Origin of the sequence: Actinotignum sanguinis, from assembly GCF_030230305.1 — a bacterium.
GTDB classification, from domain to species: Bacteria; Actinomycetota; Actinomycetes; order Actinomycetales; family Actinomycetaceae; genus Actinotignum; species Actinotignum sanguinis.
Map to the genome: position 1 here is coordinate 1 of NZ_JASPCQ010000014.1, position 49229 is coordinate 49229.

The 49229-nt window shown below is 60.5% G+C and carries 31 protein-coding genes; 10 read left to right on the forward strand and 21 right to left on the reverse strand.

Annotated elements, in window-relative coordinates:
* Window positions 1-708 precede the first annotated feature (708 nt).
* The 4 genes from QP828_RS07300 to QP828_RS07315 form a co-directional block, all read right to left on the reverse strand.
* A complete protein-coding gene (locus tag QP828_RS07300; RefSeq protein ID WP_274734132.1) occupies window positions 709-1083 on the reverse strand; it encodes a sterol carrier family protein in 375 nt (124 codons plus the stop codon).
* A 179-nt stretch (window positions 1084-1262) separates the two neighbouring features.
* The gene (gdhA, locus tag QP828_RS07305; protein ID WP_274734133.1) at window positions 1263-2612 is read right to left on the reverse strand and encodes an NADP-specific glutamate dehydrogenase; all 1350 of its coding nucleotides are present in this window, start codon (window positions 2610-2612) and stop codon (window positions 1263-1265) included.
* A 189-nt stretch (window positions 2613-2801) separates the two neighbouring features.
* Entirely contained in the window at window positions 2802-3752 is a 951-nt protein-coding gene (locus tag QP828_RS07310; protein WP_274734134.1) for a phosphoribosylaminoimidazolesuccinocarboxamide synthase, read from the reverse strand.
* 257 nt (window positions 3753-4009) lie between these two features.
* The gene (locus tag QP828_RS07315) at window positions 4010-5293 is read right to left on the reverse strand and encodes an adenylosuccinate synthase (RefSeq protein WP_274734136.1); all 1284 of its coding nucleotides are present in this window, start codon (window positions 5291-5293) and stop codon (window positions 4010-4012) included.
* A 233-nt stretch (window positions 5294-5526) separates the two neighbouring features.
* Between QP828_RS07315 and QP828_RS07320 the strand changes: the two genes are divergently transcribed.
* A complete protein-coding gene (locus QP828_RS07320) occupies window positions 5527-7890 on the forward strand; it encodes a glycogen/starch/alpha-glucan phosphorylase (RefSeq protein WP_274734137.1) in 2364 nt (787 codons plus the stop codon).
* Window positions 7891-8746: 856 nt separating this feature from the next.
* Here the strand turns inward: QP828_RS07320 and QP828_RS07325 are convergent.
* The 9 genes from QP828_RS07325 to fbaA all read right to left on the reverse strand — a co-directional run bounded on the left by QP828_RS07325 (window position 8747) and on the right by fbaA (window position 23889).
* The gene (locus QP828_RS07325; RefSeq protein ID WP_274734138.1) at window positions 8747-9403 is read right to left on the reverse strand and encodes a YesL family protein; all 657 of its coding nucleotides are present in this window, start codon (window positions 9401-9403) and stop codon (window positions 8747-8749) included.
* 279 nt (window positions 9404-9682) lie between these two features.
* Complete coding sequence (locus tag QP828_RS07330; protein ID WP_274734151.1) at window positions 9683-10513, reverse strand: carbohydrate ABC transporter permease; 831 nt, start codon at window positions 10511-10513, stop codon at window positions 9683-9685.
* 146 nt (window positions 10514-10659) lie between these two features.
* Window positions 10660-11502 (reverse strand): carbohydrate ABC transporter permease, encoded by an 843-nt coding sequence (locus QP828_RS07335; protein ID WP_126135161.1) that lies wholly within the window; start codon window positions 11500-11502, stop codon window positions 10660-10662.
* A gap of 194 nt (window positions 11503-11696) precedes the next feature.
* Window positions 11697-13046, reverse strand: coding sequence for an ABC transporter substrate-binding protein (locus tag QP828_RS07340; protein WP_274736490.1), 1350 nt, complete (start codon window positions 13044-13046; stop codon window positions 11697-11699).
* Window positions 13047-13316: 270 nt separating this feature from the next.
* The gene (locus tag QP828_RS07345) at window positions 13317-15086 is read right to left on the reverse strand and encodes a glycoside hydrolase family 13 protein (protein ID WP_274734141.1); all 1770 of its coding nucleotides are present in this window, start codon (window positions 15084-15086) and stop codon (window positions 13317-13319) included.
* Between the two features lie 94 nt (window positions 15087-15180).
* Window positions 15181-16359 (reverse strand): hypothetical protein, encoded by a 1179-nt coding sequence (locus tag QP828_RS07350; protein ID WP_274734142.1) that lies wholly within the window; start codon window positions 16357-16359, stop codon window positions 15181-15183.
* Window positions 16360-16382: 23 nt separating this feature from the next.
* Complete coding sequence (locus QP828_RS07355) at window positions 16383-16865, reverse strand: tetratricopeptide repeat protein (RefSeq protein WP_274734143.1); 483 nt, start codon at window positions 16863-16865, stop codon at window positions 16383-16385.
* 257 nt (window positions 16866-17122) lie between these two features.
* Window positions 17123-21670 carry an SdrD B-like domain-containing protein gene (locus QP828_RS07360; RefSeq protein ID WP_274734145.1) on the reverse strand — a complete coding sequence of 1516 codons (4548 nt, stop codon included), beginning with the start codon at window positions 21668-21670 and terminating at the stop codon, window positions 17123-17125.
* Between the two features lie 1196 nt (window positions 21671-22866).
* Window positions 22867-23889: a class II fructose-bisphosphate aldolase gene (gene fbaA / locus QP828_RS07365; RefSeq protein ID WP_126135167.1), complete on the reverse strand. Its 1023-nt coding sequence runs from the start codon at window positions 23887-23889 to the stop codon at window positions 22867-22869.
* Window positions 23890-24207: 318 nt separating this feature from the next.
* Here fbaA and QP828_RS07370 point away from each other — a divergent pair, with 318 nt between their 5' ends.
* The 3 genes from QP828_RS07370 (at window position 24208) to QP828_RS07380 (ending at window position 27604) form a co-directional block, all read left to right on the forward strand.
* Window positions 24208-25047 carry a Sir2 family NAD-dependent protein deacetylase gene (locus QP828_RS07370; protein WP_274734147.1) on the forward strand — a complete coding sequence of 280 codons (840 nt, stop codon included), beginning with the start codon at window positions 24208-24210 and terminating at the stop codon, window positions 25045-25047.
* 4 nt (window positions 25048-25051) lie between these two features.
* Complete coding sequence (locus QP828_RS07375) at window positions 25052-26878, forward strand: hypothetical protein (protein WP_274734148.1); 1827 nt, start codon at window positions 25052-25054, stop codon at window positions 26876-26878.
* A 159-nt stretch (window positions 26879-27037) separates the two neighbouring features.
* Window positions 27038-27604, forward strand: a complete 567-nt coding sequence (locus tag QP828_RS07380; protein WP_274736489.1) for a hypothetical protein — start codon at window positions 27038-27040, stop codon at window positions 27602-27604.
* Between the two features lie 7 nt (window positions 27605-27611).
* Here QP828_RS07380 and QP828_RS07385 read toward each other — a convergent pair whose 3' ends face one another.
* The gene (locus QP828_RS07385) at window positions 27612-28022 is read right to left on the reverse strand and encodes a hypothetical protein (RefSeq protein ID WP_274734456.1); all 411 of its coding nucleotides are present in this window, start codon (window positions 28020-28022) and stop codon (window positions 27612-27614) included.
* 42 nt (window positions 28023-28064) lie between these two features.
* Here QP828_RS07385 and QP828_RS07390 point away from each other — a divergent pair, with 42 nt between their 5' ends.
* The gene (locus QP828_RS07390; RefSeq protein ID WP_274734457.1) at window positions 28065-28592 is read left to right on the forward strand and encodes a hypothetical protein; all 528 of its coding nucleotides are present in this window, start codon (window positions 28065-28067) and stop codon (window positions 28590-28592) included.
* A gap of 37 nt (window positions 28593-28629) precedes the next feature.
* Here QP828_RS07390 and QP828_RS07395 read toward each other — a convergent pair whose 3' ends face one another.
* A complete protein-coding gene (locus QP828_RS07395) occupies window positions 28630-31209 on the reverse strand; it encodes an AAA family ATPase (RefSeq protein WP_274734458.1) in 2580 nt (859 codons plus the stop codon).
* A gap of 670 nt (window positions 31210-31879) precedes the next feature.
* Between QP828_RS07395 and QP828_RS07400 the strand changes: the two genes are divergently transcribed.
* Window positions 31880-34378: a DNA cytosine methyltransferase gene (locus QP828_RS07400; RefSeq protein ID WP_274734459.1), complete on the forward strand. Its 2499-nt coding sequence runs from the start codon at window positions 31880-31882 to the stop codon at window positions 34376-34378.
* 11 nt (window positions 34379-34389) lie between these two features.
* Here the strand turns inward: QP828_RS07400 and QP828_RS07405 are convergent, their stop codons facing one another.
* Window positions 34390-35595 carry a hypothetical protein gene (locus QP828_RS07405; RefSeq protein WP_274734460.1) on the reverse strand — a complete coding sequence of 402 codons (1206 nt, stop codon included), beginning with the start codon at window positions 35593-35595 and terminating at the stop codon, window positions 34390-34392.
* A 99-nt stretch (window positions 35596-35694) separates the two neighbouring features.
* Between QP828_RS07405 and QP828_RS07410 the strand changes: the two genes are divergently transcribed.
* Entirely contained in the window at window positions 35695-36468 is a 774-nt protein-coding gene (locus tag QP828_RS07410) for a hypothetical protein (RefSeq protein WP_274734461.1), read from the forward strand.
* Window positions 36469-36780: 312 nt separating this feature from the next.
* Here the strand turns inward: QP828_RS07410 and QP828_RS07415 are convergent, their stop codons facing one another.
* The 4 genes from QP828_RS07415 to QP828_RS07430 all read right to left on the reverse strand — a co-directional run bounded on the left by QP828_RS07415 (window position 36781) and on the right by QP828_RS07430 (window position 40644).
* Window positions 36781-37086: a type II toxin-antitoxin system RelE/ParE family toxin gene (locus tag QP828_RS07415; protein WP_274734462.1), complete on the reverse strand. Its 306-nt coding sequence runs from the start codon at window positions 37084-37086 to the stop codon at window positions 36781-36783.
* Window positions 37083-37382 carry a type II toxin-antitoxin system RelB/DinJ family antitoxin gene (locus QP828_RS07420; protein WP_126135178.1) on the reverse strand — a complete coding sequence of 100 codons (300 nt, stop codon included), beginning with the start codon at window positions 37380-37382 and terminating at the stop codon, window positions 37083-37085. The genes QP828_RS07415 and QP828_RS07420 overlap by 4 nt, the downstream gene beginning before the upstream one ends.
* A gap of 11 nt (window positions 37383-37393) precedes the next feature.
* Window positions 37394-39166 (reverse strand): ATP-binding cassette domain-containing protein, encoded by a 1773-nt coding sequence (locus QP828_RS07425; protein ID WP_274734463.1) that lies wholly within the window; start codon window positions 39164-39166, stop codon window positions 37394-37396.
* A 683-nt stretch (window positions 39167-39849) separates the two neighbouring features.
* The gene (locus QP828_RS07430) at window positions 39850-40644 is read right to left on the reverse strand and encodes a hypothetical protein (RefSeq protein ID WP_274734464.1); all 795 of its coding nucleotides are present in this window, start codon (window positions 40642-40644) and stop codon (window positions 39850-39852) included.
* Between the two features lie 208 nt (window positions 40645-40852).
* Between QP828_RS07430 and QP828_RS07435 the strand changes: the two genes are divergently transcribed.
* The 3 genes from QP828_RS07435 to QP828_RS07445 all read left to right on the forward strand — a co-directional run bounded on the left by QP828_RS07435 (window position 40853) and on the right by QP828_RS07445 (window position 46401).
* Entirely contained in the window at window positions 40853-43603 is a 2751-nt protein-coding gene (locus QP828_RS07435; RefSeq protein WP_274734465.1) for an HAD-IC family P-type ATPase, read from the forward strand.
* 271 nt (window positions 43604-43874) lie between these two features.
* The gene (locus QP828_RS07440; protein ID WP_274734466.1) at window positions 43875-45038 is read left to right on the forward strand and encodes a flagellar basal body-associated FliL family protein; all 1164 of its coding nucleotides are present in this window, start codon (window positions 43875-43877) and stop codon (window positions 45036-45038) included.
* A gap of 214 nt (window positions 45039-45252) precedes the next feature.
* Window positions 45253-46401, forward strand: a complete 1149-nt coding sequence (locus QP828_RS07445) for a cation diffusion facilitator family transporter (protein ID WP_274734467.1) — start codon at window positions 45253-45255, stop codon at window positions 46399-46401.
* Window positions 46402-46628: 227 nt separating this feature from the next.
* Here the strand turns inward: QP828_RS07445 and QP828_RS07450 are convergent, their stop codons facing one another.
* Entirely contained in the window at window positions 46629-49031 is a 2403-nt protein-coding gene (locus QP828_RS07450; RefSeq protein ID WP_274734468.1) for an LPXTG cell wall anchor domain-containing protein, read from the reverse strand.
* Between the last annotated feature and the right edge of the window lie 198 nt (window positions 49032-49229).

The window sequence follows — 49229 nt, forward strand, 5'->3', positions numbered from 1 at the left end:
ATGGTTTAAAAAGAAAGTGGTCGGAAACATTATCAAATGCTTCCGACCACTTCCCACGAGACTACTGATACAGCCCCCAGTTGTTTCCAAGCCAAGCTCGAAAACAAAGTGCGCGGGAGAACACCGTTTCAGAGCGATTTCGTGTTCCTTACGCGCACTTGACAGGAGTCAATGTCCAAGACTCGCACTTTGAGGAGGAGAGAGACCAGGCCGGCTAACAAAATGTACATGGGTGACAGTTTTTCCGCGATTTAATGTCCGTGGCGTACACTCTGCGGCCCTAACAGTCCAAAATGCACCTTTTACAGCCTTGACGCTTGAGAATGACCCACTCCGCCTACCCCGCCCCGGCAGGAGACGGGGTGTTTTTCCGAGCTGTACTTCGCATGTACGACATCTGCACTACAGCTCGGAAAACACCTACCACCCTCGCCGGGACGCGTATGACTATTGAGGCTCCGGAGACTTGTGTGACTTATGGGATTCCCGCGATCAGCTCCCACGCCGGCCCGAAAAACGTAGTGCAAATTGGCGCACGGTTTTGGAGGTTTTTCTGTCGCCAGGTTGCACTACGAGGCCGGCACAGTCCAGGATTTACACTTGACGGCCCTCGCGGTCCGGGAAATTGCCTTACGCGCCCTCAGCTCAGCGCTCCACGCCCTCAGCTCAGCGCTCCACGCCCTCAGCTCAGCGCTCCACGCCCTCGGCTCAGCGAGCCGAGCCTGCCACATGCACCAGCGGGAGAAACTCGGAGAGGTTCGCGCGGGTTCCCGATGCGTCCACCCGCCCGGAAGCCACGGCATCATCCCAGCTCAGGGTACCCACGCACAGTCCCAGGAACGTAGCAGCATCGCATTCGACCACATTGGGCGGGGTACCGCGCCGGTGGCGCACCCCGGCAACCGCCTGCACCGCCCCAACATAGGGAACCCGGATTTCTACCGCGTGCCCGGGATGCCGGGCGGCAAGCTCCTCAAGAAGGAACCGCACAGCTGTGCGTGATTCGCCCGCACTCAGCTCCTCACCTGCACGAAAACGGGCGAGGAGGGGCAGCGCGTCCGCGCTATCGATTTTTCGTGTCACGTCTCTACTGTACGACGCCCGGGAGGACGACGATGCAAGGTACGACGGCGCCACCGCGAGCGCGCCGGACATGCGCCGGGCAGATGCTGCGAGCGCGCCGAACTGCGCGCAGGCCGCCCCGCCACACGCCACAACCGGCATCCCGCCACCGCGAGCGCACTGCGCTACGCACGGCGCTCTTAGATCACACCTTGCGCGATCATCGCCTCCGCGACCATCTCGAAGCCCGCGGCATTGGCACCTACCACGTAGTCACCTTCGTGGCCGTAGCGGGCGGCGGCATCCAGGGCGGTGTCGTGGATATCGCGCATGATGTCGTGCAGTTTGGCATCCACTTTCTCGAAGCCCCAGCTTTGCCGTGCGGAATTCTGCTGCATTTCCAGGGCGGAGGTGGCTACCCCGCCGGCGTTCGCGGCCTTGCCGGGGGCGAAGAGCACGCCGTTCTCCTGGAGGAGGTGGGTGGCTTCCAGGGTGGTCGGCATATTCGCGCCTTCCACTACCGCACGCACTCCCCCGTTGAGGAGCTGGCGCGCATCAACCTCATTGAGCTCGTTCTGGGTGGCACACGGGAAAGCAATATCCGCGTGAATCCCCAGCTCAGCCAGGTTCCACACCTTCGCCCCGGCCTGGTACCGGGCCCCGGGGCGCTGCGCCGCGTAATCAGAGACCCGCCCGCGCAGATCTTCCTTAATATGGCGGAGAAGCTCAACGTCGATGCCGGCGTCGTCGTACACCATCCCGGAGGAATCCGAGGCGGTGACCACACGCGCGCCCAGCTGCTGCGCCTTCGCGATCGCGTACAGCGCGACGTTCCCGGAACCGGATACCACCGCGGTGCGCCCGTCCAAGCTTTCCCCGCGCGCGGCGAGCATGGCGTCGGCGAAATAGACGGCGCCGTAACCGGTGGCTTCGGTGCGCGCGAGCGATCCGCCGAAGCCGAGCCCTTTGCCGGTGAGCACGCCGGCGTCGAAGCTATCGCGGATGCGACGGTACTGGCCGAAAAGATAGCCGATTTCGCGCCCGCCCACGCCGATGTCGCCCGCGGGAACATCGACATCCGGGCCGATGTGGCGCTGCAGCTCGGTCATGAAGGACTGGCAGAAACGCATGACTTCGTTATCGCTTTTGCCCTTGGGGTCGAAGTTCGCGCCGCCTTTGGCGCCGCCAATGTGCTGGCGGGTCAGCGCGTTCTTGAAGATCTGCTCGAAGCCCAGGAATTTGAGCATGCCCAGGTAGACGGTGGGATGGAAGCGCAAGCCGCCCTTGTAGGGCCCGAGCGCGGAGTTGAATTGCACCCGGTAGCCTTTATTGACGCGAATTTTGCCGGCGTCATCCACCCACGGCACCCGGAAGGCGATAATGCGTTCGGGTTCGACCAGCCGTTCCAGGATGGCCTGGTCGGCGTACTCGGGGTGAGCATCGAGAACCGGCGCAATGGAATCGAAAACTTCGCGTACGGCCTGATGGAATTCGGGTTCGCCCGGGTTCGCGGCGACGACCTGATCGTAAACTTTATTCGCGTAATGCATATCAAAATGGTAAAACGTCCGGGCGCTTTCGCGGTATGATTTCGAACCGCGAACACTACTCCGCGGTGCACGTCACATTTAGGTGCGGTGTGCGTGTGGTTCGTGAAGCACGACGACGCCGCTCCCGGGCAGCCGGAACCCTGGCGAGCGCAGCGAACGCGGGGTGCGCCCCGCGCGCGGCAGCCGCACCTAGCGCCCGGGCCAGCGCTCCCCGGTGAGCATTTCACAAACACGCAGGTAGCGGTCGCGGATATCAGCCACAACGCCGGCGGGGAGAGCCGGCGGCTGGGTGCCCTGCTCCGCATTCCACCCGGATTGCGGAGACATGAGCCAGACCTGGGCCGCGTCCTTATCGAAGGAACGCAGCGCTTCCGGGGTGGGCAGTACCTCCCCGGATTTCACCGCGCGGTATTCGGTGGACAGCCAGTAGTGGGCGGTATCCGGCGTGAAGGCTTCGTCGGCCAGGATGAGCCGACTGGAGCCGGCATCCATATCCGTACCGAATTCCAGCTTGGCATCGGCAAGCACCAGCCCGCGGGCCAGCGCGATGGCGTGGGCGTGTCGGTAAAGGTTGAGAGCCAGAACGCGCACCCGCTCCGCGGTGCCCTCCCCCACGCGCCGCATAAATTCCTCCCACGGAATGGGGATATCCGGGCAGCCCGGCCGGCGCTTTTCCGCAATTCCGACCCACGGTAGTTCCAGTTTGGCGCCCACTTCGATGGCGCCGTCGTACGGCATGGCATCGAGCGTGCCGAGGGTCCCGAGCGAGCGCACCGCGCCCGCGGTCAAATAGCCGCGCACCATCACTTCGTAGGGGAGCATGCGCAGGGCCCGCACCAGGATCCCGCGCGCGGCGATATCCCGCGGGACGCCGCCGGGTAGGTAGTGGCTTTCTGCGATGTCCCCGGTGCGGTCGAACCACCAGCGGGCAATCCGGGTGAGGATTTCGCCCTTGTCTGGAATGAATGTGGGAACAACGTGGTCGAAAGCAGCGATACGATCCGAGGCCACAATGAGATAGGTATCCATCCCGGCCATCGCACCCCCGGGCACGGGCCGGTATAAATCGTGCACCTTCCCGGAATAGGTGCGTTGCCATCCCCGAATGGGGACAAGGCTACCTGTGGTGTATGTAGACATTCCCGCCCCTCAATCTCTTCACGCGGGAGGCTCCTTCGCGTTCCCGCTCCGGTGCTGTATGAGAGGCCACCGCGGGCTCCGCGTAGCACATCGCAGCCCGACGGTGATCCTCCCCACACAACGTTCTTTCCTTATAGTAAAGGAATCTTTACCACCTGTCCTGGGAGCTAAGTCACCTATAGCACATTTACGCAGGTCAAACCGGGTAAAGTACGACGGCGCTAAGCTCAGCCAAGCTCAGCCAAGCTCAACGAAGCTCAGCCAAGCAGATCGTGGAGCACGATCGTCTGTTCGCGATCCGGCCCCACTCCGATGAGCGAGAAGCGGCAGCCGGCCATCTCCTCCAGCCAGCGCACGTAGCTTTGCGCATTGGCGGGCAGGTCCGCGAATTCGCGCACCGTGGAGATGTCCTCGGTCCAGCCGGGGTGGTACTCGTAAACAGGCTTAGCGTTAGCGAAATCCCAGGTGTCGATGGGGAATTCGTGGACGCGCTGGCCGTCAATCTCATAACCCACGCACACCGGGATCTGTTCCACCCCGGTGAGCACATCCAGCTTGGTGAGAACCAGATCCGTCAGGCCATTGACCCGCACCGCGTAGCGGGTTACCGGGGCGTCATACCAGCCGCAGCGGCGCGGGCGCCCGGTAGTCACGCCGTATTCGCCGCCCGCTTCGCGCAGCCAATCGCCGGTATCTCCGTGCAGCTCGGTGGGGAACGGCCCTTCGCCCACGCGGGTGGCATAGGCCTTGACGATGCCCACCACCCGGTCAATGCGAGTCGGGCCCACCCCGCTGCCGGTGACCGCCCCGCCGGCCGTAGCATTCGAGGAGGTCACGTAAGGATAGTTGCCGTGGTCAATATCCAGGAGGGTGGATTGCCCACCTTCAAAAACGACCGTCTTGCCGTCATCAAGGGCCTGGTTGAGTTCACGCGAGGCGCTAATCATCATGGGCGCGAGGCGTTCCCCGTAGGCGAGGAGCTCGGTGAGCACGTCGTCGACATTAATCTCCTCACGCCCCAGGGCCCGCAACACCAGGTTTTTCTGCGCCACCGCGGTCTCTACCTGCCCGCGCAAACGCCGCGGGTGCACGAGGTCCACGATGCGAATCCCCACCCGGTTCGCCTTATCCGCGTAGGTGGGGCCGATACCGCGCCCGGTGGTGCCGATTTTGCCGTCGCCGAGGACTTCCTCGTTGAGGCGGTCAAACATTTTCGTGTACGAGGTGATGACGTGCGCATTTCCGGCGATGCGGAGGTTTTTCGTGGAGACGCCGCGCGATTCCAGCTCCGCCATTTCCGCGAAAAGAGCTTCGGGATCAACGACGACGCCGTTGCCAATCACCGAGATGCAATTCGAATTGAGAATGCCGGACGGGAGGAGGTGGAGAGCGAATTTCTGGCCATCCACGCTGACCGTGTGGCCGGCATTATTACCCCCGTTAAATTTCACAACATAATCGGCACGCTGGCCGAGCTGGTCAGTTGCCTTGCCTTTTCCTTCGTCGCCCCACTGGACGCCGAGAATAATGACCGCGGGCATAGTATCTAATCTCCTCGTTATATCAAACAGGTGTAAAGAGCTCCGCCACCCGTGCCATCGTGCGGCTACCGTGCCGCCACCGTTGGCACCCAGGCCCCAGACCCTCGGGCGAACGTCCCGCTTTACTACACAATAATAACCGCCACAGCCCAACCTGGGCATCTGTTCACATTTTCGCAAGGTTTCTCGGCTAAGGTAGAGAAGGCACGTGCCCGAATATTTCGAGGAGCAAAATGTCTGAACTGACTCAACCACTCGGGGCTTTTACCCGTTCGGTATCCGGTGTCTCGACCTCCGGATCCTCCCTACGCGATTACTGGGAGGGGCTGTCCGAGCTCACCATGAGCCGGCTGGCCGATAACTGGGAAGCCACCACCAAGAAATACCGGGAGGGTCAGCGCGCCAGCTACTTCTCCGCGGAATTCCTCATGGGGCGCGCACTTCTCAATAATCTCGTCAATCTTGGCCTGGTGGAAGATGCCCGTAAGGCCCTGGAAGATTACGGTCTCAACCTCACCGATGTGCTCGATGAAGAACCCGATGCCGCGCTCGGTAACGGTGGGCTGGGGCGCTTGGCCGCCTGTTTCATGGATTCGTGCGCTACCCTCAATTTCCCCGTGGTCGGCTACGGGATTCTCTACCGCTACGGCCTGTTCAAGCAGAGCTTCGTGGATGGTTTCCAGAAAGAAGAGCCGGATCCGTGGATGGAAAACGGTTCTCCGTTCGTGGTGCGCCGGGAGGCGGAAGCCAAGCACGTGAAGTTCGCGGATATGGATGTGCGCGCGGTTCCTTACGATATGCCGATCACCGGCTACGGCACCGAGAATGTCAATACCCTGCGCCTGTGGAAGGCGGAGCCCCTCGAAGAATTCGATTACGATGCCTTCAACTCCCAGCGTTTCACCGATGCGATTGTGGAACGCGAGCGCGTGAATGACCTGTGCCGGGTGCTCTACCCGAATGACACCACCTACGAAGGCAAGGTGCTGCGGGTGCGCCAGCAGTACTTCTTCTGCTCGGCTTCCCTCCAGTGCCTGATCGCGGAGCATAAGGAAGCCCACGGGGATATCCGGTCCTTCGGGGAATACAACTCTATCCAGCTCAATGACACCCACCCGGTGCTCGCCATTCCGGAGCTCATGCGTCTGCTCATGGATGAGGAAGGCCTGGGCTGGGAGGATGCCTGGAAGATTGTTTCCCAGACGTTTGCCTACACCAACCACACGGTGCTGGCCGAAGCGCTGGAGACGTGGGAAACCTCGATTTTCACCAAGCTTTTCCCGCGTATTTACGACATCGTGGCGGAAATGGATCGCCGTTTCCGCGCGGAGCTGGCGGAGGCCGGTTTCCACCCGGGCAAGATCGAGTACATGGCTCCGCTTTCCGGCGGACTGGTTCATATGGCCTGGATCGCGTGCTACGCGTCGTTCTCTATTAACGGGGTGGCCGCGATCCACAGTGAGATCCTCAAGCGCGATACTCTCCACGACTGGTACGACATCTGGCCCGAACGTTTCAATAACAAGACGAATGGGGTGACTCCGCGCCGCTGGCTGCATAATTGCAATCCGCGCCTGGCCGCGCTGCTCACCGAAGTGCTCGGGGATGATTCCTGGGTGACGGATCTGGATAAGCTGGCCACCATTGAGGAACGCGGGAATGCTGATATTTACCGCCGTCTCATGGAGATCAAGGCGGAAAATAAGCGTGATTTCGCGCGTTGGATTAAGCGCCGCGACGGCATCGACATTCCCACCGACGCCATTTACGACACGATTATTAAGCGCCTGCACGAATACAAGCGCCAGCTTATGAACGCGCTGTACATCCTCGATCTGTACTTCCGGATTAAGGACAATCCCAGCATGGAAGTCCCGCCGCGGGTCTTCATTTTCGGGGCGAAGGCCGCGCCGGGGTACAAGCGCGCCAAGGCGATTATCAAGTTCATCAACGAAGTGGCGAAGCTCGTGAATAACGACGCCGATACGCGCGGGAAGATCACCGTGCTCTTCGTGGAGAACTACAATGTTTCGCCGGCCGAGCATATTATTCCGGCCACCGATATTTCCGAGCAGATTTCCCTGGCCGGGAAGGAAGCTTCGGGTACCGGCAATATGAAGTTCATGATGAACGGCGCGCTGACGCTGGGCACCATGGACGGAGCCACGGTGGAAATTGTGGACGCCGTGGGTGAAGAAAACGCCTATATTTTCGGGGCTCGCGAAGAGGAGCTGCCGGAATTGCGGGCGCGCTACAACCCGCGTGAACAGTACGAAACCGTGCCCGGCCTCAAGCGGGTGCTTGACGCCCTGGTGGACGGCACCGTGAGCGACGGCGGGACCGGCGAATTCCACGACCTCCTCGGGTCTTTGCTGGACGGTTCTTCGTGGGAGACTCCGGACGTGTACTACGTCCTTGGCGATTTCGCTGATTACCGAGCCACGCGTGATCGGATGGCCGCGGATTACGCCAACCAGGAAGAGTGGGGCCGCAAGGCGTGGATCAATATCTGCCGCTCGGGCCGCTTCTCCTCCGACCGCACCATCGCGGATTACGGCCGCGATATCTGGGACGTGGAGGCGACGCCGATTAAGTAGCGCGGGCGCTGCGTGAGCTGCGGCGCGGTTACGTGAGCTGCACGTGAATCGCACGGCTGCGTGGACTGTACGCAAGCGCTGCGCGAACCGCGAATGGCTACGCAACCCATACGGGCGGCGGGTGTGCTGATTCTGGCACACCCGCCGCCCGCATGTGTATACGCACCTATGTAGGTACTTATCTACTTCGGGCACATCAGGATGCCCGCTATCAATGTTCATACGCGGGAGACTTCTTATGTTTAAGAACGACGACGCCGTGCCTCTTTCCCGCCCCTAGGGTGCATAGTGCAAGCCCAGAACAGAAAAACCGCCGCAACCGTGCCTCAACTTGCACTACGTGATGATGGGTGGCACGCTGCCGGCTCGCGAGGCTCCCCAGACCTCACGGACCTCACAAATTTCAATAGCCGCATGAAACTCGACATTCACACGAGCCCCCGCCGGGGCAGTATGTGTTTTCAGAGCTGTACTGCATCTGTCATACATGCGAAGTACACCCCAGAAAAAGTACCCTCTACCCCCTACCCCCTGCCCCTCCCCACCGGAGCTGCGAGTAAGGCTCAGCAGGTGGGCATCGGAGTGGTACCGGAGAGCTGCGAGCGGCGTTCACGTGTATGAACTGCGCAGAGTGGTATCGGGGAACCCCGGCCCACACAAAGTGGTACTGGAGAACACCAGGCTGCGTAAAGTGGTACTGGAGAACACCAGGCTGCGTAAAGTGGTACTGGAGAACACCAGGCTGCGCAAAGTGGTACCACACAACAGGAAAGCGGGTATTGATTGTAGCTCCAGTACCACTTTGTGAGCTGGCCCGGCGTGATGATGGGCGGCTGCCTGAGGCTTTCGCTTTGGATTAGCCTTCGGCTTCGGTGAGGAGACCATCGAGTACCGGGCGTTGCAGCCAGGCCGTGAGGTAGAGCGGCACACTCAGCCCGGCCAGCGCCAATGCCCAGAAGATGGCCAGGCGCGAAACCGGCGCATAAAGCCAGGCCAGCGGGAGCGCCACCGCGGCCGCTACGCACGCGGCCGTGCGTAGCGGCCGGGTGATGGCGAGGAGCACCGCGTTACCTAGGTGCTCCAGGAAGGCGTTGGAGAAGAATGCCTGGAGCGTCACCAGCCAGACCAGCACGGCAAGCACGAGCAGCAGCGCCACGATAATGAGGCCGGAGAGGATGCCGGCCAAGCGCGGATCCGCGGCGAGAGTCGGGCCGGCCAAGCCAGAGAGCCAGCGGTTTTCCCACCAAGCCAACCCGAATAGGCCGAGCGTGGGCAGCCACCAGGCCAGCGACGGCAGGAAAGCCGCGCGCACGTGCTGCCACCAGAGGCGCCACGGGCGGGGTGCCTCGCCGCGGAGCAGCTGGGCGCTCACTCGCGCGGAGGCCACCAGGCTGGCTCCCCCGCTCACCACCGGGAGCAACCCGAGCAGTGTCATGATATTAAGCTCCACCAGGATGACGGCATCGGAAAGTCCGCGCTGGAAGGGCGAATCAGGATCGAATATCCGGCGCATGCATCTCCTTCGGTTGGTGGCACATCAGCTGGCATAAAGAGTGCCGGGCGAATCGGCCAAGGCGGATCGGTGCGACGTGCGTGGAATACGCACTCGGCGCCCGGCGCGAACCGCGTGGAATACGCACTCGGCGCCCGGCACGAACCGCGTGGAGCCCACACCCGGCACTCCGTGGCCAAAGCACCACGTGGCTGATTTACGGCGCCGCGCTCCCGGTATCGGGTGCGCGGCGCCGCGTCGTCGTCGTACTTCATGGTGCCCCGCACGAACGGCGGACACCTACCCCTTGACGGAACCTGCCGCAACGCCTTCCACAATATAGCGCTGCGCAAAGAGGTAGAAAATAATGATGGGGATAATGGCGAGCACCAGCACCGCCATCTGGGCCCCCAAATCCTTATTTCCGTTCGAGCCCACCAGGAATTGGATCACCACCGGGACAGTCCGATAGGCCTCCTCGCGCCCGATCACGAGGTTTGGTAGCAGGAAGTCGTTCCAGATCCACATGGTGTTGAGGATCGCGACCGTGACCGCCGTGGGCTTGAGCATGGGCATGACCACCTGGAAGTAGGTCTTGAACGGCCCGGCGCCGTCAATGGACGCCGCCTCTTCAATTTCGCCGGGAATCGACCGCACGAAGCCCGCGAAAATAAATACCGAGAGCCCCGCCCCAAAACCGAGGTACAGCACGATCAGGCCCCACGGCGAGGACAGCCCCAGCTTGTCCGCGATTTTCACGGTCGGGAACATAACCATCTGGAATGGCGCCACCATGGAGAACACCAGCAGGTAGTACAGCAGCGACGTCCACCAGCTCCGCACCCGCGCCAGGTAGTAGGCCGTCATCGCGCAGAAGAACACAATAACGAGCACCGAGGCGACCGTCACGAAGAAGGACCAACCCAGGGCCCGCATAAAGCCCGAAAGGTTCAGCGCGGTCTGGTAATTATCTATCCCCGCGAAGGTTTCACCGGCCGGGAGGCTAAAGGGTGCGTCCGAGATGAAGAAACGCCCCTTGAAAGAATTGACGAGGATGAAGAGCAGCGGCACCACGTAAATAAGGGAAAGAATCCCGAGGAATCCCACCGCCGCCCAGCGCCCGGGCGTCATGCGTACCCGGTGGCGCGGGGCCTTGAGCTTCGGTTTCGCCACGGGATCGGCGCCGCGTACGTCCGTGCGTGTTTCCGTGCGCGTATCCGCGGGAACGACGGCGCGCTTGGACTCAGCGGCGACGGCGCGCTTGCCAGTTTCGGTACTCACAGGTCCACCTCCTTCGTGCGGGTGGCGCGCAGCTGGATAAGCGCAATCGAGGACACAATGAGGAAGAAAATCACGGCTTTGGCCTGCGATACTCCTTGCTGCCCGACCTGCTCATACATGCTCTTGACGATATTGAGCGCCGCCATTTCGGTTTCCCGCATGGGGGCGCCGTTCGTGAGCGCCAAGTTTTGGTCGTAAATCTTGAAGGTATTCGCCAGAGTCAAGAAAAGGCAGATCGTAATCGAGGGCATCATCATGGGGATGGTGACCGAGCGGAGGGTGCGCCACCGCCCGGCGCCGTCGATCTGCGCGGCTTCGTTAAGCTCGGCGGGCACATTCTGGAATCCGGCGATATAGATGATCATCATGTAGCCGATCATCTGCCAGTTGACCAGCAAGATGAGGCCGATGAATCCGTATTTCGCGTCGTTGACCAGCGTGGTTCCGTAATTGGAGAGGACCGCGTTGAGGAGGGACTGCCAGGTGTAGCCCAGTACGATCCCGCCGATGAGATTCGGCATGAAGAAGATCGTGCGGTAGAAATTCGTGGCGGGTAGCTTCTGCGTGAGCAGATACGCCAAGAAGAACGCGATGATATTAACGCTGATAATAGACACAATCGCCACCGAGGCGGTGAAGATCAAAGCCCCGACGTAGTTTTGTTGCTCTGTGAAGGCATTGACGTAATTTTGCACGCCCACCCAGGTGGCATCATCAAGCGTGGTGAAATTCGTAAACGAAAGATAAATACCAATAAAGAACGGGGCGAGGAAAGCTATCCCGAACGCCACGTACGTGGGCCCCACGAAGGCAAGCCCGTGTTTTTTCAATGTTCTCATGAGAAACCCCCTGTGACACGCGGGGCCCACCGCGATGGTGAGCCCCGCGCCTCACCTCAGGCAAGGCAGGTGTGGTAGCAGTAGGCGCGGGCGCTGCGTGGCGCTGCGTGGCGCTGCGTGGCGCTGCGTGGCGCTGCGCGGCACGCGCTGCGTGGCACGCGCAGCACAGCTAATAAGCGCCCGCGGCGGCCTAGCTACTTCACCCCGGCAGCTGCCTTCTCAGTATTCCACTGGGTGACGAAGTAGTCCTTCACCTGATCCCAACTTTCCTTACCGACTGCATACTGGCTGAGGTGCTGCCCCAGCCCGTTCTTGAAGTCCATGGAAGGAGCCACCTGGAAGTCCCATGCCACGTTGTAGTGTTCGGTATCCTTCATGTACTTGATGACTTCCTTACCGAGCGGGTCGGTGGGCGAGAGGCTCGCGTATTCCTTGAAGGGGGCAATGAAGCCGAGGTCCTCCGCGCAGAGCTTGGCGCCGGTCGGATCGTTGAGCATCCAGTTGAGGAAGTCCATCGAGGCCTTCTTATCGGCATCCGAGGCCTTGTTATTGATGGTCAGGTAGGCTTCGGTCCCCACCGAGATGCCGGCCTTTTCTTCACCCTTAACGCCCATGTAAATAGGCAGGAAGTGAATATCTTCCGACTTGACGGTATTGCCATCCACGCCATCAATCTGGGACCAGGCCCAGTTACCGTTCTGCACGAAAGCCACCTGGCCCAGCGCGAACTCCGCCATGGAATCGGTAACCGCCTTCGCGGTGGTTTGCGACGGTTCCACCGTGGAATCAGTGAGGTAAAGATCGAAGATCTTCTTCATATTATCCAGGTAGGCACCTTCGATGCTCCCGGTGTCCTGCACGCCCTTATCCCGCAGCTCGTAGAAGAGCGGCCAGTTCATAAGGTGGGTCTGCCAGCGCCAGTCCTCATTCGGGGATAGCGAGGTGACCGCGAAGGCGCCCTTGATGCCAAGTTCATCCTTCTTGGCCTGCATATCGTCCGCGACTTCCTTGAGCTTGTCAAAGTTCTTGATCTCATCCACGGACTTAGCCTTGGCACCCGGCAGCGCAAAGTACTTCTGCAAAATAGCATCGTTGTAGATGATGCCGAAGCCTTCCACCGCGTGGGGGACGCCGTAAATCTTGCCGTCTTCACCCTTGAGGGCCATGTCCTTATCCGTCATGGCTTCAATGAAGGGAGCATCGGAAATATCGCTGGCGTACTGCTTCCATTTGGCCAGGCCGATGGGGCCATCCACGCGGAAAATGGTGGGGCCATCCGCGCGGCCGAGCTCATTGGCGAGGGTGGGTTCATACGAGCCACCGGTCGCGGATACGATCTTGATATCCACCCCGGTTTGCTCATGGTATTTCTTGGCCAATTCTTGGAAGGCCTGGTCAGATTCGGGCTTGTAGTTGAGGTAGTAGACCTTGCCGGCCCCACCGTCACTACCGCCACTATCGGAATTGGATACACAGCCACCCAATCCCGCGATGGCCACCAACCCAGCTGCGGCGAGAGCAGCGATTTTCTTCACTGAATGCATCGTTACGTCTCCTATGATCGTCAATGCCAGCAAGAAAGCCGTAACCGCGACAGCACCGTAGCGCCCGGCTCCCTTGCCTGTGTGGTGGTACTAGTTTACACCACAGTGTGACTTATCTCGCGTCCTACAGGACTAATTTATTATCACCTTCTTGCATGCTTCCGGCGTTGCGGCGTCATCACCCGCTTCGGCGACGACGCCGCCCGTTCCGGTGCGCGCCCATGTCGGTGGGCACGCCCCGTTTCAGCGACGACGCCGCCAACCGCGCTATCAGCACCCCTCCTCGGTATCCGTGCTGAAAGGCACCAGGTAGACCGTGGTATCCGGCGGGAGCACACCTTCCTCTTCCAGGGGTGCGGAGCTGAGAAGCACCGCCCAACCTTCGGGCAAGGGTAGGGGCTCGGCAAAAGCCGTCATGACCAAGAGGTCCCCACGGGAGCTGGCGGCGGCGTCGCCCGCAAAATTGATGAGCGCGACGCCGCTGCCGGCATACTCGGGAGCGCGGCGCAATCCGCCCAAGCCCAGGTCGTAACGGGCCCGCAGGTGCAGCAGCTTCGTGTAATAGGCGAGCGCAGATTCCGGATCCGCCTCCTGGGTGTCGACCGCGAAACGGCCCCAGTCCGCCGGTTGGGGCAGCCAGCTTTCCCCATCGGGGGAGAATCCGAAGGCCGGGGCGTCCGCGCGCCACGGGATGGGTACCCGGCAGCCGTCGCGCCCCAATTCCTCACCTCCGGTGCGCGCAAAGGTGGGATCTTCGCGCGATTCGGGCGGCAACTGGGTAGCTTCGGGCAGTTCGAGCTCTTCGCCCTGGTAGAGGTAGTAGGAGCCGGGCAGCGCCGCGGTGAGGGTGTGCCAGGCCCGCGCCCGGCGCGCCCCCACTGCCGCATCGGGCTGCGGGTCATCCGGGCCGATGCCGCTCGGGCCGTTCCCGCACCAACCGGTGGTTACGCCCGCCAGGCCCAGGCGCGAGGTGGCCCGCAGGGTGTCGTGATTGGAAAGTACCCAGGTGGTAGGGGCACCCACGGCGTCGGTGGCGCGCAGCGAGGATTCGATCAGCGCATTAATACGATCCGCGCGCCACGGCGCGGAGAGGTACTCAAAGTTGAAAGCCTGCTGCATTTCATCGCTGCGCACGTAACGAGCCAGGTCTTCCTCGGTGTCTACCCAGGCTTCAGCCACCATCATGCGGTCGCGCCCGTATTCATCCAGAATTCCGCGCCATTCGCGGTAAATATCATGGACAGCAGGCTGGTTGGCCATGGGCGCGGGCGGCACGCTCACGTCCGGGTTGTAGCGCATCTCCTCCACTTTGTAGGGCCAGTCCGGGAGAGCTGGGTCTTTGGTCAGGCCGTGGGCCACATCCACCCGCAGCCCGTCCACGCCACGATCCATCCAGAAACGAATAGTATGGGCAAACTCATGATGAATAGCCGGGCTTTCCCAGTTCACATCGGGCTGGGAACGATCAAATAAATGCAGGTACCAGGTTTCTTCCGTTTCCTGCGGGGTGCCTTTCACCCAGGGGATGTCCTTGACCTGGGACCAGGCCGGGCCACCGAAGGAGGAAAGCCAATCCGTGGGTGGCTCGCTCCCGCCTTCCCCGCGCCCGGGCCGGAACCAGAAATTATCGCGCTGCGGGGCACCCGCGCCAGCCAGCACCGCTTCCCGAAAGAGTTTGTGATCCCAGGAGGTATGATTCGGGACGATATCCACAATCACTTTCATGCCGTGCGCGTGGGCGGTCTCGATGAGCCGCTCGGCATCCGCGAGAGTGCCGAAGCGCGGATCGACGTCGCGATAATCGGCCACGTCGTAGCCGGCGTCGAATTGCGGAGAAACATAAAAAGGCGAAAGCCACACCGCGTCCACCCCGAGCTTCTCCAAATAGTCGAATTTTTCGGTAATGCCGGGCAGGGTGCCGAGCGGCCCGCCGCTCGACGCGTAGGAACGCGGATAAATCTGGTAAATAACGGCATCGCGCCACCACTGGTCGCGCTGCTGGGGCGGGTGGATAACAGTGCCGGGGTGTTGTGCTGTCACGATCAACCTCTTCGTTGCCGGGAACGGAGCGGGTGCCGGTTGGCACCGCACTTCCAAGCTTACGTGATAGGTACGACGACGCCGACAGCTACAGCTACCCGAGCGCTCCGCCGGCGGCGCTGAGTTTGCGGCGGAATTCTTCCAGGTCCCGAGCCGGGCCGGCCGGGAGTTCACCGCCGTCTGCCGCGGCGGCTTCAAGCGCCGCGATACCAGCCTGCCAGGCGGTGCGCGCAGCTGTCATATCCCGAGCTTCGGCATGGAGATCACCGAGCAAGCCGCGGCAGTGGGCAGCGGAAAGTTGCTCACCCAAGCCCGCGTAGATAGCGGCAGCTTTCTCCATAGCGGGCACTCCCTGCGCGGGCGCGCCGTTTTTCGCCTGGGCCACCGCAACGTGATGCCAGGACATAGCGGCGACTTCCCAGGCGGCCCGCTCCCCGCCAGCCGCATCTGCGCCAGGCTGCTGCGCGCCGGTAACTTCCCCGCCGGTAACTTCCCCGCTGGCTACTTCCCCGCCGGTAACTTCCCCGCCGGCCAGCTCCGCAGCGCGCGCCGCCACCTGCGCGAAATGCTCCGCGGCGACCGGGTAGTCCCCGCTACTAAGCACCGCGCGAGCCCGCCCGAAAGCACAATCAATCGCATTAAATTCCTGGCCGGGGAGCGCTGCGAAGGCCGTTTCCGCCGCGGCGTAATCACGCGCCGCCGCCGCGAACTGCCCGGCATCGAGCCGCGCCGCGGCGAGGGTAGCTCGGATGGCCACCCGCCCCAGATCCACCTCCGGCAGCGCCCCCGCGGGCAGTAGCGCAGCTTCCAAGGCCGCGATAGCAGCGGCTACATCGCCGGCCTCCGCATAAGAAATTCCAGCGTTATACAGCGCATTAGCCTGCTGAGCATCGTGCCCGCCCAGGGCTGCGTACACGCCGGCCGCCTCCCGCATGGCCTGAGCGGCTGCGGCGTCGTGCGCGCCGTCGTGCAAAAAATATCCGTAGGTTTCCCAGGCGCGCGCGGCCCGCAAGGACGGCGGCGCAGCGCGATACGCCTCCACGGCACGGCGCGCGAGTTCCAGCGGGTTCTCCCCCAGCTGGCCGGTGGCCAGCGCCGCGAAATACAGGGCATCCGCGTCCGTGACCCGGGAGAAAAGTTCCTCCGCAGCCCCGCCCGCGGCGCGACGCTCGGTTTCCCGCGCCTCCACGAAACGGGCGCGGGCTTCGCTTTCATTGTGGCGCTCAAGGGCAGCGAGCCCGGCGCGCAGCAGCTCGGTAACGGTGGCGTGCATGGAAGTGATACGGCTGAAATCGCTTAGATGGAACGGAGTTTTTGGAGGACTTCGATCTGGAGCTCCTGGGTATTCGGCGCGGTGCGGTAGGCCGAATACGCCTGGTTGTAAGAGATGCGGGCGGCGTCGAAATCGCCGGCCTCCTCGTTGATCTCCCCGATATGCCAGAAGCAATTACCCATGCTCACCGCGGCGTCCCCATTTTCCGGGAACTGCTGGAAGAGCGCGATCGCGCGGCCGAGCCGGTCCGCGGCCTCATCCATCTCGCCGATGGCCTTGAGGGAAATCCCGAGCTGGCCGTTGGCGACAGCGCGCTCCAAGTAAAGCTCCGGGTCACGCTCGAAAGTATCCGCGGCCTTCCGGTAGAGCTCCGCGGCTTGCTTAATATTGCCGGCGCTGAACGCCTGCTGGGCGTCATGGAAATAGGCGAGGCCCGCACGCTTGCCCTCATGCGGATCGCGGGCGGCAGGCTCCGGATGCGCGGGAGTGACTGGTGATTGCGTCATGTGCGGGCTTCTTTCTTACTTGTTCGGTTACGTGAGAGCGGCCGCCGGCACGAGGCCGTGGCCTGGACCACTGACATTCTATTACTTGTGAGCGGAAACACAAACTCGGGCGCCGCCGCGACGCGCGGGCAGGCACGCGAAAGGCGGGAGGCCGGGCGCTTATCGCGCTCAGCACTCCCGCCCCGTCGCTACCTTTCGTTATTGATCGCTACCCGTCGTTATCTGTCGCAACGTAGCAGCGGATCCACCGCGGTGGATTATTCTCCACGACGGCGCAGCGCCAGCACCCCGCCAGCCAGCAGGGCAAGGACCGCTCCCGCAGCTCCCAGCACACCGGCACCGGTGCGCGGCAGGCGCGGGCCGGGGCCAGCCGGTGCGGGCGACGCCGGAGTCTCGCTCGGATTGCCGCTCGCGCTCAGCGTCGGGTTCGCACTCGGGGTCGACGACGCCGCCGGCCCGTCCGTGCTCGCGCTGGGCTGGGGCGCGGGCACCGTGGTGCTCGCCGTGGGTACCGGGGTGCTCGGAGCCGGAGATGTCGGCGCGGGCGTGGTAGGCGCGGGAACCGTCGGTTCCGGAGTTGTGGGCGCAGGCGCCGTCGGCTCGGGTGCCGGCACGGTTGTCGTCGCGGTCGGCTCCGGCGTTGTCGGCTCCGGTTGCGGTGCGGGTGCCGTGGTTGTGGGCCTCGGATCCGGAGTCCGCGAAGGTTCCGGTGCTACCCGATCCCCCGTCGGCTGCGGCGCGGGCGTTGTGGGCGCCGGGGTTGTGGGTTCAGGCACCGTGGGCTCTGGTGCCGGCGGGACCGGCGGCTCCGGCGGAACCGGCGGCTGCGGCGGCACGGGCGGGACCGGCGCCACGTAGTGGAAGCCGAAATCGGCATCCAGCACATCCGCGGTGCTCAGGGTGATCTCCCCGGAGCTGGCCTTCTCCTTATCGCCCGATCCTTCCCGAACATGGGTAGTTTCCCAGGTTCCCTCGCGCTTCGGGAGGGTAGCCCGGTCAACCACAACCGAGTACGTGCCAGGTTCCAGACCGCGCACAAGGTACTTACCGCTGGCGTCCGTCGTCGTCGTAATAAATGGTTCCGTATCACCGGGGCGGAACACCTTCACGGTGACGCCCGCCAGGCCCGGTTCGCCCGGATCGTCCACGCCGTTGTTATTGGTGTCCTCCCAGATGCGATCACCCAGATCCACACCCACGGTCAGGCACGCATTCGCCTGCGCACCCGCGAACTTCGCGCCCTTCGAATCGAGGCGATCCGCGGCCGGGGTGAGGGCCTCATTGCACACCTGCTGGGAACGCGCGGTCTCATCGACCACCGCGAACAGGTGCAGCACCTCTTCGCTGCCCGGGGCGATCCCGCGTTCGTGCGTGAAGCGCAGGTAGGCATCATCGGTGGCGTTCGGGTCCGCACCCTCCACCGGGTCACCGGTGCTCGGGTCGATCACGTCGGTCACCGTGTCATTTACGCGCCACGTGCCGGTAGCGGCATCATACACGCCGTTCGTGCTCCAGTAGCCCACGTACGTGACGCCCTTGGGGAGCATATCCGTGATTTCCACGCCGGTCGCGAAGCCGGGACCGGCATTCTTGGCGCGCACCACATACTCCACCACGGAGCCGGTGGCCCAGCGGTCAGTTTCGTTCTTCTTCTCAAGATCAGCCAGCGCCACGCCCTCGGCCAGGCCGGCGTGCGTGGGATCAGCGGTGGCCTTCTCGCTCAGTACGCTGAGATCAGCCGATTTCGCGTGGATATTCTCCTTGGTGAGGTCCAGGTCGAAAGGCATGGTCAGCCCGACCTTCGCCGGCTCGGTCGGCATGACCGGTGCGCCGGTTTCGGCATTCTTGCCGGTCACCGCGTAGCTATTCCAGGCGATGCCGCGGGCGGCCGCCGGGGCCGTCACGTTAGCGCTAATCGTCCAGGTATCCGCACGGGTCAGCTTAGAATCCTCCGGGAATTCCACCCGGAAAGCACGCACCTGGGAGAAGTCCCCACCCAGCTGTTCGGCGGTCTTCCACGTACCGGTCTCGCAATTCTGCGGGCCGGACTTCGGCGCACCGCCCAGGGTGATAACCTCACCGCGGCACGGATTCACGGAGGTGGAGTAGAGCACCGAGGTGGGCTGCGGGGTGCCTTCCCCGAAGGTCAGCGGCCCGTTCAGGCGCGGGCGCCAGGTGGATTCGCGTTTATTCTCAGGGGTATTCGCCCCGCTCACGCCGTGGTCACCCGGGTAGGGCAGCACATCGTACACCACCACGCCAGAAACCCCAGTATTACCGTTATTGACGAGGTCCAGCTTGAGTTCGGCCGCGGAGGAAGGCGAAACCGTCCCGTAATTCGGATTGGCTTGGAACTCGGTGTCGACGTCGCCCTTCACGTAATTCTTGCCCGCGAGCGCCGGCAAGCCCGCCACGTTGAACTTCGTGGAGGTGGTGCAGCCGCGCGCTTCGGGGCGGTTGAGTCCGTCAAGGTTATCGGTGAGTTTGCGGCTATCCGTGCGCGCCCACCAGTTGCGGATGCACTGGTTCGGGGCGGTGGCGGTGCCCAGGTTGGGGCGCTTGGCATCCGCGAGGATCATGTCATTGGTATTTTCGCCGGGCTCGGTGGCCGCGGTGATCTTCGCGCCGAAGTAGAGCACCATCTCCGAGGAGTTGGAGCTGCTCTGGTCCCCGGTGCTGGGCGGGGCGAAGTAGTCGCCCGTGCCGTCTTCCGGCCAGGTGAAGCGCACCAGCTGGCGCTGTTTGCCGTCCACCGTTTTCATCTCGGTTTCCACCCGCATTTTGTCCAGCGGGAGGGAGGCCGGCCAGTTCGCGGAGGTGGTGACCTGCTGCTTGGGATCGTATTCCATGCCGGGGGCGAGCAGATCCATAATCACCGGGTAGAACTTGGCGCCCTTACCGGTGTAGAAGCCCAGCCCGAAGGTGTAGGTCTGGCCGGTTTGGAAGAGCTCACCGGGTTTGGTGTCGAGGTTGCCGACCATCTGGCCGCCCAGGTGCGAGGTTTTCGACACCCCGTAGGTGGGGTAGCCGTCCACGATAGCGACCTGCGCCACGGATTCCCGCGTGGTGATATTCGCGGGCAGCTCCGGGGTGGGGTTGCCGGCGAAGTCGAGGGATTGCGCGGTCACGACGGCGCGATTTTCCAGCGTGGGAACCTCGTAGCGCGGGGTGTAGCTGTAGGTGGCGCCATCGGGTGCGGTGGTGCCGTTATGCACATCGGCTGGGAAATCATCCGCCACGGTGCCGCGGATGGCCAGCGTGATATCGCTACGTTCACCGTTCATCACGTCCGCGTCCAGGGCGATGGAGGTGATTTCCTCTCCCGCGGGAACGGTGAGCGGGAAATCGCGGGTGGTGGTGGGGTCGACGGCGACGCTGAGCTCCTTCCCACTCGTGGTGGTGTAGGTGACCTTGGCGGGTACCTTCTTGAGGAGCGGGCGCACCAGACCGGCCGTGACATTACGCAGGGCCGGGGTGGCGCAAGCACCGGGAGCCTCCGGGGAAATATAGCGGCAGGGTAGGTTATCGGCCACGTGCATACGCAGCGGCACGTTCCCGGTATTGGACCAAGAAATATTCCAAACGGCTTCTCCGCCGCGTTGGGTCACGGCCTTATTGGCCGTTTTGCGGAAATTACCTTCGGCACGCAGGTTTTGGAGCTGGCGGGTCACGGAATCAGTGGCGGTGACGGGAGCGAGCTTGGGATCGAGCGGGGTGCCGGTGGCGTTGACGGTGTTGGTGGCGCTGGCACCCTCCGCGAAAGTACCGGTGGGGAAAACAACCGTCACGCGGTAATCAGCAACGGCATGCACAATAGGCGAACCGGGAACCACCCAGGTGACGGTGCGGGTGGCCGGATCGTAGGTGCCGCCATCGGTGGCGCGCACAAATTCCGCGCCTTCGGGAAGGGTATCAACCAGGCGAATTTCCGTTAGGCCCATGAGGCCGGGAACGCCGGTGCCCGGGTCCTTGAATTTATTTTCGTTGGTATTGAAGGCGCCTTCGTAACCGGCGGTGATGGTGTAGGTGTACTGACCACCGATAGCCGGGCGGGATTCGGGAGCGAATTTACGCACCGCAATGCTGGGCTTGGCGTGCACCGGGGTGGCAAGTTCCACCGGATCGGCCACCTGGCCGTTGGTTTCCCCGGCCACCTTCGGGCGGATTGCTTCACCTTCGGGCCAGCGCAGATTCTCCGGGCGCACCTGCACCCGCATGGCGCCGGTGGTCCCCACCGGCACGGTTCCCAGATTCCAGGTGTAGGTATCACCCTCCCGCACCGGGAGCGCGGCCTGATCATGGGAAGAATTAGTGGCAGTCACGTGGGTGAGCGGGAGCTTATCGGCATCCGAAACGGAATCGACCAAGCCCGGAATCGTAACGCTGAGAGTGGTGTTCTCGCATTGGCCCTGCACGCCGGCGCAGGACCATTGCACGTCATAGCTGGCCAGGGCACCGGATTGGACTCCGGCGGCTTTCTGATCTGCCGGTTCGGCCACCGCGACTTCCAGGCGTGCCGACGAGGCCGCATCCGCGGCCCGGTCGGCGGTTTCGCCGGCCGCGTTGGTGTCGGTTCCGTTGGCAGCCGTGCTGCTGGTAGCCGTGCTGCTGGTAGCCTCGCCGTTCGCGGTCGTTCCATTGGCAGCATCCGTTGCGACTCGCACGCTCGCGGCCATGGCCGGCGCGGTTAGCGGAATCGCTCCACCCACCGCGACGACGGCGGCAATAAGAGCCGCCACCGCACCCGTGATCAACCGGTGCGCCGCGACTCGTGAGCGCGTCGCTCCCGTTCGTAATTTTTGCATTCTTCGATCCCTTATTAGTTACCCGTTTTTACCGGATTCCACGCCCGGCAGCGCGGTGAGACGCCCCAAACACGTGGCTCAGCTGCGGAAACACCTTAATTTCTCGAGGCACTCCCGGCGCCCCGTGATTGTAAACCATTTGGAAGGTGTTCATGCACGACTTAAATAACTATGTGGTAAATCTTATCTTTCGTGGCAACTGTCTCAAAATATGGCCACTGGTGTGGAGGGCGTGCATCGTGCAAGTCCAGAATAGAAAAACCGCCACAACCGCGCCCCAGCTTGCACTACGTTTTTGGGGCTGGCGCGGAAGCCGGCGGTGGGAATCCCACGAACCTCACAAACCTCACTAGTTACACAAGCCCCTGCGGGGCGGGTATGTGTTGTCAGAGCTGTACTGCATTTGTTGTACACGCGAAGTACACCTCAGAAAAACACTCCTGCCCCCTGAGCCCCCCTGCCCCCTCCTGTTCCCCCTGAGCCCAGTCCCCCTGACCCCAGCCTGCGGATCGACCAAAGCGCACATCCTGAACCGTTGGGGTCGCGCGTTTGGCCGGTGTAGTGGTACTGGAGAACATCGGGCGTGACAGAGTGGTACTGCACGACAGAAAACCGGGTGCTGACTGTAGCTCCAGTACCACTTTGTGATCCGGCATGCTGATGGGCGGCCCTCATCGCCGCCAGCCCCGCAAAAAGCAACACCCTGCTGCGGCGGTCAACAGAAAGCAACCCCCTGAGCCATTGACTCACAGAAAGCAACACCAGCGCACGATTTGGCAAAGTTAATGTAGTTGCCGTTGCATTTTGAGGGCTCGGCAGCTTGAACGCGTTGAACGCACGGGAGCTGCACCGGACCGACGCCCACTCGACGCAAGGAATGCGTATTCGCTCAACACCCGTCCCGCGCACACTCCGCATACTCCACATACTCCGCACACTCCGGACACTCCGCGCGCCACGGACGCCCCGCGCGCGCCGGGCAACAGGGAAGCAGGGCAGCAGGGCAGCACGAAGGGCCGGCAGCCCATAATGAGCTACCGGCCCTTGTTACCGCTGTTACGGTTCATGCGCGGCGCCGCGAACGACTCCACGCCCGCGAATGGCTCGCGCACCCGCGAAAGCTAAGCGCGGCGCGCCCGCTTCACGGGCAACGCCCTACTTCACGCAGCGGCGCGCCCGCTTCACGGGCACCACCCTTACTTCATGCGAGTACCGGTGGAGCCGAGGCGCTCGCACGCTTCGACAACGCGGGCGGCCATGCCAGCTTCGGCGGCCTTGCCCCACGAACGCGGGTCGTACTGCTTCTTGTTGCCCACTTCGCCGTCGATCTTGAGAACGCCGGAGTAGTTGGTAAGCATCCAGTCGGCCACCGGGCGGGTGTAGGCGTACTGGGTGTCCGTATCCACGTTCATCTTGATGACGCCGTTTTCCACCGCGGTGCGGATTTCTTCGGCGGTGGAGCCGGAGCCACCGTGCATGACCAGGTCGAAGGGCGATTCCTTGCCAACCTTGGCGCCGACTTCCTTCTGGATCTCACCGAGGATTTCGGGGCGCAGCTTGACGTGGCCGGGCTTGTACACGCCGTGCACGTTGCCGAAGGTCAGCGCGGTGATGTAGCGACCGTTTTCGCCCAGGCCCAGCGCTTCAACCGTCTTGAGGCCGTCCTCAGCGGTGGTGTACAGCTTCTCGTTAATTTCACCGACGACGCCGTCTTCTTCGCCACCCACAACACCGATCTCAATTTCGAGAATGGTGTTGGCCTTCTGGGAGAGCGCCAGCAGTTCCTTGGCGATTTCCAGGTTCTCATCCAGCGGCACGGCCGAGCCGTCCCACATGTGGGAGTTGAAGTAGGTCTGCTTGCCAGCCTTGTGCTGCTCAGCTTCGAGCTCCATAAGCGGGCGAATCCAGGAATCGATGTTCTGCTTGGCGCAGTGATCCGTGTGCAGGGCGATGGTCACATCGTAGTTCTTGGCGACGGCGCGCACGTACTCCACCAGGGCGATGGAACCGGCCACGCGATCCTTGATGGTGGAGCCGGAGAGGTATTCGGCGCCGCCCACGGACACCTGGATGATGCCGTCCGATTCGGCTTCCGCGAAACCGCGCAGGGCAGCGGTGGCCGTCTGGGACGAGGTGACATTGATGGCCGGGTAGGCGAACTTATTCGCCTTGGCGCGGTTGAGCATTTCGTCGTACTGTTCGCGGGTTGCAACAGCCACTGAGATCTCCTTATATTCGGCGTTCCTCGAACCATCTGTCCGAGAGGTTTTCTGTGTGAGCACGCGAACCACCGCGGTGTGGCGAAGGCTCCGTGCGAGTGCCGCGAGCGGCGCTCTTTGAGGGTTCCTCAAACAGGTTTTATTATCCCACGTTTGGCCCCGCCGTGGCCGGACCTTTGCCCTGAGGGGAAAGATTCACCCCACCGCGCATTCGGGTTACGATGAGCGAGGAAGGTGCGCACCGGCGCCGCGCCGGTACCGCTCGCACGATCAAGACCGCAAGCCGCGCCGCCCACACGCCAGCATGAGGGAGTCACCATGATCACCAGCGACACCACCGAGGCCGCTCGCGCCCTAGCCGAGCTCATGGAGGGGCGCACCACCGTGGTTATTGCGGGGGCGGGCGTCTCCACCGCTTCGGGCATTCCCGATTACCGCGGCACCGGCTCCTCCGATGTCCCCTCCATTGATTACGATGCTTTCGTTTCGGACCCGGTGTGGCAGCGCTGGGTGTGGCAACGTAATCAGGAAACGTGGCGCGCGCTGGACGGCGTCGTCGCCAATAATGCCCACACGGCACTGGCGCGTTTCGAAAAAGCGGGGCTCATTAACGGCGTCGCTACTCAAAATGTGGATAATCTCCACCAGAAAGCCGGTTCTACCAGGCTCGCGGAACTGCACGGGAATTTTTTGCGGGTCGTGTGCGTGGAGTGCGGGGCGGAGTTCCCGCGCGCGCAGATTGCGGCGCAGCTGGACCGGCTCAACCCGGGGTGGCCGGAGGATCCCGATCCGGCGCACGTAGCGATTTTGGCGTCCGCGGACCGCGCCGGTGCGGAGGCTTCCACGTTCCGGGTGGCGCCGTGCCCGCACTGCGGCGGCCTTCTCAAACCCGCGGTGGTGTTTTTCGGTGAGGCGCTGCCGCGCGCGGCGATGGAGCAGTCTTTCACGTGGGCGCGGGAGGCGGATCTTGCGCTGGTGGTCGGCACCTCGCTCGCGGTCCTCACCGGTTCGTGGGTGCTCGGCGAGGCGCTCCAGCACGGCGCTGCCTGCGCGATTGTCAATATTGGCCCCACTACCGCGGATCGTTACGCCGATCTGCGCGTGGAGGGGGACGTGGGGACGGTGCTCGCGGGCGCCGCGGATCTTTTAGGAGCGTGAGTCCATGCGTGGTTCAGCTTTTAGTGACGACGACGGCGCACGCGGCTGGTTCAAACGCCGCCGCCAACGTAAACGCGCCCAGGACCTAGCCGAGTGGCAGACCCGCACGCACCGCTCGGCGTTTTCGGAAAGCCAGCCGCGCGCCAGTGCGGGGTCGGCTTTCGGGGAGCCGAAAAACGAGCGACACCCGGGGGCGGCGCGGGCGCATGCTGGTTCGCGCGCGAAGCCGCATCCGCGTGATGAGCGGGCGATGCGGGCAGAGTATGAGAAACGCAGAAAACGCGACCGGCGCCGGCAAGCCCAGGAACGCGCGCACGCGGAGGAACGCGCGCGCGTCCAACGGGAAGCCGGCCGGGGTTACGCGAGTTCGGCGCAGCTGTTCCCAACCGTCCCGCCGCTCCCTTATCCCGCGAGCGCGAATGCGCAGCAGCCCGCCGGTGCAACGCGGGTCAATACGGCACCGCCGCCTGAAGCGCCCAAGAAAAAGAAGGATCACGCTCTTTTCTGGTGGATTCTTATTGTTTTTGTGTGTTTCCCAGCCGGGTTCTTCCTCTCGGATATGGACGATGAGGTCAGTGATCCGCCGCCGGCCGAGGTGGAGAGCGCGCAGGGCGCGGAGTCCGACAGCCGGCCTGATAGCAGCGCCGCGGCCGTGGCTCCGGAATCCGGCGCGCAGCCGCTTGCCGCTTACGCACCCGTTCCGCAGAATTTAGCTGACGCGCAGGCGGTGCGCACGGAAGGCGCTATGCCCCCAACCGCTAGTTCGACTTTTGCTATCCCGGCGGGGCACGTCTTCGGGACCTACGATGCGGAGGCGGATTCCACCGGTTTTTATGACACGGAAACCGGGCAGCTGCGCTACACCCTGCCCGGTGCGATTATGTGTTCCCCGGCGGGGGATACCGCGAATATGTGGTGCGCGCCGAATACGTGGACGACCCCCTACGCCAGCTCGTATATTTCAGAGGTGCCCGCCACCCTGCGCGCGGCTGCGGATGGCAGCGTGATCTGGGAAAGCGGTGCGGAGGCGCAGAGCTTCGCGCCGGGGGTGCTGCTCTCCGAGGCTGATGGCCGTGAGGAACGTTTCTCCTGGCTTTCCCCCACGGATGGCGCGGTGCTCACGGAGGTAACCCTTCCGGCGAGTTACGGAGAATTCCACGTCACCCCGAACGGGGAAGTTCTCTATCTTGCGCGCAACGACAAAAATATTGAGTGGACGGTTTTCGACGCCGCGGGTCGTACGCGCGGTTCCGGGGTTGCGACGGATACCCGGCTCAGTTTCACCCCTGTTATCACAGCGACGGACGGCTGGTTCTTCCCGGAAGTTGATGCGGCATTCACCCTGGATGGGAAGATGAACTCCTGGTCTGCCTTGCCCTCGAACGTGCGGGTGCGGGCAGCTCATTGCGCGGCTCCGCAGGCGAGCACCGCGCAGCTACGTGAGGTTCTGGAAACGCTGCTGGGCCAGAGCGCGGAGATGACCTCCGGGAACTATCACGTGGAGATGTCGGCCTGCACCCCGGGTGGTCTGGGGTATCTATCCGCGACGTCCGGGACTACCACGGCGCTTGTGGCTGGCGGGCAGGCGCGTGAGCTGCCGGTGGCGAGCACCAGTTTAAATTTCCTTCCGCTGGGCAACGGCATCGTGGTGTCCGGCTACCGGGCGGACTCGCGTGATGTTACTTTCGCTTTCGACTTGAACCAGGGCGAGGAGCCAGTCTGGTCGGTTCGTGCCACCCTCATCGACGCCGTGCCCGGCTATGGATTCATCGGTATCGACTTCGCCACCCCTGATTCGGAGCCGGTCTATTACGCGTTGCGGGTGAAGTAGTATCCAGAGCTCTTGCGCTTTTGCGCTCATGAACTTTGGCCGCAGCATTGAGCCTTTGCCGCGGTATTGCTAGAGTTTATTCACCAGTACCGGCCCGCCCACCCGTCTCGCGGAGTGGGTCAGGGCCGGTCTTCACATATCGAGGTTCAGCGAGGGCGCGTGACCGAAACAAAGTGGCCAGTCCCAAGCCATCTCAACGTCGAAACTTTCGTGCTGCGCGAAACCACCATCGTGGATCCGCGCGAATTAGCCGACCAGCCGGATTCCTACGTGGTCTCCCTCGCGCGCGAACCGCGCGCAGCCGCCCAATGTTGGCGCCGCCAGCACGAAGCGTGCAAGTTCGCCGGGGAAGGCTGGATTTCCGTGGTGCTCAACGGCCAACAGCTCATGCCGCGCGAAGCCTGGACGCATATCGCGCTGTTCTGGCAGAGCATGCTGGATGCGGTGGAGAGCTGTCTCGATACCGGCGCGGGGCGCGGTGATTTCAGCGAGGAAACCGCGGATTTTTCCCTCTCCCGCAGCGGGCAGCTGCTCATCTTCGAGCTGCGCGGCCAACGCTACCCGGCCGAGCCGTTCTCTTTCCTGCACGGCCTCCTGCGCGGGGCCGATCAGTTTTATCAGTGGGCCCACGAATATTTGGGGACTGTTCCCGCCGCTAGCCTGGAACGCCTCGCACATCTGCAGGCGCGTATTACCGAGCTCGCCGCGGCCCGCAAAGCGCGCTAGGCGAGCGCTAAGCCTCCGGGGCGGGTTGCGCGGCCGGATGCCGTTTGTCGATATACGCGGTGCACCCCATGGAGGTCACCAGCATCCACACCACCAGCAGGAACGACGGCCACCGAATCGACTCGTACGCGTATTGAAACACCAGGAAGGACAGCCCGGCGATGATTCCGTAGCCGGCGTCGAGGAAGTACCCGAGGCGCCGCGGCGTTTGCCCCACCGCGCGCGTCATCCAATAACTGGCGATGCTAAAAAGAATAAGTACGACGACGAAGCTCCATAGCGGGAAGGAATGCCGGCCAGCAACGCTAACCACCACAAGCGCAAGCCCGAGGCCCACCACGAGGATGATCGCCCAGCTAGTGATCTTGCCGGCGAGAACTCTTTTATCCAGCTGCCTGTGCTGTGGTGCGTCTGCCATAGAGCGTTCCCCTCGCCGTTGAATATCGGTCATAATTATCCTATGAACGAGGACGCCACACAAGAATCTGGGCAGGTACCCGCAGATCCCACGCAATCGCCAGCCGATTCTGCGCAAGCAACCGCAGGCTTCGCACACGCATCCAAGAACCGTGCGAAATCCGCCGAGAGGGCGTACCGCTATCGCAAGGGCGCCACGCTACTCATCGTGATCGTCTCCGGGCTGGCCGCGGCGATGCTGCTGTTCTGGGCCACTGGCAATCCAGAGGTGGAGATGTGGATGTTCTGGACTTCCACCCTCGTTTACTTTGCGGTGAGCGTGCTCCTCACCAAGGCTGCGGCAGCGCTGCGCCGGGCGCGTGGCGTGCGGAGCCCGTGGGGTTATGCCTTGGATGCCGTCTACGGTGCGTTCTTCGGCCTCTCGTTCATCATCGCGACCGAGTTGCCCCGTATCAGGCTCTTCGGCGGCCTCAACTGGTACTCCGCCCTAGCCTGGCTCTGGCTCCTCGCCTTCGCGGTCTTCTTCAGCACCTACTTAGCTCAGCGGCATCCGACTAGTAAGAGTACCTAACTATTACACAAAGTTTTCCTCCTAGACGAGCAACAGCCTAGGACTGATACTTCTTCAACCTCTTCAACCAATCTGCCATCACGTCAATCTCGGCACTCAACTCGTCAACAGTTGGTGCAACATAGTTTAATTCTGGATGCGGGTCGTGGCGCGACGCCCATTTAGAGATGCGACTATAGGAATTATCATAATTTTCCACATCCGCCTCCGTTATTCTGCCGACAAGTCTCAGATTTCTAACCCGAACTTCTAAAGACCTGTAGTCCACCAAAGGCTCAGCTATGACTTGGCTAATAATTCGCTCCCACGTCTGAGACATATGCCCGGCGATGCTCTCGACTTCACGCAAATACTCGCTTTGTTGCATACCCTCCTCAATTTCACGTAAGCGAGCGATCTCCTGTCGCAACGTATTTATGCGTTGACCCGCGTTTTTTGCAGACCAAGGATGGTGGTCCGTCGTATACCCCGGCCCCATTTTCCGTCGCCGTTCGACACCTCGCGTACCAAACGGAACCTTTAATTCACCAGCAGCTTTATAAAGACACGCGGTGAATGCGATGTCATGAGTAAACACAATCACTTGTCGGTCTCTAGCCAACTCAACAATTGCCTCGGCAACCAACTCACGATTCATGTGATCGAGAGAAGAAACGGGATCGTCGAAGACTAATGCCGATTTACTTATGTCAAAGTGTGCCTCAGTGAGGAAACCCGCGAAACCCAGCGCCGTCTGTTCCCCTTCGGAGAGAACGTTCTCTAGCTTCGAATCTTTGCGAGCGTTCACAAAAACCGGTTTATGGAGCAGAACGCCTTCATGCCCCCTGGTCGTGAAAGCCACTTGTTCAATGCCGAACCTAGCAGCCTCCCTAACGAAGCACTCACTTACTTCTTTAGTCACATACGCGCGAGTTAATTGAGCTACCTTATCGGTGATCGACCGAGTGCTAGTCTCCGGATACTTCTTCTCGAGGGCAGCAGCTCTCCTCAGCCTCGCAACTTCCTGCTCAATGAGATCACGCCCATCACGCATCGCTATCTGATCACGCAAACGTTGTTCCTCGGCCTCCGCCTCGCCCAGTAGTTTTTTAAAACCCTCAACATCAAGGTTGTCAGCTCGTTGACGACGCAGCTCAGCCTTTTCACGCAAAGAGGTAACCGTGGTCATAACATCGACGGATTCTGATTTTTCCCCTTTAAACAACGCAGATTTTCGTTCTTTTAATGCCTCCAAAATCATACTGAATGACCCCTGATCAAACTCTTTATCCTGCTTCAGCGTCACAATAGCCCTGGACACGTCAGGAGGTTCGAAATTCACTTCCTCAAGACACTCGTAAAAGCTATTAATTTGCCGCTGCGACTCGTCCAGTTTTAGTGCCGCCGCATCAATAACAAACCTTTGGAATCTTTCGAACCGATCAGTAGCGTCAACACCAAGTGGCTGCTGACATAAAACACAAACTGCCCCCTCGCCAGTATGCGGGAATTCATGATCAGGATAGACGAGCTTCGAGTAAGATTCCGCAGCTCGCCATAGTGCTTTCCATACATCAGAGCCAACTTCAGGCAATGGTTCATCGGCGAAAGTTCCACAAGACGCAAGATCGGAAGCTTTCTGCGCAGTCGTAAGTTGCTCTACTAGCTTCTCTAGCTCCGTTTGAGCTTTTTCACCAACTTGCTGATTGAGCATGTCCAAATGATCAGAGAGTATTTTGAAAGCATCAGCCTCTTCACTTAGGCGACGTTTCTCCGAGCCGGGATTACTCGCACGTATCTGGACAACGTTGTCCGCTTGTTTCTCAAGCTGCTCGGTAATATCAGCCGGGCACAAAGTCACTGTTTTGATTTCATCAATACCCGTATCGGCCGAAAGCTCATTGAGGAACTTTGCTCCAGCGCTTTGTGCATTCACTTGAGGCAGCAAGCCCGGGCTCCTTACTTCTCGCCTCCATTTGTCAATAACCCGGCGTACACCCGAACAAACAGATGCGAGTTCTTCCAATAGTTGCACCGCCCTAGGGCGGTACGAAATTTTAGCTTCAGAAGTCAAATAGGTATCTCCACAGCGCGCATCGTAAAAAGCTACACGGGCAAGGTCACGGTCAGGTTGTTGGCCGAGCTGTGCCTCACGCTCGGCCGTGCCGACCATGAATACCACCTGGCCTGACTGCGGCCCCGAGTCCTCGTCAAACACATTCGGCAAAATCTCAGTGCGGTATCGTGCTCGAACCATTGACCGAATCACTCGAGCATAACCAGACTTCCCACTACCATTATTTCCAAATATGACCGTAAGACCGTCCGGCTCAAATGTGAGCTCTTGGTTAGGGGCGAGACGGTTAACGTTTTTGAGATATCGCACTGCGACTAAGCGGACCGACTCATCGATTATCTCTTTTCGACCTGCGTACTCCGGTAACCACCCGTTACTCTGTGACGGATCAAACTCTTCATCACTCTGCGACGGATCAAACTCTTCATCAACCAACTCCCGCGCAATTTCCTCATAATCACGCTCATCAAGCACCTCTCCGGCATCAATCCGAGCTAAAATCCTCTGTTGCCACCACGGTATCTCCGATGCCCAATCCACCACGTCCTCATAGGCCGTCATGCGAGCCCCTCTCGTGTCGCCACAAATATAGTTGAACGGTTCAAGTCGGTCTTGTACCAACTGCGTGCTCTCTATATCTCTTACAATATCAATGTTTCACATACCCAACACCGTTAGAGACCGCTACGGCACCATGTTCTCTATCCTGGAATGCCCCATCTGCATCGAGATCATCAACCGAGCCTTTGACCAACACCACGCCTGGACACACCCGAGCCGCTGTTAGAGGAGATTGAGCGTAGTCCAACCGAGAAGAATTGGAGGTTCCCAGCCCCGTGATTTACGCCTGCACGGCCCTGTATTGGCCCGCTAGGTACAGGACAGCGCCGGCAGATCTGTGGCGCGCTTTGAGTGGTGGTCACGGTAGAGACGCTTGGGTGCCGAGCGAGATTGCCTGTTCGGTGAGGGTGTGCAGTTTTGGTTGTGCCGGGTGTGCATTTTTCCTTGCGTTAGGAGTGCGATTCGTATTGCGCTAAGCATGCAGATTTAACTTGCGCTTGACAGCTGGCGTCTCGTCCCTTGATCAAGCATATGTGGGCCGAGAAAACCACACTTACCTCCTGACAACACATAGAAGCATCAATCTGCGTAAGTCTCCGCAGTCGGAGCAGCGAATGAAACTGCGGTAAATTTGACTGACGTGCGCGAACATCTATGAAGGACATTCTGCATGAGTTCTTTCATTTTTTCCTTCATCTCCTATAGAATGACTCCTATGAACTCGGTAGAACCCTCAAACTCGTACATAAGCCTTTTCAGTTCTGGCGGTATCGGCGACTTAGGATTCCACGACGAGGGTTTTTTCTGTGTTGCATCAGCCGAACTCATCTCCCGACGAATTGAAGTTCAACGCATAAACGATATTGCAGAACCGCATCGTCTCATCTGCGGTGATTTACTTCTCCCAGGCCCTTTTAACTCAGTCCTAAAACTAGCAGAAGACTACGAAAAGGAACACCGGCAGCCAATCACCGTAATCATGGCCACCCCCCCCTGCCAGGGCATGTCGGTGGCTAATCACAAAAAGGGCGATGAACTCAGGCGCAATTCGCTCGTTGTACGTTCCATAGAAATGATCAGACGGGTCCGTCCGCTCGTTTTTCTATTTGAAAACGTTCCAGCTTTCATGAAAACCACATGCACCGGCTTAGACGGCCACAATCGGCCCATTGGGGAAGAGATAAATAAAGAGCTCGGGGCGAACTACGAATACTACTCACGAGTGCTACAGTTGAGTGATTTCGGCTCACCCTCCAGCAGGAAACGCTCACTCACAATCGGCGTAAGAAACGATGTAACCTGGGTTACTCCTTTGGACCTATTTCCAGATAAGAAAACAGCAATACCTCTGCGTGACTTAATCGGGGACCTACAGCCCTTAAACGTAATGGGAGAATGCTCAAGCTCCGACATCCTGCACTCTTTTCGCCCTTACGAAAAGCGTATGCGAAACTGGATCCGCGACCTCAAAGAAGGGGAATCTGCGTTTGATAACATCGACCCGATGAAACGGCCTCACCGTTTGGTCGACGGCAAAATCGTTCCAAATGTAAGAAAAAATGGAGATAAATACAGGCGGGTACCGTGGAGCTCGGTTCCTCCGTGCGTCCACACGCGAAACGATATTCTCGCCAGCCAAAACACCATCCACCCGGTAGATGATCGCGTATTTAGCATTAGGGAACTCATGCGCATGATGGGTGTACGAGACGACTTTATTTGGTATGAAGATCAAGAAAAAGATTCGAAACTCCGTGACAATTCTCGTTTACGAACACATGCGGTAAACATCAGGCAATGCCTTGGCGAAGCCGTCCCCGTACCGGTTACACAGTCAGTCGCCCAACATGTGCGCATTCACTTAACTCAACACTTGCGATTCTCCGCGGCGAGACCATGCCGCTCAAATTCTTCAGACTGGACTACAGAAAGTCAGAAAAGAGCGTATTACAATGTTCCATTATCTCGCAAAAAAACTTATGCGGCGTATTACACCGAGCCCCTAGTGGCTTTCGCAATCACGAAACGTGCACTAGAACAAGTAAATCTTAATCCCAAAGACACATTTCACGTTCTGGAACCTTCAGCTGGGAGCGGTGTATTTATAGCGGTATTAAATTCTTTTGCCGCGTTTAATAAAATATCGGTCACGGCTATCGAGATCGAGAAAGAAATGGCCGATTACCTCCGAGACACATTAACCGGTCACTCAAACCTCCAAAAGATAGATGTAAAACATGTGAATTACCTTTCATACTCCACGAAAGAGCGTTACCATCTCATACTTGGCAACCCTCCTTTTGGACGACGTCCAAAAGATACGAATAATAACTGGAATAAAGATAGCGAACTATCGGTTCGCTTCCTTAAAAAAGGGATGAGCGAAGCGTCTTTGGTCGCGTTCGTAATGCCAAAGGCGCTTCTCCATGCTGCATATTATAGCGACGTACGATCATCGATCATGCGCGTTGCAACCATCAACAACCTTCTAGATTTTGGAGAGCATACATTCCCTGATGTAAAAGTAGAGACCATTGGAATCATAGTCAACGACAATCGAAGCAATTCCCCCACTAATGATGTAACCGAAGTTAAGTCATGGCCCCTAAAGCAAGTTCATTTCGTGGATTCTAATTATATCTTCGACGACACTTTTCCGACTTGGGTAATATACCGCACTGAAGAATTCGACGCACAACTTTCCCGTGTCAATGTAGGAAAACTGAAAGTGTGGCGGGATCGAAAAGTGAGCCGCAAAATGGCCTCACCGGAAGGAGTGCGCGTTATCCGCGGTCGAAATCTCAAGTCAAACGGGACAATTGTCACAGATGCACGCGATTACTTGGTTCCGACCGAAATTGCAGAATCAGTTATAGCTAGTGTTACATCCCTACCCGGATCCTCAAAATTCCTTGCCCCTAATTTATCCTACAAACCACGTGCTGTTAAAATTGAGAAAATTCGGCATTCCGTTCCTGAAGGAAGTTGCGCCGTACTATACGGAGATTTAACAAGCAAGGAAAGCTCTGCGTTCGTCGCCTTCGCAGGTACGAAACAATTCGAATCTTTTTATCGAATTGCATGCAACTACTCGACGAGATCGATCAATATCGACAGCTGCCTGGCGTATTGGTGGGCCGTTCCAAAAGTGGAAGATACAACCAACTAATTCTCGTAAATTTACGCTAAATGCTCAACGATTGCCTGGCGCAAGGAAGAATAAGTTGGTTCAACTCTATCAATTCCCCAGCCAATTTGGAGGACCGTAGCGAAGTTTTCATATGAGTATATATCTTCGTCCGCGTCAATACTTTTTTTGATTGATTCCAACTTCTGGTTGAGGCAAGTTCTCTGGAAAACAAGATCGATTTTCTGCGTATTGCCGTCAGGATGCGCAATGCCAAGGTGCTGCCCCGGAGTTAGCGCAATTAAATTCTCTAACATATCGGCAAGGTCGGGGAATGCATGCTTCGGGAACATATGGTGTATATGGGTTGCTTTAACCCCTGTCGAGTCTGGAACTTCCGATACTCCCTGCTGATAATTTTTCACTTTCCGCATGGCTGATGTCATAACACTCTCAACAATACTCGAAGCCGCAGCTTGCTCAAGTTGTTCTTCGTATGCTTTTCTAGTCATACGTTTAGGTTTTTTAGAAGCAATGTCGCGCCAATTCGGGCGATTATAACTTAGTTCAAATGTGCTCGGAGGTGTCTTCATAACCCGACCACGTTCGATTCCTGGAACTAGGTTGGCATACGCAACTAGGTTGATTACCTTATTGAAAATCCTCCCAGCCTCCACCTCGGGCCGTGCCGACCCCCTCGAACCTAGCTTCATCGTGTCAATAGCAAGATTCGTAAAGGCGTCCTTAAGATGATCCATATCAGTTTGAGAATGTTCGCTCTCGATATACCGCTTAACGTGAGACCACCAGCCGAATTGTTTAAGAACCCACTCGATGTACTCAATTAGAAACTCACGAGATTCCTTTTCATTCCCGGCAATTCGCTCAAGCATCTCACGGTCCCTAATTTTATAAATACGCTTTTTACCGTTTTTCGTCGCAGAAGATAAAATTCCTGAATATGCCAACACGTTTAGATTTTGACTTATAAATTTATCATATTCATTAGCGGCGCTCTCATCCGTGAGAGAAGGTTTTCCATAATCGCGCTGAATTGCATTATTGAATGAGGCCGAATTTTGAATATCTTTTCGGGTAAAATCGTCTAATTTTCCCAAAGTTACCGTTGACAAAACCGCGTTCGCCACCTCGGCTATATTGCCAAACGTGACTTTTTGATCAAACCACCTCACGCCGCCTGCGAACGAGGAATCAAAGCGTCCCGCGTAGAAACTCGGCATTACATTCACGTCAGTCACTCCCCTTTGCTGAACGGCTCAATTTAGATTATCAGCATTGGACACAGTTATGCTAAGTATTTGGAATCTGGGTGGCCCATCGCAGCGGTAGGATGAAGCATGGCATGGAAGAATGTGGCCCGCAGCGTGGCGGGGATATGTGTGGTGTGCTTGCTCGGAGCGTGCACGGCGAGTGGCCAGGGCCCCGCGGCGGGATCGCGGAGCGAGACCGACGCGGCGTCGTCGGCCTTGAAGGAAGAGGCGGGCAGCGCGGCGAACTCTGCAAGCCCGAGCGTCTCGGCGGCGGGGCAGAGCATGGGCAGCGAAGCCTCCAGCGAGGTAATTGCCCGCGAGGCGCTGGAGTTCGTCGACAAACTCACCACCGCGGACATGGGAATTATCCACTGGGACAACGAAAAAGGGAACCCGAAAGCCAGCTATTATACGGGCGAACGGCGCATTACGGTGACCTACTCGGGTGAGGAAACGAGTGACTATACCGTGCATACCCGGGTGCCGGACGACGCTGACGGCGGCCCAGTTCTGAAAAGCGATATGCGCTTCCTGATTGAGCACGCCACTTTTGGGCCGGCGGGCGAGAGGGGCGAATCCAACGGGAGCGTGCGCGAGGGAACCGCGGTGCCGGCAGCCGATACTCGCCTCCTCGAGGGGTGCTCGGACGGCGACGGGTGGATTATCACGCGGGGTTGGGTCGCATACAACCGGAACACCGATGTGATTGAGTCTTTCGACTTCACCATGAAGAAGCCGGGCGCCACCATTGCGGCGCGTCAGCCCGATGGGTCAACACGGGAGGAAGTGCCGTCCTGCAACGTCGTGTGGGACTTTACCGCGGCCAACGGGCGGGTGATTGATAAGCCGATGCCGAATTAGAGAGCGGCGCAGCGACGGGAGTGCGATGGAACCTATGCAAGATTCAAAGAGAACAAAGAGAAATCGCCACTCCGAGAAAGATGAGCACACCGCCGGCTAGCGTGACGGTGAAATATGCCGCGATCTTTCACTCAGCGTTATTTCTTGTCACGCTTAGGGCAACATGACCGGTTCCGCTGCCCGCTTCGGCGGGAGCCCAGGGCCGGTCCTTGGTCTAATAGACAAAATAGTTGCTAATGATGGCGTGCCGTTAGCTCCCGCTCCCGCCTTGAGAGATTAATAAGCCCTCTCCGCAACGCCCACTTGAAAAACCTAAATTGCTCTGCCTTGAAAAATATCTTTGTGCGATCCAATACGAACAAAACGAATAACGGATTCCGAGCGGTGATGCCGATAGATAACGATGACGTCAAACTTTCCTTCTTGGAGGTGAAGCCCGAAATAACCCGTGTATGTTCCTCGCGCTTTAGTAAGCGCATGTGGGTTATATCCCGGTGGAATCTCACCCGCTTCCCTAACGGCCGCAACCAGCTCACGTACTTCCTCCAGAATGTGTGGCTGCTGCCGCACTACACGTGTGAGATCATTCTGAAACTGACTATCAAAGATGACCCTCATACCAAGCTATCCAAAAACTTAATGGCTTCTTCAGTATCGTCGAATACCGCACCATCTTCGGGGATATTCCCTTTCATGATCTCCTCTGCATGCGCAATTGCGCGTCGAGTCGTTTCGTTAGGGATATATGACAACGCAGGACGGATCGGAAGTGCTTGCTCACGCACAGCCTGCTTGAGAAACATGTTCAGTGCGGTAGACATATCAATACCTAGCTCATCAAAGAGCCTTTCTGCCTCTTGCTTGGTACGCGCATCCGTGCGGAAATTGATCCTTGTAGATGTTGAAGCCGCCATGAACACCTTCCTCAAGTGAGTCCAACAGACTTACATTGTACGTACATACTACTACTGTCTAAGGTTGTGAGGCACAGCCGCGGGCCGGGCCAGTAGGTGATAAGCCAGCGGTCGTGGGTGGCGAGGATGATCGTGCCCGGCCAGCGAGCCAGGGATTCTTCGAGGGCATGCATGGCAGCCAGGTCGAGGTAATTCGTGGGTTCGTCGATGACGAGGACGGCGGGCTGGGCCGCGAGAGCGAGGGCAAGCTGGGCGCGGCGCTGATTACCTGCCGAAAGCTGAGGTATCGGGGTTGCCCACATGGACGGGTGCAGGATGCCCGTACCGAGCTCACCAACACCTAAATTCCAGACCTCGGGAGTGAAGCCGGGATCACCGCAGCGCGGGAGGCGTTGCGGGACGAAAGCGAGCGGGTCGGCGCAAGAGAGAGTGCCGGAAGGCTGGACTGTGGCGTGCTGCGCGGTGGCCGCGGGCGGCGCAGCGGTAGCAGGCGCGCTGAGGTGCAGAGAGTCGAGCGGAGCCGCGGCTGGCGGCGGGGTGCCGGTGGCTATCCAGGTGAGGAGAGTGGATTTGCCGCTGCCATTGGCGCCGGTCACGAGCAGATGCTCGCCGTGGGCAAGGTCGAACGTCACCGGGACGAGGCGGCCGGGCACTGCCGCCGCGCGTGCAGACACTGCGAGGCCGGCGGTTGGGTGGGCCGAGGGTGATTGCGGCCAGGTCGCGCCGGCATACTTCGGAAAAGTAGAGGTGTAACTACGGGGTTTGCGAACCTCCCGTGCGGTAAGGGCTTCGAGTTTGCGGTCGTCGTGGCGGGTGCGGCGGGTAGCCGTGCTTTGGGCGCGGTCCGCGAAGAACTTTTTCGCCTTGCCCTCCGCACTTGCCAGGCGCGCCCCACCGCGGGCAATACCACCGGAAGCCTGGCGATGCGCACGCATCTGCGCCTTTTCTTCTTGTTGGGCCAGGTAGAGCGCCCGGTAGCGCTGCTCAGCATCACGCTTGGCCGCAAGATAATCCGTGTAGGTACCGCGGCACTCCCACACCCCGCGCATCTCACCACCACCTTCAGCGCGAGCTAGCTGCGCCCACACATGCACGTCCATATCCACGATGAGGGTGGCGACATCCTCAATAAAAGCGCGGTCGTGGCTGGCCAGCAACACCGGGCCGGGCCAGGAACGCAGCACGTGGGCAAGAAATGAGCTCGCCTCCGCATCGAGATGATTGGTTGGTTCGTCCACAATAAGCACCTGCGGGCGGGCAACCAGGGTGACAGCCAGATTCAGCCGCGCGCGTTGGCCCGGTGAGAGCGTGGCCAACTTCCGCGAGCGCCCGCTCCCGGTCAACATAGCCAGGCCCAAACCCGCAAGAGCGTCGTCGACCTTTTCCTCAAGTGACCACAGATCCAGGCGTGTGACCTCGGTGAGGAGCCGGTCGTATTCGGCCGCGACCGGGCGCCCCTCCCCCAGCTGCGCGCTGAGCGTTTCGAAGCGGGCGAGTAGTTCCCGCGCGGGTGCGAAGGCGCTTTCAAGAAAGTGCGCGACGGTCGCGGCGGCGTCGTCGTTCGGCACAGGGTTCCACGGGATGGCGCTGGCGTTTGTGCGGGTGACCGTGCCGCGCTCGGGGCTGAGGTGACCTGCGGCGATACGCAGCAGGGTGGTTTTGCCGCAGCCGTTTGGGCCGATGAGGACGGCGCGGTCGGTGGCTGTCAGGCACAGAGTAATGCGGTCGAGGAGCGGACGCGCAGTATATGAAAATGAAATATCGTCAAGAATGAGGGCAGGCATAGTGATCTCCTTGGACGCGGCGGGTGGTGCGGGCGTCTCAGCTGGGCTGAGTGGAGATCACAGCGTCATCGGAACGACGGCCTCCTTTGAGTGTGGATGTAGCCCCGGTTACATAAGTAAATGTAGCGACGGCTCGGGTAGTGGGTCAATACTTATCGAATGGTGCGCGAACGACTCGCCACTTGCTAGCTAAGGGAATGCGCGCAGACTGAAAGTGCGGACGCCAGACTTATAGTTAGACTCATAATTTCGCAGTCTTAATTGATAGTCTGATACGATTTTTCACAGTCTGCGTACGGATTTTAATAGGCTCAGGACAGTTTTGACAGTCTGAATTAAAATTAGCAGCCAAAATAGCCCTCAGACATTGAAAATCGAGGGAACACTATTAAACGTCTCAGAGTGCGATTCGCAGTGTGACCTGTGACAATCGGGAGGGCAGGGCGTAAAAACCACGACGTATACCCTCTGCGAGCCGTTCACGCAGGTATAAAAGCCGTTCAGCTGTAAAAGTGCTGGGCTCCCCATCCGTCCCAGCCGTCCCAGGAGTCACACGGGCCCCAGCGGAGGCCCTATGTGTTGTCACAGCTGTACTGCGATTGTGTTACACATGCAGTACAGTCGGGAAAACACATACCGCTCCTCCGCCGCATCGGCTGCGGTATTTTCAACGACGCCGCCCTCTAGCTCGCCGGCGGCTTGTCCAGCACCGTGCCGTTGACAGAGCGGAAGTCCCACACCGAACGGCACTGCGACTTTTCTTCCCCGGCGCTGGCATCCCGAAGCGTGCCTTGCGAATTGAAATCGGGGGTTTCCACCATGTAATCCACGTACTCGATCACCCCGGTGCGCCGGTTGTAACCCACGCTTCCCGCGGTAATGAACCACGTCCCATCTTGCGCGCAGGTATCCAGCAGTTGGGTGCCCAGCGAAGGGAGCTGCGTTCCCGCACGCAAACTCCCCGAAACGACCCCGCGTTCATTTTCCGGACCGTAATCGGCACTGCGAATCAGCAAGCGCATATCGTCCTTCGAGAGCGGTGCCAGGCTCGCCTTATTGGGAGGCTGCCCGTTAATGGTGTACTCCAGCACCTTATCCCCGTCATACCGCTGCGCCAGCTCATTTACGCTGAATCGCGACGCCCAATCATCCAACCCCAAACGGTTATTGGTGCGCAGCACCCGAACCTCGAACTCGGTGAGGTTATCTACCGCCCGCAGAGCCTCCGCCGCGACCGAGTCCTCCGCTGCAGATTCCGTGCCTTGCCCGCCAGCCGCACCGGGTGCAGTGGGTGGCGCAACCGATTGCGCGGCGCCTGGTGAACTTGCCGTGCTAGGCGCCGGAGTCGAGCTTGCCGAACCGACCGGCACTGCCGGGGTGCTGGGCGCCGGTGGCGGCGTCGTCGTACTAGTACAAGAAGCAAGGGCCGCAACCGCGCAGATTCCCGCGACGCTGCGGAAAAGATTTTTTCGTGCCATACCTCATGCTACCGCCACACGGCGCGTAAGTGTGACGGGCGCCGCAGCCTGGCGCACCCGCACCGTTCCGCGCCCCGTGCCCGTGCCCGCGCCGTTCCGCGCCCGTGCCCGCGCCGCACGCCCCGTTGCGCCCCGTTGCGCCCCGTTGCGCCCCGTGCCCAAGAAATCTTCACCCGCCGTCCAGCTTCCTTGCCTAGAATCAGTTTTTATGAACGACGCCGCACCCGCGCAGCGGGACCTTGACTCGCTCGCTCCCGGTCACGCGCCCGCCCCGGGCGCGCAGCGGGAACCCGAGTCCCTCGCCCTGACCGACTCCGCCACCGACCCCACCACCGGCAACGAGCACGTACCCGCCAGCGACCCGGCCCGCGGGCTGAGCGCCGCACAGGCCGCCCAGCTCGCCGCGGACGGCAAAGCGAATACCCTCCCCGACCGCTCGGGGCGCTCGGCCGCGCAAATTGTGCGCGATAACGTTTTCACCCGCATTAATTTCATGCTCGGTGTGCTGTTCATTGCCGTGATCCTCACTGGATCGTGGATCAATAGCGCCTTCGGCCTGCTCATTATCGCGAACTCGATTATCGGGATTATTCAGGAGCTGCGCGCCAAGCACACCCTCGATTCCCTGGCCGTTATCGGTGAGGCGCATCCGCGGGTGCGCCGCGACGGCGAGGTGCGCGAGATCGCCCGCGAGGAGGTGGTGCTGGGCGATATTATCGTGGTCGCCGCCGGCGAGCAGATCGTGGTGGACGGCGTCGTCACCGAAGCTGACTACCTCGAGGTCGATGAATCCCTCCTCACCGGCGAATCTGATTCCATCCACAAGGAACCCGGCGCCGCGATGATGTCCGGTTCCTTCGTGTCCTCCGGCTCGGGTAGCTACCGCGCCACCCGCGTGGGCGCCGACGCCTACGCCGCCAAGCTCACCTCCGCCGCCTCGAAATTCTCGCTCGTCGATTCCCAGCTGCAAAACGGGATCGACCGCATCCTCAAAGCCATCACCTGGGTGCTGGTGCCGGTCGGGCTGCTGACCATCTGGGGGCAGATCCGCGTGGTAGGTCTGGATTGGGCGGCCCTCGGCGCGCAGTGGCGCGATATCGTGCTTTCCGTAACCGGCGCGCTGGTGCCGATGATCCCCGAAGGACTGGTGCTCATCACCTCGACCGCTTTCGCGCTGGGGGTGATCCGGCTCGGCCGCCTGAACGTGCTGGTCAACGAGCTGCCCGCCATCGAAGGCCTCGCGCGCGTGGATACCGTGGCCGTGGACAAAACCGGCACCCTCACCGAAAATACCTTGCGTTTCGCGGGGCTCGAGTTGGTGCCCGGCGCGGATTCGCACAGCGGGTTCAGTTCCGGCAGCACGGCTTCGCACAGCGGCTCCGGTTCCGGCGCCACCGCGGTGCAGCACGACGCCGCCACTCCCGCCGCGCGCGCTCAGGCCACCGCACGGGAAGCCTTGGCCCAGCTGGGGGCGGCCGATCCGGCCCCGAACTCCTCGATGGAGGCCATTAAGGAAGCCCTCGGCGCACCGGCCCAGCCGTGGGATGTGGCCGAGCGCCAGCCTTTCACCTCGGCAAAGAAGTGGTCCGGGGTGAGTTTCACCAATGGCCAGCATTGGATTATGGGTGCCCCGGATGTGCTCCTTGACCTGGCGAGTCCGGCCGGCCAGGCGGGCGCCGCCATCGCTGCCACCGGCCAGCGCGTATTGCTCCTGGCCCGCAGTGATACGCCCGTCACGGCCGCGACCGCGCCCGGTAACATCGAGCCGCTCGCCTTTATTCTCCTCGACCAAAAAATCCGCCCGGATGCCTCCGATACCCTGCGCTACTTCGATTCCCAGGGCGTGGCGGTCAAGGTGATCTCCGGTGATAATGCCGCGGCGGTCGGGGCGGTGACCACGCAGCTCGGCGTCGACGTCGGCACCCCCGTGGATGCCCGCACCATCCCGGAAGCGAGCTTCGCGGAAACGATTAACGACAATGCGGTGTTCGGGCGGGTGACCCCGGATCAGAAGCGCGCCATGGTGGCGGCACTGCGCGGGGCGGGACACACCGTCGCGATGACGGGCGACGGCGTCAATGACGTGCTCGCCCTCAAGGACGCCGACCTGGGCATCGGCATGGGTTCGGGCACCTCCGCCACCCGCTCGGTCGCGAAGATTGTGCTGCTCGACGATAAATTCGCGTCGCTGCCGCACGTGGTAGGCGAAGGCCGGCGCGTGGTGGGGAATATCGAACGCGTGGCCCGGCTTTTCCTCACCAAAACGGTGTATTCGGCGGTGCTCGCCATCGCGGTGCTGCTGTTCGCGCTGCCCTACCCCTTCGTGCCGATTCACGTGACGATCACCGGCTGGTTCACCATCGGCATCCCGGCGTTCCTCCTCTCCCTACCGCCGAATAACGACGCCGCCCGCCCCGGTTTCGTGCAGCGCGTCATGCGTTTCGGTTTCCCGGCGGGCCTGGTTGTGGGGGTCGCGACCTTTATTACCTACGTGATGTTGTACGACGGCGCAGCTAGCTCGGCGTATGCGACTCAGGTTTCCACCGCGACGCTTCTGACGATGATTATTGCCTCCTCGTGGGTGCTCGTGGTGGTGGCCCGGCCCTATGTTTGGTGGAAGATTCTGCTGATTTTGCTGCCGCTGGTGGGCTACGGGGTGATTTTCCTCTGGCCGTTCACGCAGCGCATCTTCATGCTGGATTCCTCCAATTCCGGGGCTATGGCCCTGGGCACCCTGGTGGGGCTGATCGGGGCGGCGCTTATTGAGGCACTGTGGTGGTTCTTAGGATTGCACTTCGGAGAGCCGGCCCGGCTGTGGCAAAGCGCGGAGCAGCGGGCCGCGCAGCGCACCCAGGCCGAACTGCGCAAGAAGGCCACGGCGGAGCGGCGCGCGGCGGCTACGGGCGCGGCGGCTACGGCGGCTACGGCGGCTACGGCGGCTACAGGCGCGGCGAAGTAGCAGAACTAGCGGAACGAGCGGAACGAGCAGTTGTTTCTCTGCTGGCCGAAAGGCACTGAGCTTGGCGAACGCGAAATTTGCTTGCCGCTCCCGGCTGCCCTCTGATTGAATGAATGTGGCTTGGCCCGTGTAGCCGAACGTTCCGGTGTGTCCGGTGGCGTGCGGAAGGTGACCAGGCACCTGTCACATCGGGGGCGTTTTCGCCGGTTACCGTGCGCGTTTATCGCGCGGGGTTACCGCGCACCGCTCCCGCGCATCGTTAGGATTTATCGTGAGCAACGAAGACGCACCCCGTTCGCCGCAGGGCGGCGAACCCACCCGAGCTTTCCCTCCACACGGCTCCGAGAACACCACCCCCGGCGCGAGCAGTTCGCCCGAAGCCGCCTCCGCTCCCGGCACAGGAAACACTCCAGATATCACCGGCGCACCCGATATCACCAGTGCGCCCACCCAAGCTTTTTCCACGCCCACCTCACCTTCGGGCGACTATCCCACCCAGGCTTACGCCGCTCACAGCGGCGCCTACCCCGGTCCGGGCCAGTATGGTGGCGGGCAGGGAAGCCAGCCCGGTCAATACGGCGCGCCCAGCTACCCGGGCGGTCCCGGTACCTACCCGCAGCAAGGCAATTATCCGGGTCAGGCCCCGCAGTATGGCTCCGGCCCGGCTGGCCAGTACGGCGGTCCGGGTTACCCCGGCGGGCAATACGGAGCCGGCCAGGGCGGTCAATACGGCGCTCCCGGCTACCCGGGCGCGCCGGGTGGTCCGGGTGGTCCGGGTGGTCCGGGTGGTCCGGGCAATCAGTACCCCGGCGCCGGCGGCCCGAACGGCCCGCGCGGCGGTTACCCGGCCGGCTACGGCCAACAGCCCAAGCAGAGCAAAACCGGGCTTTTTGTTGGAATTGGGGTCGGCGTAGTGGCGCTGATCGCGCTGGTTGTTGGCCTCATTTTCTTCCTCAACCGAGATAAGGCCAGCGATGATGTGCAGCCCGATCCCAGCTCGGCTCCTTCGATCAGCGCCCCCGCCACGCCGGACGGCACCGCCGCACCGGAAACCAGCAAGGCCCCCATTTTCGATTCGCCCACAACTCCCGCACCCGCGCCCTCCGGCAATTCGGGTGACTCAGCGGGCAAAGATGGCGAGGATGGGCTGACCTACACCTATCCGCCGGAAAAAATCGGGGCCCTCTTCGATTCCTTCCTTAAGGATCCGACTTTCACTGAGGCCTTCGGTAAACCCGAACGCGATGACGCCGGTGCCTGCATCGGCAATGCCGCGCAAGGCAAGCTATCCGACCAGTTCATTGATGTCCTCGAGCGTGCCAGCAAGGGCGATATCACGGCCGGCAGCGAAATTGAGGACCCCAAGTTCATGAACGATCTCCTCAACTTCATCCTCATCATGGACTCCTGCGGAGTAAATATCACGATGCAATAGGAGCCTGCGCCGGCATATTTCACCTCATTGCAATGCACCCGGGCACCGATTCCCTTTGCGGAATGAGTGCCCGGGTGCTTGTCTCTTGGCTCATGTCACTGCGTATTATGCACGTGGCCGCATAGGCGTCGTCGTACATGCTCCGCATCACAGGCCGCACCCTGCCGCAAACTCGACCGGACAGGTACACTCAGAGCCCCAAGGAGGTTATGTTATGCATAATAATAATTATTATCATTGCGAGCACGGCGACCACGCCGGCGGGCAATGCACCTGCGCCCAGCGCAGTTCCGATACCTCCTCTGCACCGGCGTCAGAGGAGAGTGGCCCATCCGAGGAGGATGGCGAATCATTTAACGAGGATGGCGCTGGCGACCACCTCTGCCGCCTGGCTCGCACCCCCGCCGCGGTAGCTCCCGCGGCCGGCCACGAGCATGCCAGCGGGCACGACCACGGGCCCGGGCATGTGCACGGTGCCGGGGCGCAACGCGGGCGCATCGCCTGGGCGCTCGGTATTACGTTCTCCATTCTTATCGCTGAGGTGATCGGGGCGTTCTGGCTCGGCTCGCTGGCCCTCCTTGTGGATGCCGGCCATATGCTCACCGATAGCGCCGGCCTGGTCATGGCGCTGGTCGCCGCTCACCTCACCACCAAACCCGCCACCAACCGCCGTACCTGGGGCTACGCCCGGGCAGAGATTATTTCCGCGTGTTTGCAGGCCACGCTGCTTCTCGGGGTAGGTATTTTCGTCATTATCGAAGCGATCAAACGCCTCACCGACCCGCCCGAAATGCCGGCCGCGCCGCTCTTGATTTTCGGCATTATCGGCCTGCTCGGCAATATCGCCTCCATGCTGATTTTGTTCACCGGGCGCGGTGCCAGCCTCAATATGAAGGCCGCCTTCCTAGAGGTGTGCAATGATGCGCTCGGTTCGGTGGCGGTCATCGTGGCTGCGGCGTCGATCTACTTCACCGGGTGGGGCGGCGCGGACGCGATTGCCGCGATCCTCATCGGGATTCTTATTATTCCGCGCGCGCTGCGCATTCTGTCCACCGCGCTCAACGTGCTTATGGAGGCGACGCCGCAGGGCCTCGACCTGGACGAAGTACGCCAGCACATGGAAAATCTGCCGCATGTGATTCGCGTGCATGATATGCATGCGACGACGGTCGCCACCGGGCTGCCGGTACTGAGCGCCCACGTTGTGGTTGAGGATGAGTGTTTCTTTGACGGGCACGCCCCGCGGATCCTTGACCAGCTCCAGCAGTGCGTCGCGGAGCATTTCCCGGTCAAGGTGGAGCACTCCACTTTCCAGCTTGAGCCGGCCGAGCACAGCAAATGTGAGTATGTGCCGCACGGGTAGGGAGTGGAACTAGGTAACGGGTAGCGCTGGGCCGCGGGCTGCGCTGGGCGACTCCCCCCCCCCCCCCCGGGCGGCTCCGGGCCGCGAGTAGCTCAACGCGAGCGCGACCGGAGGCAACCGAATGCAGCCGCAGGCACAAGTGTGGGGGCACCTCAATTGAGATGCCCCCACACTTTTTTGCTAGTGCGTTAGCGGGCTAGCTTGCCAGCTGACGAGCGCACGGCGCCTTATGCTTTCTTGCGGCGAGTCGCCACAAGGGCGGCACCGGCCAGCAGGAATGCGCTACCGAGGGCGAAGGGCAGGGCCGCTTCGCTACCGGTATGGGCGAGGGAACGGCCAGGTTTCGTGACCTTGGCGGGCTGCTTGGTCACCTTGCCAGGCTTCTTGGCTTCCCCGGCCTGGCCGGGTTCGCCGATCTTGGCGGGATCGGTCACTGTGCCGGGCTGACTCGGGGTGCCAGGCTGGGCAGCCTTGGCCTTGACCGTGAGGGTCGCAGTCTTGGTAACCTTCGCGCCCTTGTCATTGGTTACGGTGAAGCTCAGGGTGTACGTACCCGGCTTGTTAGCGTCGTACACATTGCCAGGGTTGGCAACGACCTCTCCACTGGCGGAAATAACCATGTCCTTCGGGTCGAAGGGGTCCCCCACGGTGATTTCCACATTCTTGAGAGTGAGGGTGGGAACCTCCTCGATGGTCACCCACCGGCCCACGACCGTGAGGGTCGCAGTCTTCGTGGTCGTCACGCCTTGCGCGTTCGTCACCGAGAAGCTCAGTTCGTACGTGCCCGGAGTGGCGGTATCGAAGGTGTTCGAGGGGCTCGCAACAACGTTGCCGTTCGAAGCGACGATCATATCCTTGGGATCGAAGGGGTCACCTACGATGATCTTCACGTCCTTCAACTCCAAAGTCGGAGCCGGAACCAGCTCAACGAGCGGCTGCTTAACCGTGAGGGTCGCCGTCTTCGTCGTCGTAATACCTTGCTCATTCGTCACCGAGAAAGTGAGCGTGTACGTACCCGGAGTATTCGGGTCATACACGTTATCCGGGCTGGGCACCACGGTCCCGTTCGAAGAAACAATCATGTCCTTCGGATCGAACGGATCGCCGGCCTTGATCTCCACGTTCTTCACCACGAGCTGCGGGGCCGGAATAATCGCGGTCCACCGCTGCACGACCGTGAGCGTCGCGGTCTTCGTCACCTTCGCACCCTGCTCATTGGTCACCGTGAAGCTCAAGGGGTACTTACCCGGCTTGTTCACGTCATACACGTTATCCGGGCGGGGCACGGCCTCACCACCGGCGGTGGAGACAACCATGTCCTGCGGAGTGAAGGGGTCACCCACGATAATCTTCACGTCCTTCAGCTCCAAAGTCGGAGCCGGAACCAGCTCAACGAGCGGCTGCTTAACCGTGAGGGTTGCCGTCTTGGTGACCTTGGCGCCCTGTTCGTTGGTGACCGTGAAGGTCAGGGTGTAGGTGCCCGGAGTATTCGGATCGTACACGTTATCCGGGCTGGGCACGGCCTCACCACCGGCGGTGGAGACAACCATGTCTTGCGGAGTGAAGGGATCACCGGCCTTGATCTCCACATCCTTCAGCTCCAGCGTGGGAGCGGGAACGAGCGGGGTCCAGCGCTTCTTGACGATGAGGTTGGCGGTCTTCGTGACCGTACCGCCGTGCTCATCGGTCGCGGTGAATTCGATCGGGTAGGTGCCGTAGGTGGTGGCGTCATAATTGCCCGTGTGGGTCACCGAGCCGCCCGATGCCGGATCGGTAAGGTCACGGTTCTTGTAGTCCTTCGCGGACACAATCATGCTTTGCGGATCGAAGGGATCATTTTCCCAGATCTCGATGTTCTTCACCTCGAGCGTGGGCAGCTTCGCCCACTCGGCGGTCAGGCGGACGATGCCGCCGCGACGTTTCCCGACGACCTGATTGCCGTCGATTTCATCGAACTGGTAGGGGTTCTCCGCCGTGAAATACTTCGTTTCACTACCCGTGGCAGGATCGCCGATGAGGGAACTGCTTCCGGACCACCCGATAAAGGTGTAGCCCTCACGCGTGGGATCGGCTGGCTTTTGCACGGTACCGTGCGGGGTAATGAACATTTGGTGATAGGACCCGGGGCGCTGCGCCAGATGGTCGGTCGGAATCTCACCCGACCAAGTACCGCCATTGAGGTGGTACGTAGCGTAATTAAAGAACGTGACGTTGGTCCCCAGGTAGATCCGCCCCGTCGGGGTGTAGTCCTTCAACGTATACGTGACAACGGCATCCTTACCGATGCCGGTCACGCTTTCCGTCAAGTCCGAGCCGAGCTCGAAGGCACCGCTGGTTCCGATAAGAACGCGGGTCGGTTTCATGACGATTTCACCGCTGAGCTTCCACCCCGCGGGGTACGTGGTGGAACGGTAGCTACGTGCCGGATCGGTCGGGAAAACAACCTTTTCGGTGGGGTTCTCCGGATTGTATGCAGTGATGTCAAACTTCTGCACGGCATCCCAGTTGATATTGTAACTAAAGTCGTACGTTGCCTGTGGCGCTGCCTCGGCACGCAATGGATACCCCGCGACCACCATCGCCAAAGCGGCGATGACCGCGAGGAACCGTGATACGGTTCGCGTGAGCATTTTATCAATCCTTATCTAGGTAGATGAGATACCTAAACTAAGTGTCCTATAAGCCGTAATCATATAGCAATATTCAAGACTGAAATAATTAGCTTTTTGGAGAGAAAAATCCATGATTTTAGGGCTATAGGACAAAATGTGTTGGTTACGGTTTAGTAGGTTGGGTTCCATTTAGTCCCGTTGTGTAGATCGGTCCAT

Excerpts from the sequence above, each read along its gene's own strand:
- gdhA (WP_274734133.1), bottom strand. The coding sequence starts at position 2,612 with ATGCATTACGCGAATAAAGTTTACGATCAGGTCGTCGCCGCGAACCCG.
- QP828_RS07310 (WP_274734134.1), bottom strand. The coding sequence starts at position 3,752 with ATGTCTACATACACCACAGGTAGCCTTGTCCCCATTCGGGGATGGCAA.
- QP828_RS07315 (WP_274734136.1), bottom strand. The coding sequence starts at position 5,293 with ATGCCCGCGGTCATTATTCTCGGCGTCCAGTGGGGCGACGAAGGAAAA.
- QP828_RS07320 (WP_274734137.1), top strand. The coding sequence starts at position 5,527 with ATGTCTGAACTGACTCAACCACTCGGGGCTTTTACCCGTTCGGTATCC.
- QP828_RS07325 (WP_274734138.1), bottom strand. The coding sequence starts at position 9,403 with ATGCGCCGGATATTCGATCCTGATTCGCCCTTCCAGCGCGGACTTTCC.
- QP828_RS07330 (WP_274734151.1), bottom strand. The coding sequence starts at position 10,513 with ATGACGCCCGGGCGCTGGGCGGCGGTGGGATTCCTCGGGATTCTTTCC.
- QP828_RS07335 (WP_126135161.1), bottom strand. The coding sequence starts at position 11,502 with ATGAGAACATTGAAAAAACACGGGCTTGCCTTCGTGGGGCCCACGTAC.
- QP828_RS07340 (WP_274736490.1), bottom strand. The coding sequence starts at position 13,046 with ATGCATTCAGTGAAGAAAATCGCTGCTCTCGCCGCAGCTGGGTTGGTG.
- QP828_RS07350 (WP_274734142.1), bottom strand. The coding sequence starts at position 16,359 with ATGCACGCCACCGTTACCGAGCTGCTGCGCGCCGGGCTCGCTGCCCTT.
- QP828_RS07355 (WP_274734143.1), bottom strand. The coding sequence starts at position 16,865 with ATGACGCAATCACCAGTCACTCCCGCGCATCCGGAGCCTGCCGCCCGC.
- QP828_RS07360 (WP_274734145.1), bottom strand. The coding sequence starts at position 21,670 with ATGCAAAAATTACGAACGGGAGCGACGCGCTCACGAGTCGCGGCGCAC.
- QP828_RS07370 (WP_274734147.1), top strand. The coding sequence starts at position 24,208 with ATGATCACCAGCGACACCACCGAGGCCGCTCGCGCCCTAGCCGAGCTC.
- QP828_RS07375 (WP_274734148.1), top strand. The coding sequence starts at position 25,052 with ATGCGTGGTTCAGCTTTTAGTGACGACGACGGCGCACGCGGCTGGTTC.
- QP828_RS07385 (WP_274734456.1), bottom strand. The coding sequence starts at position 28,022 with ATGGCAGACGCACCACAGCACAGGCAGCTGGATAAAAGAGTTCTCGCC.
- QP828_RS07390 (WP_274734457.1), top strand. The coding sequence starts at position 28,065 with ATGAACGAGGACGCCACACAAGAATCTGGGCAGGTACCCGCAGATCCC.
- QP828_RS07395 (WP_274734458.1), bottom strand. The coding sequence starts at position 31,209 with ATGACGGCCTATGAGGACGTGGTGGATTGGGCATCGGAGATACCGTGG.
- QP828_RS07400 (WP_274734459.1), top strand. The coding sequence starts at position 31,880 with ATGAGTTCTTTCATTTTTTCCTTCATCTCCTATAGAATGACTCCTATG.
- QP828_RS07410 (WP_274734461.1), top strand. The coding sequence starts at position 35,695 with ATGGCATGGAAGAATGTGGCCCGCAGCGTGGCGGGGATATGTGTGGTG.
- QP828_RS07415 (WP_274734462.1), bottom strand. The coding sequence starts at position 37,086 with ATGAGGGTCATCTTTGATAGTCAGTTTCAGAATGATCTCACACGTGTA.
- QP828_RS07420 (WP_126135178.1), bottom strand. The coding sequence starts at position 37,382 with ATGGCGGCTTCAACATCTACAAGGATCAATTTCCGCACGGATGCGCGT.
- QP828_RS07425 (WP_274734463.1), bottom strand. The coding sequence starts at position 39,166 with ATGCCTGCCCTCATTCTTGACGATATTTCATTTTCATATACTGCGCGT.
- QP828_RS07430 (WP_274734464.1), bottom strand. The coding sequence starts at position 40,644 with ATGGCACGAAAAAATCTTTTCCGCAGCGTCGCGGGAATCTGCGCGGTT.
- QP828_RS07435 (WP_274734465.1), top strand. The coding sequence starts at position 40,853 with ATGAACGACGCCGCACCCGCGCAGCGGGACCTTGACTCGCTCGCTCCC.
- QP828_RS07445 (WP_274734467.1), top strand. The coding sequence starts at position 45,253 with ATGCATAATAATAATTATTATCATTGCGAGCACGGCGACCACGCCGGC.
- QP828_RS07450 (WP_274734468.1), bottom strand. The coding sequence starts at position 49,031 with ATGCTCACGCGAACCGTATCACGGTTCCTCGCGGTCATCGCCGCTTTG.